This is a genomic window from Pseudorhodoferax soli (assembly GCF_003337555.1).
GTDB lineage: Bacteria > Pseudomonadota > Gammaproteobacteria > Burkholderiales > Burkholderiaceae_C > Pseudorhodoferax > Pseudorhodoferax soli.
The window spans coordinates 108,796-161,220 of sequence record NZ_QPJK01000004.1 but is presented as its reverse complement, the minus strand read 5'-3'; the positions used below and the strand labels follow the sequence as shown (position 1 = coordinate 161,220).

Genomic DNA, 52,425 nt, shown 5'->3' with positions numbered 1-52,425 from the left:
GGCGGCTTCGTGGGCATCCACAACGCGTTCGGCACCGAATACAACTGGCCCTACTACGAAGGCCTGCTGGGCAATGCCAACTTCTACGACCACGGTGCCAACCAGGACGGAACGGTGCAGGTGGTCAACAAGAACGACGCCTCCACCGAGATGCTGCCCGACAACTTCGGCTTCAAGGACGAGTGGTACACGCTGATGCCGTTCCCGACCAACGTGAAGTTCCTGCTGACCGTGGACACCAACTCGCTGGCCACCAAGCGCGGAACGCACCCGGGCCACGGCAACTTCCATCCCGTGTCCTGGTGCCAGTACTACGACGGCGGCCGCTCCTGGGTGACCACGCTGGGCCACGACGCCGGTGCCTTCGCCGAGGACCCCTCGACCTTCCGCGGCGCGGCCGAGTTCCAGAAGCACGTCGTGGCCGGCATCAAGTCGGCCATGGGCCTGGTGCCGTTCTGCCGCTGAGCATGGCGCGGCAGGCCCACACCTGGCGCCGCCGGCTGGCGCTGCTGGCGGCCGGCATCGCCGTGCTGCACGGCGCGGCGCAGGCCGATCCGGCCCCGCTGCGCCATCCGGGCGGCATGGTCACGCTGCCCGGCGGCACGCTGCTGCTGGCCGCCGATGCGGGCGGCGGTGGCCATGGCACGGAGCTGTGGGCCGTCGACGCGCAGGACGGCAGCCGCCGCCTGGTGCGCGACATCCGGCCAGGCCCGCTCGGCTCATACCCGAGCGGGCTCACGCTGTGGCGCGGCCAGGCCTACTTCGCGGCCGACGACGGCACGCATGGCCTGGAGCTGTGGCGCAGCGACGGCAGCGAGGCGGGCACCGTGCGCGTGGCCGACCTGCGCCCGGGGCCGGAGGGCGCGCTGCCCAACGGCTTCGTGGCTTTCGGCGATGCGCTGTACTTCTCGGCCGACGACGGCCGCCACGGTTTCGAGCTCTGGCGCACCCAGGGCACGGCCGAGACCACGGCCCTGGTGGCCGACATCCATCCCGGCGCGCCGGGCGGTCTGCCGCGCCAGCTCACCGTGCTCGGCGGCGCCTTGCTGTTCAGCGCCAACGACGCCGAAGGCGGCACCGAGCTGTGGCGCAGCGACGGCACGGCCGCCGGCACCCGGCGCGTGCGCGACATCCGCGCCGACGGCGATGCCAACCCGGAGCAGTTCACGCGGGTGGGCGAGACGCTGTTCTTCACGGCCGACGACGGCCGCCACGGCCGCGAGCTGTGGCGCAGCGACGGCACGGCCGCGGGCACGCAGCTGGTGCGCGACATCCGGCCCGGCCGCGACAGCGCGCAGCCGCGCCACCTGGTGCAGGCCGGCCGCTGGCTCTGGTTCGCCGCCGACGACGGCCGCCACGGCATCGAGCTGTGGCGCAGCGATGGCAGCGCCGAGGGCACGGCCCTGGTGGCCGATATCCGGCCTGGCCTGGCCAATGCGCTGCCCAGCCATCTCACCGCGCTGGGCGAGCAGGTGGTGTTCGCCGCCTACGACGGCGTGCACGGCGTGGAGCCCTGGATCAGCGACGGCACGGCCGCAGGCACGCGCTTGCTGGCGGACATCCACCCCGGCCCCGGCCATTCCAACGCCTGGGCCTTCACGCGGCTGGGCGAACGCATCGTCTTCGCCGCCGACGATGGCCGCCTGGGCATGGAGGTGTGGCAGACCCGCGGCCAGCCGCAGGACGTGCAGTTGCTGCGCGACGAGCGCGCCGGCGCGGCCGGCGCCTTCCCGCGCGGCTTCGTCGCGGTGGACGGGCGCATCGCTTTCGTGGCAGAGGCGGCCGACGGCGCGACCTACCTCGCGTTCGACGGCGCGCCGGTGCGGAACTGCGGCAGCGCCGACAGCGGCACCGTGGGCAAGGCGCCGGGCGCGACCGGCTGCGTGGCCTCGGCGCCCTCTTCCTCGGCCACGCGGTAGACGAAGCGCCAGTCGGCCAGGGTGGTGGCGTCCTCGAACGCGGTGTCGAGGCGGCCGAAGCCCTGGCGCTTGAGCGGCGCGGCGGTCGAGCGGCTGTGCACGCCGAGGATGCCGCCGCCCGGCGCCGGCACCAGCGCCCAGTCGGCGCTGCCGGTCATCGGGTCCAGGTACAGGCGGCGCAGATGGCGCTGCACGGTCGGCCAACGCCTGTCCAGCAGCAGGTCTTCCAGGCGCTGCGGGAAGCGGTGCTGCTGGCCCTGCGGCACCTCCTCGTAATAGCGCTTGATCGCGGCACGGATCTGGTCGCCGGCGTACAGCAGATCGGCCTCGCGCTCGCGCTGCGCGTGCACGCTCCAGACGCTGCCGGTGACCGCCAGAGCCGCGCCCATCAGCGCCACGGCAAGCAGCAGGCCGATGTAGGTGAAGCCGCGCTGTGCACTGCGCCTGCGCCTGCGCACGCTCACAGCTCCGAGAGATCGACGCCGCCGCGGGTCTTGCCCTGGGCGCCGCTGCGCACGTCGTACACGCGGCCCGGTGCAGCGCGGCCGTCGGCGGCGGCCGGCGGCGGCACGAAGATCCAGCTCTCGCCGCTGTCGGTGTACGGGTCCACCGGCAGCGCGCGCAGGTAGCGCCTGCGCACCAGTTCGGCCAGGTCTTCGGGGTAGCGCCCGCTGTCGGCGTAGAACTTGTCGATGCTGTCGCGCATGACCGCGAGCGACTGGCGCAGCGCGTTCTCGCGCGCGTGCTCCACCGCGCCGAAGTAGCGCGGCGCCGCGATCGACAGCAGCGTGGCCAGGATCGCCATCACCACCAGCAGCTCGACCAGCGTGAAGCCGCGGATAGAGCGCTTCACCATTCGCGGTACGGCCGGCCGTTCAGGCCGGTGCGCTCCGACAGCGAATGCACGTCGTACACGTCCTTGCCCGGCTGCGGCTGGTCGGCCGGCGAGGCATAGCTGCGCAGGCCCCAGGTCTGCGCGGCGGGCAGGCCGGCATCGCCCGTGAACAGCGGGTCGCGCGGCACCCGGCGCAGGAAGCGCACTGGCCGGCCCTGCGGGTCGCGCGCATCGGTGGCGCCTGCCACCAGGGCCTCCAGCGTGGGCGGGTAGCCCGTGGCGTCGGCGGCGCGCGGCACGGTGCCGGCCTCGGTCGCGCGCTTGTACGCGTCGATGGCCTGGCGGATCTCGCGCAGCGCGCTGCGCAGCTCCTGCTCCTTGCTGCGCTGCACCGTCAGCTCGGCCAGCGGCATCGCCATGGCGCCCAGCACGCCGACGATGGCCACCGTGACCATGAGTTCGACCAGGGTGAAGCCGCGCTGCCTTGCCGCACCGCGTGTGGCCTCCACGCTTCTCGCGCTCATCGCGCCACGATGCCGATGGACACCGGCGGCGGCGCCTGCACGGGCAGGTTGCTGGAGGTCACGTCGAAGCCGATCTCGGCCGTGCCCGGCGCCTTGGCCAGCACGCGCATGCGCAGCGTCGCTGGCGGCGTGGCCACGCCGGCCACGCCGGAGGTGGACAGCTCGACCTCGGCCTGGCCGCTGGCGCCTGCCGCGCCCACCGGCGCCAGCAGCGCCGGGTCGTAGCGCAGCTGCACGCGCGTGCCGATGGCCTGGTTGCCGCCCGGCAGCGACAGCTGCACGCTGAACTCTTCGCCGATGCCGACCTGCGACGGCGCCTGTGCGCTGAGTGCCGCGGGCGGCTCGGCCACCGGCGCTGCGCCAGCCGCCGCTCCGGCCGGTGTGGCGCTCGCCGTGGCAGCCGCGCCCGGCGGCGTCAGTGCCATCGCCGTGCCGTCGCGAAAGCGCAGCGGCACGCGCCCCGGCACGGATTCGGTGCCGGATGCGAACTGGCTTTCCACCGTGTCGGGCCGGCGCACGTTGCGCAGCACGCGCGGCGTGACCAGCAGCACGATCTCGGTCTTGGCCACGGTCTGGTCGTTGTTGCGGAACAGCCGGCCCAGCAGCGGCAGCTCGGCCATGCCGGGCAGCTTGGCCATGGTCTGGCGGTCCTCGTTGTTGATCAGGCCGGCCAGCACCTGGGTCTCGCCGTCGCGCAGGCGCAGCGTGGTGCTGGCGTTGCGCGTGCCCAGGCGGTAGGCCACGGTGCCGGAGATGTTGAGCTGCGACAGGATGTTGGACACCTCCAGCTGCACCTTGATGGCGACCTCGTCCTCCAGGTAGACGTTGGGCTCCACGTCCAGCTTCAGGCCGGTCTCCAGGTAGCTCACGGCCGAGGACACGCCCACGTTGGCGGTCGAGGTGGTGGTGATCACGGGCACCTTCTCGCCGATGTGCACCTTGGCCTTCTCGCGGTTGCGCACGCGGATGCGCGGATTCGCCAGCAGGTTGGCGCCGCCATCGCTCTGGCGCAGGTTCAGGATCAGCAGCGGGTTGGCCGTGAAGGCGCGCAGCCCGCCGCCGCCGCCGATCTGCACCAGGCCGTCCGACGTGGTGCCGTTGGTGCCCGGGATGCGGCCGACGATCTGCTCCGGGTAGCGCAAGCCGATCTCCTGCGCCACGCTGGAGGCGATCTCCAGCACCTCCAGCTCCAGCATCACCTCGGGCTCGCCCAGGTCCTGCGTGGCCACCAGCTGCTCGGCCAGGCGGATGGCCTCGGGCGTGTCGCGCATGATCACCAGGTTCAGCCGCTCGTCGACGAACAAATCGCGCGTCTTCACCAGCGCGCGGATCATCGCGGCGGTCTGCTTGGCGTCGGCGTTGGCCAGGTAGAAGCTGCGCATCACCAGCTCCTGGTACTCGCGCTGCTTGGCCTGGGTGTTGGGGTACAGGATCAGCGTGTTGTCGTTGAGCACCTTGCGTTCGAGCTGGTTGGTCTGCAGCAGCACGCCGAGGATGTCGTACAGGCTGGTGTCGCGCACGAAGATGGTGGTGCGCTGGTCGCCCTTGACGTCCTTGTCGAGCACGAAGTTCAGCCCACCGTGGTTCGACAGGATTTCGAAGATGGTGGCCAGTGGCACGTCGCGCAGCTCCAGCGTCACACGCCGCGCCATGGCTTGGCGCAGCTGCGGTTCCTTCTGCTCCAGCAGGCGGCGCCGCTCGGTCACGCCGCGCACCACGGCCTCGGCGCCGCGCTGGCGCGAATCGCGCGCCAGCACGCCGCGCGCGATGCGGTCGGCACCCGCCAGGTCGCCGGCCGCCAGCAGGCGCTCGGCCTCGGCCACCGACACGCGGTGCGTGCGGTCGGCCTGCACCGCCTGGATGCCGCCCTGCGCCACCACCGAGGCCGGGTCGATGCGCAGCGCCGTGCGGTAGCGCTCCTCGGCGATGTCCAGCGCGCCGGCCGCGCGCGCGGCGTCGCCATCGCGCACGTAGACACCGACGACGGAGTCGCGCTGCAGGATGAACGCGTTGTAGGCGCCCGGGTCCAGTGGCGGCGTGCGCGCGGCGCGCTCCAGCCGCGCCAGCCCTTCCTCCACCTGGCCTGCGGCGATCAGCTGCTGGGCCGATTGCACGGTGGCCTCGCGCGGCGTGGCGCACGCCGCCAGCAGTGGCAACAGCAGCAGTGCCGGCCAGTGCCAGCGCGCCGCCAGGGGAAGGCGCGGGCGGGCCGCGCGGTCGGGGGATGTCACTAGTTCTGCTCCTCGGATTCGGCCGCCGCGGGCAGGGCGCCGGGCGCTGCCGCGGCGGCGCTCCGGCCGGCCACCAGGGCCAGCGCATGGCGGGTGCCGGTGGGCACATGCAGCAGCCGCAGTTCGCGCTCGCCGATGTGCTCGACCATGTAGTCGGGTGTGAGGGGCCGGCCGGCCACGGCGGACAGCTGGCGGGCGCCGTGTGCGAGCAGCACGGTGGTCAGGCCGTTCTCGGTCCAGCGGCCCAGGAAGGTGAATGGCAGCGCCGGCGCGGCGGGCCGTGCGGGCGCGCTGGCCATGGCCGGCACCGCGGGCGCTGCAGCGGCTGCGGCCTGCGCGGCTGCTGCGGTGGCGGCCGCAGCAGCCGGGTCGCCGAACGGGCTGCGGCCGGCTTCGGTGTAGGGGCGCTGCGGCAGCGCCAGCGCGGCCGTGGGCAGCGCGGGCGCAGTCGCCGCTGCGCTGCGGGCAGGCCGGGACGCAGGCGCGCTCAGCGCGGGCGCGGCCGCGTCGTCCGGCGGCTGCACGGCCAGCATGGCCGCGCCGGTGCCCAGGGCGGCCAAGCCGTAGAGCATCCAGCGCTGGCGGGTGGACAAGGCCATGGCGGTCAGCGCCTGCGCAGGTAGACGGAGAGCCGCACGTCGGCCTCCAGCGTGGCGTCCGCCGCGCGGCGGAACTGCACATCGTCCAGCGCGACGAAGGGCTGCTGGTCGAGCAGCCGGCCCAGGAAGGCGCGCACCTGCGTGTAGCTGCCCGCGGTGCGCAGCGCGATGCGGTAGCGCGCCAGCCCCTCGGCATCGGCACCGGCGCGCTGTTCCAGCCGGTACTCGGCCGAGCGCAGCGGCACGCCAGCCTCGTGCGCGGCGGTGTCCAGGCCGGCCAGCGCCTCGGCCAGCGCGTCCAGCGGCGGGAAGGCCGCGTGGAACTGCGCCAGCTGCACGTCCGGCTGCCGCGGCCCGCTGCTGCCCGGGCGCGGCACGGGCGGCACCACGGCCAGCAGCGCTGCCTGCTCGGCGCGCAGCGGCGCCACCAGTGCCAGCTCGGCCGCGACCGCCAGCACCAGCAGCAGCACGCCGGCGATGGCCAGCCAGGGCCGCCTGCGCAGGGTCTTCATGGCGCCTCCCATTCGGCGGTCAGCGTGAAGCGCAGTTGCCGCGGCACCGCGTCTTCCTGCACCGCATGGTCGACCAGCAGCACCTGGCGGAAGCCGGGCGTGCGTTCGAGCTTCGCCATGTAGTCGAGCACCTGGGCCAGCTCGGCGGCCTGGCCGCTCACGCGCGCGCGGCGGCTGTTGCCTTCGGGCTGCAGCGCGGTCAGGAACACGCCGGGCACGCTGACCGATTCCAGCGCGCGAAACCAGGCGTCCCAGGGCACGGCCAGCGTGGCCGCCACGGCCTGCGCCGCGGCGATCTCCGCGGCCAGGGCGCGCGGCAGCTCGCTGCGTTCGGCCACGGGCTGCGGCTGCAGCCGTGCGTGCGCCTTGGCCTGTGCATCGGCGGCCTGGCCGTAGCGCAGGCCCACCAGCGCGCAGGCCGCCAGCCCGAGCGCCAGCACGCCGTGCCCCCACCAGCGGGCCCACGGCGATGGCGGCAGGAAGTCGAGTCGGGGCGCTTGCATGGCCATCAGAAGAAGTGGGCGGCGGCCAGCGCCAGCGGTTGCAGCTGCCAGCCGGCCTGTGCCAGCGACGCGTCGGGCGCCGGCATGGCCGCGCCCATGCCGCTCCAGGCCACGTGCACCAGCGGCAGGTCGGCGGGCTCCAGCCCGTCCAGCAAGGCACAACGGGCCAGCCAGGGCACCAGCGCCGCGCGGCCGTGCGCGGCATCGAAGGGCAGGCTGCGCAGGCTCTGCCAGCCGTGCGGTGTGCCGATGCGGGCGAGCATGGCGCCGTCCGGCTCGGTCACCAACAGCCAGGCATGGCGGCCGGCGATGTGGGGCCAGGCGTGCGCGGCGGCCAGCGCCAGCAGCGGGCGCACGGACACGGCCTGCAGGCCGGCCTGTTGTCGCAGCCGCTGCAGCCAGGCGGCGTCCACTGCGGCGGCCGGCATGCCGGGGGCGGCCGCGTCGTCCACCGCCACGTCCCAGCCGTCGACGGCGTCGCCGTGGATGCCGCGCAGCACTTCGCGCGCGGCCACCTGGCGTTCGGTCGCGCCGCGCAGTGCGCGGCCGTCGGGCAGCAGGGCGGTGCGCACGAAGCGGTTGGACACCACGATGCGCGTGCGTGCGCGGTGCGGCCGGGCGGCCACTGCCAGCTTTTCCAGCTCTGCCAGCGCCTGCAGCGCGGCACCGGCATCGCCGGCACCGTCGGGCGCGGCCACGGCCTGGTGGTGCCCCTCCACCGGCGTGCCCCAGCCGCGCCGGCGCAGGGCCAGGCCCGCCTGCGACGGCGCCAGCCACACGGCGGCCTGGTCACGCCACGGCAGTCGTGACACGGTCCACCTCCTCCAGGCTGGTCGCGCCTTCGCGCAACAGGTCGAGCGCCACGTCGCGCAGCAGCCGCGTGCCGCCCCGGCGCGCGGCGTCCTTGAGCACGCGCACGGGCTGGCGCGTGATGATCAATTCGGCCAGCTCGTCGGTCATCACGAGGATCTCGGCGATGGCCACGCGGCCCAGGTAGCCAGTGGCGCGGCACTGGCCGCAGCCGCGCCCGGCCATGAAGCGCCAGCCCGACAGGTCCGCGCCCGCGAGCCCGGCATCGGCCAGGCGCTCGGCTTCGGGCGTGGCCTGCACGCTGCAATGCGGGCAGTTGCGCCGCACCAGGCGCTGCGCCACGATGCCGTTCAGCGCGGCCGTGAAGCTGTAGCCGTCGATGCCCATGTGGGCGAAGCGGCCCAGCACGTCGAACACGTTGTTGGCGTGCACGGTGGTGAACACCAGGTGCCCCGTCAGCGAGGCCTGGATGGCGATCTGCGCAGTCTCGGCGTCGCGGATCTCGCCCACCATCACGCGGTCGGGGTCGTGCCGCAGGATGGAGCGCAGGCCGCGCGCGAAGGTCAGGCCCTTCTTCTCGTTCACGGGGATCTGCAGCACGCCCGGCAGCTGGTACTCCACCGGGTCCTCGATGGTCACGATCTTCTCGTGGCCGTGGTTGATCTCCGAGATGGCGGCGTACAGCGTGGTGGTCTTGCCGCTGCCGGTGGGGCCGGTCACGAGCAGCATGCCGTGCGGCTCGCCGGCCAGCCGGCGGATGGTGCGGCGGTCGGGCGCGGTGAAGCCCAGGCTGTCCAGCGTGAGGCCGCGCGCGGCGTCGGCCAGCTGCTTCTTGTCGAGGATGCGCAGCACCGCGTCCTCGCCGAAGATGGACGGCATGATGGACACGCGGAAGTCGATCTCGCGCCCGCGCACCGCCACCGTGAAGCGCCCGTCCTGCGGAATGCGGCGCTCGGCGATGTCCAGCTGCGCCATCACCTTGATGCGCGAGATCACCTGTTCGGCCAGCTCCATGCCGTCGCCGTGGCGCACAGCCACCAGCACGCCGTCGATGCGGTACTTGATGCCCAGGCCGCCCGCGCCCGTCTCCAGGTGGATGTCCGAGGCGTTGGCCTTGAGCGCGTCGTACAGCGTGGAGCGCACCAGGCGCACGACCTCGCTGCTGCCCTCGGCGATGCTCTGGAACGACAGGTCTTCGGCATCGCTGCCGGTGGCCGCGCCGCTGCCGCCGGCGATCTGCAACTGCTCCAGCGCCGACAGGCCTTCCTCATGTCGGGCCAGGTACGCGGCGATGTCGCCGGGGTGGGCCAGCGCCTCGCGCGCGGCAGGGCCGAGGGTGTGCTGCGCGCGGGCCAGGCGTGCATCGTCGAACGGGTCGCCCAGCACCAGCGTCAGGGCGCCGGCGGCGTCGCGCATGGCCAGCACCTGCAGCGCATGGCACTGCGCGAAGGGCAGGGCGTCGAAGGCCGGCTGCCAGCCGTGCAGGTCGCCGATGCGCGCCAGCGGGTAGTGCAGGCTCAGCGCCAGCCGCGCGGCGAAGCGTTCGGGCGCGTCGCCCGACAGCTCTTCGAGCATGCGCACCACGCTGGCACCGCGCTCGGCGGCCAGGCGGCGCGCCTCGGCGATTTCACGCGCGGCGAACGGCGGCAGGGGCACGGCAGCGTTCATTGCAGGCTGCCCGCCAGCTCGAAGATGGGCAAATACATCAGGATCACGATGGCGCCGATGACCACGCCGATCACGGCCATCAGCACCGGCTCGAACAGCTTGGTGAACCACTCGATCCAGCGCGCGAGTTCCTCGTCGTGGAAGCCGGCGATGCGCTCCATCATCGTGGCCATGGCGCCGCTGTTCTCGCCCACGCGCAGCATGCGCGCGGCCACGGGCGTGGTCAGTCCGGCGGCGGCCATCGCGTCCGACAGGCCGATGCCATCGCGGATCTGCTGCGTCGCGCGCGCCAGGCGCTGCTGCATGTCGTGCGGCAGCAGGCCCTTGACCATGTCGAGCGCCGGCACCAGCGGCGTGCCGCCGCGCAGCAGCATGCCGAGCGAGCGGTAGAAGCGCGCGAGATGGTAGGTGGCCAGCCGCGTGCCGACGGTCGGGATGCGCGTGAACAGGGCCACCAGGCGCGGCAGCAGCCGGCGCGCCAGCAGCGCGCCCAGCACCAGCGTTGCCAGCAGCGTGGCGCCGATGGCCGCGCCGTGGGCCTGCATGCCCTGGCCCCAGCGCAGCAGCAGCATCGACATCCACGGCAGGTCGCGGCCCGACTCGGCATAGATGCTGGAAAAGCGCGGCACCACGTAGCCCAGCAGGAACAGGATCACCAGGCCGCCCAGGCCCAGCAGCGCCACCGGGTAGATGGAGGCCGACACCACCTTCTTGCGCACCAGGTCCAGGCGCTCGTGGTAATCCACGTAGCGTGCCAGGGACTCGACCAGGTCGCCGCTGCGTTCGGAGGCGCGCACCGTGGTCACGTACAGCACCGGGAAGGCCTGCGGCAGCGAGGCCAGCACGCGCGAGAACGACTGGCCTTCGAACATGTGGGTGCGCATGGCGGCCAGCACCGGGCGCACGTCGGCGCGGGTCTCTTTCTCCAGCAGCGCGTCCAGGGTCTCGGGCAACGAGAGGCCGGCCTGCAGCAGCGCCATGAGCTCGTGCGTGAACTGCAACAGCGGAAAGCGCGGCACGCGGCGCAGGCCGGCGCCGAGGTGGATGCGCGGCAGGCCCGCCATGGCCCGCTGGGGCGCGGCCGACAGCACGGCCACGCCCTGCGCGCGGGCATGCTGGGTGGCCGTGGCCAGGTCGTCGGCCTCGACCACCAGCTGCACCAGGCCTTCGCCCGAGCGGAAGCCGCGCACATCGAACTGCATCGCGACCGGCCTGCCTACCAGCTGGTGACGTCGGCAGCGTCGCCGCTGCCACCGGCCTGGCCGTCCTTGCCCAGCGAGTACAGGTCGAATTCGCCGTGCTGGCCGGGCGACTTGTACAGGTAGGGCCGGCCCCAGGGGTCGGGCGGCACGCCCTTCTGCAGGTAGGGGCCGTCCCACCTGGGGACGCCGTTGGGCCGCGCCGTGAGCGCGGCCAGGCCCTGCTCGTCGCTGGGGAACTGGCCCACGTCGAGCCGGTAGGTGTTCAGCGCACTCGTGAGCGCGGAGATCTGCGCCTGCGCGGCGCGCACCTCGGACTTGCCGACCTGCGAGAAGTAGCGCGGCGCCACGTAGGCGGCCAAGAGGCCGATGATGACCATGACCACCAGCAGTTCGAGCAGGGTGAAGCCGCGCGCGCGGTGGCGGCGGTGCAGGGCGGGGCGCATCGCGGATGTCTCCTGGGGCTCTGGAAATTCGCGCATCGGGCGTGGCCGGCCTCAGCGCGCGGGCGCGCACGGGCGGCGCGCGAAGATGGGCGATGCCTCGGTCGCCAGGCCAAGTTCCTCCGCGGCGGCCAGCAGCGGCGCCGCCAGCGCGCCCATGCGTGGCGCGGTCAGCCGGATCGCGGGGCCGGCGATGGTGATCACGCCGGTGGCAACCTCGCCGGGCCGGCGCACCGGCGCCGCCATGGCGCTCATGCCGGGCGCATACATCTCGTGCATCTGCGAATAGCCGCGTGCGCGGTCGTCCGCCAGGATGTCGACCACCGCCTTCCAGCCGGTGGGCGCACGCGGCCCGTAGTCGCGCGGCTCGCCGAAACCCTGGCGGACGATGAGTTCGAGCGCGCGCTCTTCGGTCAGCGTCATGAGCCAGGCGTGGCCGGCGGCGCTGCACGACAGCCGCACGTCGACGCCCATGTCGGGGTCGTAGCGCAGGCCGAAGCGCGCGCCCTGGGCCTTGGCCACGAAGGTCAGCCGGTCGCCGTCGACGATGGCCAGGCGCACCAGTTCGCCGCTGGCCTCGGCCAGCCGGTCGATGATGGGCTGGGCCGCCTCGACAATGCCCGAGCCGCCCAGGTAGGACAGGCCCAGCGCGGCCAGCTTGGTGGTGAGTGCGTAGTCGCCGTGCTCGCGCGTCTGGCGCACGTAACCGCAGCGCACCAGGTCGCTCAGCAGCCGGTGGCAGGCGGAGAGCGGCAGCGCCAGTTCCTCGGCCATGGTCGACAGGGTCTTGCCCGTCGGCCGCATGGCGAGGTATTCCAGGATGGTCAGGGAGCGTTCCAGCGTGCTTGCCATGCGCCGGATTGTTGTGCGGAAGCTCCTTCCTTTGTGGAAGGGTTTTCCTTAATGGAAAAGATTTCCCAAAACTTTAGCATTCGCAGCCACCACCCACCCATCCCGAAGGACTACACCGTGAAACCCTTGTTCCGCTGCGCCCTGGCCACCGCCGTGACGGCCGTCCTGGCCCTGTCTGCCACCGCCACGCTGGCCCAGGACATCCAGGAACGCACCATCAAGTTCGGCCACCTGAACAACGCCGACCATGCGGTGAGCTTCGGCGTGAAGCGCTTTGCCGAACTGCTGGCCGCCAAGAGCGGCGGCAAGCTCAAGGTGCAGGAATTCCCGGCCAACCAGCTCGGCAACGAGATGCAGCAGCAGTCCGCGCTGCAGGGTGGCGTGCAGGAGATGTCGGCCCCGGCCACGACCTCGCTGGCCGGCATCGTCAAGGAATTCGGCCTGGTGGACTTTCCGTTCGCCGTGTCGACCTTCGAGCAGGCCGATGCGCTGCTGGACGGCCCGCTCGGCCAGACGCTGATCTCCAAGCTGCCGGAGAAGGGCCTGGTGGCGCTGGGCTACTGGGACCTGGGATTCCGCAACGTGACCAACAGCAAGCGCGCCATCACCAAGGCCGAAGACCTGGAAGGCCTCAAGCTGCGCGTGATCCCGAACCCGGTGTTCCTGGAATCGTTCAAGGCGTTCAAGGCCAACCCGGTGCCGATGCCCTTCGCCGAGCTGTACGGCGCACTGGAAGCCAAGGCCGTGGACGGCCAGGAGAACCCGTTCGCCGTGATCCTGTCGAACAAGTTCTTCGAGGTGAACAAGTTCGTCAGCGCCACCAACCACGTGTACGCGGCCAACATCGTGCTGGTCAGCAAGCGCTTCTGGGACAAGCTCTCGCCGGTCGAGCAGAAGATGATGAACGAGGCCGCCAACGAGGCACGCGGCTACCAGCGCCAGGTCAGCCGCGCCGCCGCGCAGAAGGCCGTGGGCGAACTGCAGGCCAAGGGCATGCAGTACAACGAAATCGCGCCAGCCGAGCAGGCCCGCATGCGCAGCATCGTCAAGCCGGTGACCGACAAGTTCGCCGCCAGCTACGACCCGGCCATCGTCAAGCTGTACAACGAAGAACTGGCGAAGGTCCGCAAGTAAGCGTCCATTGCGATCCGGAAGAAGAGCACACATGAAGATCCTCGTCCTGCACGGCCCCAACCTGAACCTGTTCGGCCGGCGCGAACCCCACATCTACGGCACCACCACGCTGGCGCAGATCAACGAGCAGCTTGCCGCGCTGGCCGGCGAGCTCGGCGTCGAGCTGGCCACGCTGCAGTCCAACCACGAGGGCGCGCTGGTCGACTTCCTCCACGAGCACATCGACACGGCCGCGGGCGCGCTGGTGAACCCGGCCGGCCTCACGCAGCACGGCGTGCCGCTGCACGACGCGATCAAGGCCATGCCGTTCCCGGTGCTGGAGATCCACATGTCCAACATCGCCGCGCGCGAGACCTGGCGCGCGCACTCCATCATCTCGCCGGCCGTGAAGGGAACGATCCAGGGCCTGGGCCCGCAGTCGTACCTGCTGGGCCTGCGCGGAGTCGTTTCGCTGGCGTCGGCAGCCAAGGGCTGAGCCCCATGAACCGCATGATCGACGGGCTCTGCAAAGGGCTCGAGGGGCTGATCGCGCTCGCGCTGGCCACCATGGTGGTGCTGGTGTTCGGCAACGTGGTGCTGCGCTACGGCTTCAACAGCGGCATCACGGTGTCCGAGGAACTGTCGCGCTGGCTGTTCATCTGGGGCACCTTCCTGGGTGCCGTGGTGGCCCTGCGCCAGCACGCGCACATGGGCGTCGACATGCTGGTGCGCCGGCTGCCGCCGCTGGCACAGCGCGCCTGCCTGGTATTGGGCCATGCGCTGATGCTGGGCATCGTGGCCATGCTGTTCAAGGGCAGCCTGGAGCAGACCCGCATCAACTGGGATGTGACCGCGCCGACCACGGGCTGGTCCATGGCCTGGGTGGCTTCGGCCGGCCTGGTGTTCTCGGTGCTGGCGGGCCTGGTGCTGCTGCTCGACCTGGTCCGCATCGTCAGCGGCCGCGTCGGCGACGACGAACTGGTCATGGTGCAGGACTCCGAAGAAGCCGCGCAGCTGCGCCATGTGCTCGAGCAAGCCGGCGCCAAACGCGGAGGAGCCCGCACATGACCCTCGTGATCTTTCTCGGTGCGCTGCTGGGCGGCATGGCGCTGGGCATTCCCATCGCGTTCGCGCTGCTCGGTTCGGGCCTGGCGCTGATGGCGCACCTGGACCTGCTGGACCCGCAGATCCTGGCGCAGAACCTGGTCGGCGGCGCCGACAGTTTCCCGCTGCTGGCCGTGCCGTTCTTCATGCTGGCCGGCGAGGTCATGAACGTGGGCGGCCTGTCGCGCCGCATCGTGAATCTCGCGCTGGCGGTGGTGGGCCACGTGAAGGGCGGCCTGGGCTACGTGGCCATCATGGCCGGCTGCCTGCTGTCGGCGCTGTCGGGTTCGGCGGTGGCGGACGCGGCCGCGCTGTCGGCGCTGCTGTTGCCGATGATGGTGCAGGCCGGGCACAGCAAGCTGCGCTCTGGCGGGCTGATCGCCTCCATCGGCGTGATCGGCCCGGTGATTCCGCCCAGCATCGGGCTGGTGATCTTCGGCGTGGCCGGCAACGTGTCGATTTCCAAGCTGTTCCTGGCGGCCATCGTGCCGGGCCTCCTGATCGGCGGCGCGCTGTGGATCACCTGGGCCTGGCTGGTGCGGCGCGAGGACATCGTGCCGCCGCCGCGCAAGTCGCGTGCAGAGATCCTGCGCGCCGCGCGCGAGGCGACCTGGGCGCTGCTGCTGCCGGTGATCATCCTGGTGGGCCTGCGCATGGGCGTGTTCACGCCGACCGAGGCCGCAGTGGTGGCGGCGGTCTACGCGCTGTTCGTCTCCACGGTGATCTACCGCGAGCTGAAGGTCTCGCAGTTCTACGGCGTGTTCGTCGGCGCGGCCAAGACCAGCGCGGTGGTGATGTTCCTGATCGCCGCGGCGATGGTCAGCGCCTGGCTGATCACGGTGGCCAACCTGCCGGCGATGGTGGTGGGCATGCTGGAGCCGTTCCTGGGCAGCCCGATCCTCCTGATGGCCGCCATCATGGTGCTGGTGATGCTGGTCGGCACGGCGATGGACATGACGCCCACCATCCTGATCCTCACGCCGGTGCTGATGCCGGTGGTGCAGGCCGCGGGCATCGACCCGGTGTATTTCGGCGTGATGTTCATCATCAACACCTCCATCGGCCTGGTCACGCCGCCGGTGGGTGCGGTGCTGAACGTGGTGGCCGGGGTCGGCAAGATGCGGCTGGACGAGGTGGCCCGCGGCGTCATGCCGTTCATGGTGGCCGAGTTCTCCATCATGTTCGTGATGGTCGTGTTCCCGGCGCTGGTCACGGTGCCGGCGCGTTGGCTGGCGGGGTGACCATGGTCATGCCGGCGCTGAAAACACATAACTTCCACCATCTTGCAGATGCCGGAACGGGTGCAAAAGTGGTTTCATCGCGGCATGTCCATCACCCGTCTTGTTTCCGTCTGCTGCCTGATGCTGTTCGCCAGCGCCACGGCAGCGGTCGTGTTGCTGCCCGAGGTGCCGGCCGTGGCGTTCGGCTGGCGCATGCCCGAGCCACCGTTCGGCGCACTGCTCTTTGCACTCGGCTGTGCACTGGTGCTGGCGCTGGGCCGTTCGCCGGCCCCGCCGGCGCAGCCAGACACGTTCCGCGACTGACGCCCTCGGCCTGAAGCTGCCTCGTCAGTCCTGACGATGCACCGGGCCCGCCAGGCTGGTGTGATCGGGGCCCCCATCTCAGGAGCAGCCCATGTCGCAATCCATCCGTTCGGCCCTCGCGGGCCTGTGTCTTGCGGCTGCCGTGCCGGCGCAGGCCGGCATCGTCATCACCACGCCGTTCATCAACTTCGAGACGCGCGCACAGAACACGCTGGGCTTCCTCGAAGGCGCCTATGTGCGCCTGGGCGCCAACTCCGTCGTCGACAGCAGCACCGGCAGCCCGGCCGGCATCACGGGCCTGGCCAGCACCGTCGATGTGTTCGGTGGCGGCCTGGTGCAACGCACGCTCAACCCGAATCCCGGGCCCAGCATCCCCAACTTCTTCTCGCGCTACCTGGCGCTGCCGACCAGCGGCGCCCTGCATCCCAATCTGTTCGAGCCCTGGACGCTGCGCTTCAGCAAGGGCAACGAAAGCGCGAGCGCGCAGGTGCAGATGCCGTCCGGTGCGCGGCCGATCGGTTTCGTCAAGAGCATCGCGTTGGCCGGCACGGCCGCAGCGCCGACCTTCAGCTGGACGCCACCGGCGCAAGACCCGGTGCAGGGTTACCGCGTGAACATCTTCGACCGCGCGCTGGTCAACAACGACCCGGGCAGGGGCCCGATCAGCAACGGCCAGGTCATGAGCCGCGACTTGCAGGGCACCAGCTACACGGTGAATCCCGCGGACTTCTCCGTGCCCGGGTACGCGTTCGCGCTCGGCAAGCAATACACCATCGAGATCTCCGCACTGCAGACGCGCGACGGCAGCACGCGCACCAACAACAGCAACCTGCAATCCGTGGCCCGGGTGTACGCGGAGTTCACGCCGACCGAGACCGGTGGCCAGCAGGTGCAGCTGCCGGCCGTGCGGGCGGACGGCGCCTTCGAGTTCAACTTCGCCGTCGCGGTGAACACCACCTACTACATCGACCCCTTCGTCGCAGTGGGCTACGACTACCAGATCGGGGCCGGCGACCCGAACTTTCGCAGCGTGATCCTGCCCAGCGAGATCGGCGACGGCCTGTACGACCTGTGGCTGTGGACCGGCAGCGACTGGCTGCTGGTGGTGGCGGACTGGCTCGGCGGCACGGCCTACGACTTCGACCTGCTGGGGGTGGACCGCTTCCGCGTCACCGGCATCGAGGTGGGCGCCGGCCTGGACCCCGGCGACACGACGGCCTTCGTGACCGGCGTCAGCTTCACCGGCGACGGCCGCTTCACCGGCACGCAGACGCCCATCACGCAGGAGGTGCCGGAACCGCCCATGGCGGCGCTGCTGCTCGCCGGGCTGGCGGGGCTGGCGCTGCGCCAGCGCAGGCTCAACGGTTGACGTCCACCACCAGCCGGCCGCGCACCCGGCCGGCCAGGATGTCGGTGCCGGCCTGCACGGCATCGCCCAGCCCGATCTCGGTCGTGATCGCGTCCAGCCTGGCCAGGTCCAGGTCGCGCGCCAGCCGCTCCCAGGCCGGCATGCGCACCGAGGGCTTGGCCATCACGCTGTCGATGCCGTACAGCGTGATGCCGCGCAGGATGAACGGCGCCACCGAGGCGGGGAAGTCCAGGCCCTGGGCCAGGCCGCAGGCGGCCACGGCGCCGCCATAGCGCGTCTGCGCGCAGGCGTTGGCCAGCGTGTGGCTGCCGACCGAATCGACCACGGCGGCCCAGCGCTCCTTGCCGAGCGGTTTGCCGGGCGCAGAGAGCTCGGCCCGGTCGATGACCTCGGCAGCGCCCAGGCCCTGCAGGTAGGCGGCCTCGCCGGTGCGGCCGGTCGAGGCCACGACACGGTGGCCCAGCCCGGCCAGCAGCGTGATGGCCACGCTGCCCACGCCACCGTTGGCGCCAGTGACCAGCACATCGCCCATGCCCGGCAGAAGGCCGTGGCGCTCCAGCGCCAGCACGCACAGCATGGCGGTGTAGCCGGCCGTGCCGATGGCCATGGCCTGGCGCGTGGTCAGGCCCTCGGGCAGCGGCACCAGCCAATCGGCCTTCACGCGGGCCTTTTGCGCCAGGCCGCCCGAATGCGACTCCCCCACGCCCCAGCCGTTCAGCACCACGCGGTCGCCCACCTTGAAGCGCGCGTCCTCGCTGGCCTCGACCACGCCCGCGAAGTCGATGCCCGCATGCAGGGGAAAGCTGCGCACCACGGGCGACTTGCCCGTGATGGCCAGCCCGTCCTTGTAGTTGATGGTGGAGTACTCCACCCGCACCAGCACCTCGCCCGCGGGCAGTGCGGCGTCGTCGACCGCCCGCACGCCAGCGCGGTAACCGGCCTCGTCCTTCTCGATCACCAGAGCCTTGAACATGGCATGACCTCCTGCGCACCATTCTGACCGCGGTGCGAAAGCCGTCCGGTGGCGCGGGGATCAGCAGCCCGCGGCGCAGAGCCCGGCGGTGTCGAACTCCAGCGTCCTGCCCGACAGCGGGACGTGCACCGGCACCTTCACTGCCTGGATGAAGGCCTCGGTCTTGCTGCCAGGGCGGACCTTGCCGCCGACCGTGCCCACCTCGTTGGCATGCGAGGCGATCACGGCTGCCGGCTTGACCAGGTCGTTGATGACGAACGCCGCCTCCCGCGGCCCGGTGCTGAAGCCGTCGCCCATGTTCATCACGGCGAGCTTGGCCTGGTAGTAGTCGCGCACCACGTGCTCCTGGTCGGCCGTGATGCCCGTGTCGCCGGACAGGTAGACCGACAGGCCGGTGCTGAAGCGCAGCACGTAGCCCGTGGCCGGGCCGACGCTGCCTGCGAGGCCGGCCTCCTTCATGGCCCTGCCGAGTTCGCCGCCGAAGTATTCCGGGTCCACGCCGTTGCTGTGCAGCGCCGTGACGGTGGCAATGCGCACGCCGCCCACCGTGACGCTGCCGCCGAAGCGCGCCAGCATGGCGTCGGCCGGGTTGCCACCGTTGGCCTTGAGCTTGGCCGCGAAGAAGGGCGGCATCTCGCTACCGGTGACGATCTTGGCCTTCTTGGCCAGCGCGATGTTGACCGCCGACGAATTGGGCATGGCCGAGACCGACATGTCGGGCTTGTCGCAACTGCCGGCGTTCGGCGCCGCGTTGTGGGCGTTGCCGATGTGGTCGCCGTGCATGTGGCTCACGAGGACGATGTCGATCCGGCCCAGCCGCGGATCGGTGGCGCCGGCCACCGTGCGGCCCGGGTCGTACAGGATGCGTGTGCCGTTCGGGTCCTCGAACACCAACGCGCGGTCCTGCGGGCAGAACTCGCCGTCGATGCCGCCCAGCGGCGTGACCTTGACGTTCTGGGCCAGGGCTGCCGTGCCCAGCGCCGCGGCCAGGGTGGCAGCCGCCACGGTTCGGTAGTGCATCGCCATGGGCGTCTCCGTTGTGGTGTGGATCTTCAGCTTGCGCGGCGCGGCGCGACCACCGCGCCCTCGATCGCGTGCCGGCGCAGGGCGTCCGCCACGAAACCCGTGGCCTTCATCTCCTCGATGAAGCGGCTGAGCCAGGCCTGCGCCGTGGTGCGCCCCTTGGGCACGCCCATGGCCTGCTCGATCACCATGAAGCGGCCCGGCAGCAGCCGCACGCCGCCCACCCGGCGGGCATCGGCTTCGAGCTGCTGCTTCACACCGGCGGCCACGTCCAGGCCCTGCGCCAGCAACATGTCGGTCACGGCGGGCGAGGTCGGTGCGCGCACCAGCGTGGCGGCCTTGATCTCGCGGGTGAGGTACAGGTCGTAGGCACTGCCGCGGCCCACCACCACGCGCGTGCCGGGCCGGTCGACCTCCTCGTTGCGCTGCAGCGCCGAACCGTTGCGCACCAGGTAGGCGCCTTCGATGACGACATAGGGCGCGGTGTACTCGGTGTCGGCACCGCGCACCGGGTCGATGGCCACGAAGGCCAGGTCGACCTGGCGCGCCTTGACCGCCTCGACGACGTTGCCGGCCGAGTTGAACAGCACCAGTTCGACCGGCAGGCCCAGGCGCCGTGCTGCCTCGCGTGCCAGGTCGACCGAGACGCCCCGCGGTTCGCCGCCGCTGCCGCGCGCGGCGAGGATGGGGTTGCCGAAGTTGATCGCCGCGCGCAGCGTGCCCGAGGGCGCCAGGTCGGCGCGCACGGCGCCCACGTCCGGCGGCGCCACCGCGGCGCAACCGCCGAGCAGCAGGCCGGCGGCAGCGCACAGGCGCCGGCGCAGCGGGTCGCTTGGATGGTTCTGCGTGGTCATGGGTGTTGTCGCCTCAGCGGCCGTACAAGGTCTGGGGCAACCACAGGCCGATGCCGGGCCACTGGTACAGCAGGAAGATCGCCAGGATCTGGATGCCCATGAACGGGATCATGCCGGCGAAGATCTGGTTCAGCGTGACATGCGGCGGCGCCACGCCCTTCAGATAGAAGGCCGACATCGCCACCGGCGGCGACAGGAAGGCGGTCTGCAGGTTCAGTGCCACGAGCAGGCCGAAGAACAGCGGGTCCACGCCGAAGTGGTCCAGCAGTGGGATGAAGATGGGCATGAAGATCACGATGATCTCGGTCCACTCCAGCGGCCAGCCCAGCAGGAAGATCACGATCTGCGAGAGCACCAGGAACTCCACCTTGGAGAGGTTCATGGAGAGCACCCATTTCTCGATCAGCTCCTGCCCGCCCAGCAGGGCGAACGCGGCGGAGAAGATGGCCGAGCCCACGAACAGCCAGCAGACCATGGCCGAGGTCTTGGCGGTGAGGTAGACGGACTCCTTCACCACGTCCATGCTGAGCCGCCGGTAGGCGGCCGCCAGCAGGAAGCCGCCCAGCGAGCCCATGGCGGCCGCCTCCGTCGGGGTGGTCAGGCCGAACACGATGGAGCCCAGCACGGAGAGGATCAGCACCACCAGGGGGAAGAACGAGGCCAGCAGCATCTTGAAGATTTCCAGCCGCGCGAAGCTGAGGAACAGGTAGAAGACCGCCACCAGCGCCCCCAGCACCGCGAAGCCGACCCACCACCAGGTCGGTGCCGGCTTGCGTTCGGCCGCCGCCGCCTCCGCGGTTGCGGCAGGCGCACTGGCCGGCTCGGCCGCTGCGGCGGCGGCGGGGGGCGGCTCGGCGCCCGGCGGCTCCTGCACCGCCCCTTCCACGGGAGGTTCTTGCAGCGCGCCCTCGGCGGGCGGCTCCTGCAGGGCGCCGTCGGTCGGTGGTTCCTGCAGGCCGCCTTCGGCGGGCGCGCTGCTGGAACTTTCCGCACCGATGGGCTGGATGTCGTACTGCGCCTCGGCCTGCACCGTGGTCACGGAACGCCAGGTGCCCGCCGCCAGCAGCACGAAGAGCAGGCCGGGCAGCAACACCAACGCGAGCTGGCGCAGCACGTAGCCCGTCGGCACCTCGGCGTTGCGCTTGCCTTTGAGCGCCTGCAGCAGGCGCCGGGGCGCATGGTTCCCCGCATCGGCCGGCAAAGCGCGGATGGGCGCCGGCAGGTCCACGCGGCGCTCTTCGGCCGACAGCGGCGGCGCCCACTGCGGCTTGATCTTGGCCATGATGATGACGTAGACCACGTACAGCCCGGCCAGCATCAGGCCCGGGAAGAAGGCGCCCGCATACAGCTGCACCACCGACACGCCGGCCGTGGCGCCGTACAGGATCAGCAGCACCGAGGGCGGAATCAGGATGCCCAGGCAACCACCTGCCGTGATGGCGCCGGCCGCCATCGAGGTGCTGTAGCCGGCACGCAGCATGGCCGGCAGCGCCAGCAGGCCCATCAGCGTGACCACGGCACCGACGATGCCGGTGGCCGTGGCGAAGATGGCGCAGGTGACGAGCGTGGCGACGGCCAGCGAACCGGGCACGCGCGCCATGGCCAGGTGCATGCTCTTGAAGAGCTTCTCGATCAGGTTGGCGCGCTCGACCAGATAGCCCATGAACACGAAGAGCGGGATCGCGATCAGCACGTCGTTGGCCATGCTCTTGTAGGCTGCCTGCACCATCAGGTCGAGCGTGCGCCGGATGTCGCCGTCGTAGGCCAGCCAGGTGAAGATCATGCCCATGCCCATCAGCGTGAAGGCCGTCGGGAAGCCCAGCATGATGGCGATGACCACCAGCGACAGCATCAACAGGCCCTGGTGGCCATGCGTGATCTTGTCCACGCCCAGCAGCATCCAGACGATGGACAGCAGCACCAGGCCCATGATGGAGAAGCCGAACCACAGTTCCTTGCGCATGCTCAGGCCCTCCCTTGCTTGGCGGCAAGCTGGCGGTCCAGCGCGGCGATGTCGGCATCCTTCACGTGCACCATCTCCTTGAGCTTGTCGACGTCGACCTCCTGCACGTCCTCTTCGCGGCTCGGCCAGGCGCCGGTCTTCAGGCAGATCACGCAGCGCGCGATCTCCGCCAGGCCCTGCAGCAACAACGCGGCCGCAGCCACGGGGATCACGAACTTGAACGGGTACAGCGGCAGCGGCGTGGCCGAGAAGGTCTGCTCGCGGATGGCGAGCGACTCCTGCGCGTAGGTCCAGCCGGCCCAGGTCATGGCCAGCACGCCGGGCAGGAAGAAGACGATGTAGAGCACGAGGTCCACGCCGGCCTGCGCGCGCGGGCTGAAGAAGCCGTAGAGCACGTCGCCACGCACGTGGCCGCCTTTGGCCAGCGTGTAGGCGCCGGCCAGCATGAACAGCGTGCCGTACAGCATGATCTGCGCGTCCAGCACCCAGGCGTGCGGGTTGTTCAGCGCGTAGCGGGAGAACACCTCCCAGCTGATCAGGACCGTGAGGGCGACCACGGCCCAGGCCGCGGTCTTGCCGATGAAGGTGGAGATCGTGTCGATCGCAAGCAGGAGCTTTTGCATGACTCGCTTTTCACAGGGGCAGACAACGACAAGGGCGCCGCTCAGGGCGCCCTTGTCACGGCACAAGCGTGCGAGGCATCAACTCTTCTTCTGCGCGAAGTAGTGGTTGTAGGCCATCTTGAAGTCGACGGTGTAGTCGTTGTGCCACTGGCCGGCGCGCTGTGCGAACGCGCGCTGCGAGTCCAGCACCTTCTTGAACATCGGGTTGTCCTTGGCCTTGGCCGCGACCGCCTTGTCCCAGGACGCCAGCTGCGCGCGCAGGATCGCGTCGGGCGTCTTGTAGAACTTGATGCCCTGCTTCTTGAGCTCCTCGTAGTCCTTGGAATTGCGCTCGATGGCCTTCCAGCTCATGTCGGCGCTGGCGGCCTGCACACCGTAGTCGACGATGGACTTGAGCTCGGCCGGCAGCGCATTGAGCTTGGTCTTGTTGAACAGCACCTCGAACTGCTCGCCGCTCTGGTGGAAGCTCTGCAGCATGCAGTTCTTGGCCACATCGGGAAAGCCCAGCACGCGGTCGCTGGAGGCATTGTTGAATTCGGCCGCGTCGATCAGGCCGCGGTCCAGCGCGGGCACGATCTCGCCGCCGGGCAGCGGGTTGACGGCCGCGCCCATGTCAGTGAACACGTCCACCGCCAGGCCCACGGTGCGGAACTTCAGGCCCTTCATGTCGTCGGCCTTGGCCACCGGCTTCTTGAACCAGCCCAGCGGCTGGACCGGCATGGGGCCGTACATGTAGGAGACCACGTCCAGGTTCAGGCTCTTGTAGATCTCCTCGACAAGGGCCTTGCCGCCGCCGTAGTAGTGCCAGGCCAGCACCATGTTGGCGTCCATGCCGAAGCCCGGGCCCGAGCCCCACAGCGCCAGCGCCGAGTTCTTGCCATACCAGTAGGCGATCACGCCATGGCCGCCGTCCAGCGTGCCCTTGCCGACCGCGTCGAGCAGCTGGAACGCGGGCACCACCGAGCCGGCCGGCAGCACGTCGATCTTCAGGCGGTTGCCCGCCATGTCGTTGATCTTCTTGGCCAGGTCCTGCGCGTACTCGTGGAAGATGTCCTTGGCCGGCCACGTGCTCTGGAAGCGCAGCGTGGTGGTCTGGGCCTGGCTGACCATGGGGGCCGACATGGCACCGGCGGCCACGGCGGCTCCTTTGAGCAGGTTGCGACGGCGCGGCGCGGCAGAGGTCTTGGCTTGGGTCATCGATGTGTCTCCAGTGGTTGTGAACAGAAGGCGCATACATGTTGGGTGATATGACAACCTCGGCCAACCGGAATGTCCCCGACAGGGAATACCACTACGCACCTACACTGAGGAAATCCGCCCTTTTCGCAGGCATGCCATGGACCCCATCCAGCTCTTCGATCCCGCCTCCAGCACCTACACCTATGTGCTGGCCGACCCCGCCACGCGCGCGGCCGTGATCATCGATCCCGTGGACACGCAGGTCGAGCGCGACCTGGCGCTGCTGCGCGAGCACGGCCTGCAGCTGGCCTGGACGCTGGAGACCCATGCCCATGCCGACCACGTGACCAGCGCCGGGCTGCTGGCCGAGCATGCCGGCGCGCGCACGGCGGCCCCCGCGGGCTGCGGCATCACCACCGCATCGGTGCAGCTGCACGACGGCGAGGAGATCGCCTTCGGCGAGCAGCGCCTGCGCGTGCTGCACACGCCCGGCCACACGGCCGGCAGCATGTGCTACCTGTGGCAGGGCCATGTGTTCACGGGCGACACCTTGCTGATCGGCGGCTGCGGCCGCACCGACTTCCAGTCGGGCAGCGCCGAGGCGCTGTACCGCAGCATCACGGGCGTGCTGTTCCAGCTGCCCGATGCCACCGTGGTCTGGCCCGGCCATGACTACCAGGGCCGCACCAGCTCGACCATCGGTGCGGAGAAGCAGTCGAACCCGCGCGTGGCCGGCAAGAGCGAGGCCGAGTTCGTGGCCATCATGGAAGGCTTGAACCTGCCGCGCCCCAAGCGCATGGACGAGGCCGTGCCGGCCAACCTGCAGTCCGGGCTGGGCCGCGCCGCGGCGTTGCCCGACGAGGCGCCGCGGCCGGCCAGCGGCTACGCCGGGGACGTGACGCCCACGCTGGCCGCGCAGTGGTTCGCGCAGGGCCAGGCGGTGCTGGTGGATGTGCGGACCGACGCCGAGCGCGAGTGGGTGGGCTTCGTGCCCGGCGCCGTGCCCGTGGCCTGGAAGCAATGGCCCGGCATGGCGCTGAACCCGGACTTCGACAGCGCGCTGCGCGCCGCCGTGCCCGCGGGCGGCAAGGTGCTGCTGCTGTGCCGCAGCGGCGTGCGCTCGGTGGCAGCGGCCAAGCGTGCGGCCGAGCTCGGCATCGAGGCCTACAACATCCTCGAAGGCTTCGAGGGCGACCCCGATGCCGATGCGCACCGCAACCGCAAGGGCGGCTGGCGCTTGCGCGGCCTGCCCTGGCGGCAGAACTGAAGCGCGGAGGCCGCCATGTGCCGCAGCATCAAGACCTTGTTCAACTTCGAACCGCCCGCGACCGAGCTGGAGATCCGCGCGGCATCGCTGCAGTTCGTGCGCAAGCTCTCGGGCTTCTCGGTGCCGTCCAAGGCCAATGAGGCGGCCTTCGCGCAGGCGGTCGAGGCCGTCACGGCCACGGCCACCGCATTGCTGGCCGAACTCGTGACGACGGCCGGGCCGAGGAACCGGGAAGAAGAAGCCGACAAGGCCCGCGCGCGCAGCGCGGCCCGCTTCAGCGCCTGACCTGCCGCTCGGGCTGGCACGCGAGCCAGGCCGCGTAGCTGCTGTCCGCCGGCAGCTGGTGCGCCGCGTCCAGCATGAACAGTGCGCCGATCAGGGAGTCGTCCAGCCCGATCGGGAATGCCGGCTGCAGCCGGGGCACCGCGCCACGCCCCAGGGCCTGGCCCAGTTCCAGGTCGACGAGCCGGCGGCCGTGCCGGATGTCGGCCAGCGCATCGGCGTCCAGGCCCGCGGCCTCGGCCAGCTGCTCCAGCTCCTCGAGCCCGGACACGGGTTCGAGCTGCAGCCAGCCGACCGCGCCGGCCGCCGTGCGCCCGAGGATGCCGAACGGGTCGCCCAGCACCACATGCTCGACGAAGCCGTGCTGGTCCAGCAACTGCTGCAGCGCACGCGCGGTGGAAGGCACGCGCAGCTGTGCGTTCTGTACCGGCGTCAGCGTGCTGCGCCAGATTTGCGAGGCCCGCGTGTTGGCGTTCGAGGGCATGTGGCGCAGCACCGTCAGCAGGCGCGCGGCCACGTCGGGGTCCTGCTTGGGCAGGAACTGGTCGATCAGCGCGCGGTTGAAGGCATCGACCGCGATCTGCTCGTCCGCCTGGCCGGTGAGCAGCACGCGCAGGCCGGGCCAGTCGCTGAGCGCTGCCAGCGCATCCAGGCCGTTCATCTGCGGCATCGAGTAGTCGACGATGCAGGCGTGCGTCAGCGCGTAGCGCGCACGCGCCGGCCCGGCCCAGTAGGCCAGCACCTGGGGCAGCAGCGGCGTGGCGCCCTGGCGCCAGCGGTCGATGATCTGCTGCTGCGCCCAGGCATCGTCTTCCCAGACGGCCGACTCCTGCTGCAGCAGGCCCAGGCATTCGTCGACGCTGGTGTGCAGGCGCACGTTCCAGTGGCCGGGCAGCATCAGTGCCAGCATCTGCAGGTAGTCCGGATCGTCGTCCAGGAACGAAAAACTGCCGGGGCAATGGAACAGCGGAAGGCTCATGGAGGGGGCAGGTGGGTCCTGGAAAGTGCCGGTGGTATTGTCACGGCAAGGTTTTCCCATGTCGCCACGCTCACCTGTCAGAACTGCCAGTCGCACCTTGATCGAACTCCTGCGGGAGTGGTTGCACGCGCTTGCCGCGCAGGATGTGGGGGCCATCGTGGTGCTGGGGCCGGAGCTGCAGGGCGACCCGTCCGAGCGCCGCGTGCTGGCCGTCTACCCGCTCAGCGCGCAGCAGGCGGCCTATGCGCTGGCGCGCAGCCCCGATTTCGGCGAAGGTCCGCAGCGCCTTGGCATGCCGGCCGTGGCCTGGCAGGCGCTGGCGCGGCCGTTGCACCAGCCCGAGGCCGAGGTCGATGCGCACTGGCGCAGCACCTGGATGGCGCTGGGCCTGCAGGCGGTGGTGCGCGTGAGCTTCGGCTTGCCGGCCGGGCGCAGCTTCGATTGCTTTCTGTTCGTCTCCGGCGAACAGCAGCAGCGCAGCCATGCGGCCATGCTGGGCTGGCTCGCCCAGGGGTTCTGGCCCACCCTGCGCAGCGCGCTGGTGGCGGCCTGGAGCCCGCTGACGCGGCGCGAGGAAGAGTGCCTGCGCCTGGCCTTCGACGGCTTGACCGCGCGCGCCAGTGCCGAGCGCATGGCGTGCTCCGAGCGCACGGTGAACTTCCACATGGCCAACGCCATGGCCAAGCTCGGCGCAGACAACAAGATGGCGGCGATCCAGCGCGCCTGCTGGCTCGGCGCGATCTAGGGGCGGCGCATCAACCGCTTGCCGGCGGCGCGGCGCGCAGCAGTGCCTGCTCGGCCGCCTCGTAGGCGGCAGCCAGGCGCAGCACACCGGCGTCGTCGCGCGGCCGGCCGATCAGCTGCAGGCCCATCGGCAGGCCTTTGTGCAAGCCCTGCCCGAAGCCCGCCGGGATGCTGATGGCCGGCAGGCCCGCGAAGGTGGCGTAGATCACCACCTCCATCCAGCGGTGGTAGGTGTCCATCGTGCGGCCGGCGATCTGCGCGGGCCAGCGCTCCGTGGCCGCAAAGGGCCAGACCTGCGCGCTGGGCAGGGCCAGCACATCGTGGTGCTCGAACAGGCCGAGCAGGTGCTGGTAGAAGGCGGTGCGCCGGCTGCTGGCGGCCATGAACTGCGCGGCACTGGTGCCCTGGCCCTGCTCGTATTCCCACAGCGCCTCGGGCTTGATGCGTTCGCGTGCCTGCGGCAGCGCCAGCAGCGGCGCGATGCGCGCGCCCACGAGCACGCGGCGCCAGACCAGCCAGGCCTCCCAGACCGGCTCGGGCGCGGTGCCGAGCGCCGTGGGCTCGACCACGCAGCCCAGGGCGGCCAGGCGGTGCAGCGCCTGCTCGCAGCAGTCCAGCACGCCGGCTTCCATGGGCAGGTAGCCATCCAGGTCGCCGAGCCAGGCGATGCGCACCGGCCGCGATGCACGATGGGCCTGGCCCAGCGCCTCGGCGAAGCGCGCGCCATCGTCCAGCGACAGCGGGGCCCGCGGATCGTGCCCGGCCTGGGTGTCGAGCATGCGCGCCAGGTCGCGCACCGTGCGTGCCATCGGGCCGGCCGTGCCCAGTTGCGCCAGCCAGGCATCGGCGGCCGGCACCTGGGGCACGCGGCCCTGGCTGGGCCGCATGCCGAAGATGTGGTTCCAGCCCGCCGGGTTGCGCAGGCTGCCCATGAAGTCCGAGCCATCGGCCACGGCCAGCATGCGCTGGGCCAGCGCCACGGCCGCGCCGCCGCTGCTGCCGCCGGCCGAGCGCGCCGGGTCCCAGGCGTTGCCCGTGGTGCCGAAGACCGTGTTGAACGTGTGCGAGCCCAGGCCGAATTCGGGCGTGTTGGTCTTGCCGATCACGATGCCGCCGGCCGCCTTGATGCGCGCGACCATCAGCTCGTCCTCGCGCGGCACCTGCTGCGCCAGCAGCGGCGAGCCGTGCGTCGTGGCGATGCCGGCCGTGGCCGAGAGGTCCTTGATGGCCTGCGGAATGCCGTGCAGCCAGCCCTTGGGTTGGCCGCGCGCGAGCAGCGCATCGTGCGCGTCGGCCTCGGCCACCAGGGCTTCGGGCTCGCGCAGGCTCACGATGGCGTTGAAGCGCGGGTTGCGCTCATGGATGCGGGCCAGTGTGGCCTGCATCAGTTCGCGGCAGGACAGCTGGCCGGCGTGCAGGGCCTGCGAGAGGCCGGTGGCGTCGAATGCATCGAGGATGTTCTGGGGCATGCCCGGTTTATAGGGCAACTGCGACCTTGGCATCCGCAGTGCCGAGCAGCATCGATGTCGATGAAGCGCTGGCTTGCGCGTAGAGGTGCCGAAGGCCGCGGAGCAGGCCATGCCAGCAGACGCTTTGGTCCGGGCTCTGCCCGGCCGCTCGCGGCGCCCCCCGGGGGGGTATCGGATGGCGTAGCCATCCAAACGGGGGAGATCAGTTGACCGTGATGCGGTCGACCTCGAACTCGCGTTTGCGCAGGCCCTTGTCGAACTCGCCGAACAGCTCCACGCGCTGCTCGGCGCCGATGCTCTGGCCGGCCGGAAAGCGGTCGTCGTCGATCTCCACCGTGATGCGGCCGCTGTCGTCGGCGAAGGTGTACTTGTCGCCGCCGTCGTGCGAGACGATGCGGCCCTGCAGGCGCGCATGCTGGTCGTCCTGGCCGGTCTCCAGCAGCTGCTTGACGGTCATCAGCGGGACCGAGCTCGGGCCGCTGTAGCTGCCGTGCTGCGCGGTGGCCGCCGGCCGCGCGCCCACGCTGGGGCCGGTGTAGCCGGCGGCCGGCTGGGCGTGTGCGGCGGCGCCCGCGAACAGGGCGGCGGCGATGGTGGCGGTGGCGATGTGGTGGCGCATGGTGGTCAACTCCTTCGGTGCGTTTGCCGCGGACCCGTTCCGCGGCGTGGCTGCATTGGACGCGCCGCAGATGAAGGCAATCTGATGTGCCGCGCTACCAGCTGGCCGGCCCGCCATCGAGCATGCGCTGCGCGAGCAGGAAGCCGGCCGCGTTCCAGCTCTGGCCCGGCATGCCGCGCGGCTCCAACGTCCTGCCGTGGAACCACTCGGTGAAGCGCCAGCCATGCGCGGCATTGGCCTGCGCCAGCCCGAGCAGCACGCTCTGCGCCTGGTCCCTGCGCCCGAGCCGCGCCAAGGCCATCGCCCAGAAGCCGCCCACGAAGGGCCAGATGCCGCCGTTGTGGTACTGGTGCACGAGGTTCTGCTGGTGCCGCTCCATGTAGCGGCGCCACAGCTCGTGTTGGCGCGTCAGGGGGTGCAGCACCACGCGCACGGGGTAGGGCACGTCTGCATGCGCGGCCGTGATGGTGTCGGCGATGCGGGCGGCCATGGCCTCGTCGGCCAGGCCGCAGAGCATGGCCAGCACATTGCCGAAGACGTCGCCCTCGTCGCCGACCACGGCCAGGTTCACGAAGGAGAGGTACAGCCCCGGATCGCGCCGGCCGCGCCGCGCATAGTGGCGCAGCAGGCGAGCCCGGTGGTACTCCGGCAGGTCGCGCTGGAACGGGTTGAACAGGTGGTTGAAGTGGTGCGACGTGGCCTCGGCCTCGTCGAGCGCGAAGCGGCGCTTGACCTCGAACCACAGCGCATTCGTGTAGAGCACGTAGCCCGAGCGCGGCATGATGTCGGCCCAGTCGCTGGCCTCGTTCTGCTGCAGCAGCCGGAAGGTCTGGTGCTCCTGCGCCAGCAGCCAGCCGATGGCGCGCTGCACACCGTCCTGCCAACGCGTGGCCCCCACGCTGCCGTGCCGGCGCACATGGTCCACCGCGATCAGCCACCACAGCGTGGCGTCGATGCAGCCCAGGTACCAGAAGTCCGCATCCAGGCCATCGGGGTCCACGTACTTGGGGACCTGGCCGTTCGGCGCCTGCTGCGCGGCCAGTGCTTCGAGGCTGGCCACGGCACCACGCTCCAGTGCCGGCACGCCGCTGCCGCACATGGCCATCACGCAGATGGCGGCATCGCGGCCGAAGATGCGCGTGTAGCGCCGTGCCTCGGCCGCCTGCGTGCGGCTGGCGGCCAGGATGCCGTGCGGCGTGCAGTTGGCCTCCAGCAGGGCCAGCGCGGCCCGGGTGCAGTCGGCCAGCAGCGTGGCGGGGTCGTGGTGCGGGTCGGTCATGGCCGGGCATTCTGAAGCAGGGCGCAAAGTCCCGCGGCATGATGCCGGCATGCCGACCGCACCCACCCTGGAGCAGCTGCGCCGCCACGCGATCGCGCGCACGCTGTTCACGCCCACCACGCTGCCGCGCGCCATCGCCCGCCTGGGCTTCGTGCAGGCCGACCCGATCCGCGCGCCGGCGCGCGCGCAAGACCTCACGCTGCGCCACCGGGTGCGCGACTACCGCGCCGGCGACCTGGAGCGGCGCTACGCCAGGCTTGGGATCGAGGAGGATTTCTTCGTCAACTACGGCTTCCTGCCGCGCGCGCATGCCGACCTGATGCACCCGCGCCAGGCGCGCGAGGTCTGGACGCCCGAGCGCGCGCGCCAGGCTGCCGCGGTGCTGGAGTTCGTGCGCGCGCGGGGTGCCGTGCATCCGCGCGAGGTCGAGGCCGAGTTCGCGCACGGCAAGACGCGCAACTGGTTCGGCGGTTCATCCAACGCCAGCACGCAGCTGCTGGACGCCATGCACTACCGCGGCCAGCTGCGCGTGCTGCGGCGCGACGGCGGCACCCGCGTGTATGCCGTGCGCAGCGCTGGCCTGGCCGCCGCCGATGCGCAGGCCGTCGCCGCGCGCATGGACGCGTTGATCGACCTCACGGTGGCCAAGTACGCGCCACTGCCCGCGGCCAGCCTGGGCCAGTTGCTGAGCCATCTGCTGCGTGGCGGCGCGCCGCAGTGGGCGGCCGAGCGCGCCGCGGCACTGGCCCGCGCGCGGCTGCGGCTGGCCTGTGCGCGCATCGACGGCGTGGACTGGTACTGGCCGGCCGCCGAGAACCCGGCGGCCGCGCGCTGGCGGCCCGACGAAGGCGTGCGCCTGCTCACGCCCTTCGACCCCGTGGTCTGGGACCGGCGCCGCTTCGAACTGTTCTGGGGCTGGGCCTACCGCTTCGAGGCCTACACGCCCGCGCCGCGCCGTCAGCTCGGCTACTACGCGCTGCCGCTGCTGTGGCACGAGCAGGTGGTCGGTTGGGGCAACCTCTCGGTGGTCGACGGTGCGCTGCTGGCGCAGTTCGGCTACGTTGCAGGCAAGGCGCCACGCGCAGCGGCGTTCCGCACCGGCCTGGACGAGGAGCTCGACCGCATGCGCGCCTTCCTCGGCCGGACCTGAGGGGGCGGCCTACAGCAGCAGCAGCGCCGCGGCGGCCACGGCCGTCGGCCCCAGCGCGCCGAGCAGCAGCCCGCCGGCGCTGATGGTCTCGTCGGAGAAACCGCGCTTGAGCAGCGCCACGCCGGCCGGGTTGGGCGCGTTGGCGATCACCGTGAGGCCGCCGCCGGCCACGGCACCCGCCATCAGCATGTACTTGGCCTGGTCGGACATGCCTTCGATCAGCGAGCCCAGGTAGGTGAGTGCCGCGTTGTCGGTGACGGCCGTCAGGCCCAGCGCGCCGAAGAACAGCGCCAGGGGCTCCAGTCCCGAGACGATGGGCTGCAGCCACCACTGCTGCATGCCGCCCAACACCACCAGCCCGGCCAGGAAGAAGCCGACCAGCAGCGCCTCCTTGAGGATCAGCGGGCTCTGGTGCGTGGCGTAGGCCTGGGTATAGCCCATGAACATCAGGAACAGGCCCAGGAAGATGACGGGGTGGTGTGCGAACAGCACCACCCCGGCCAACAGGAGCAGGTGCACGGCCACGACCGTGAATGGCACGCGGGCTTCGACCGGGTCGTCCTCGTGCGCGGGCGGCGCAGGCTTCAGGTGCCGGCGCAGCATGAAGGTGGCCAGGCTGGCATTCACGAGCACGGCCAGCGCCGATTTCCAGCCGAAGTTCATCAGCATGAAATGGCTGTCCCATTGCCAGGTGGCGGCCACCATCAGCACCGGCGGCGCGGCGTACGAGGTCAGCGTGCCGCCGATGGACACGTTGACGAACAGCACGCCGAGCGCCAGGTACTTGACGCCCTCGGGCACGTCGCGGCGGAAGATCTGCGGCGCCAGCATGAGGGCGGCGATCGTCATGGCGGCCGGCTCGGTGATGAGCGAGCCGAACAGCGGCACGGCCGCCAGGCCCAGCCAGGCCGTGGCCAGGGGGGTGGGGACGGGGACGACGCGCGCCGTCACATTGACCAGCGACATGACCGTGCGCAGCACCGGCCGCGAGGCGGCCATCACCATCACGACGAAGACGAACAGCGGCTCGGTGTAGTTGCGCGACTCAGCGTATTCCAGCGCCTGCGGGCCGCTCGCGAACAAGGCCAGCGCCACGATGAGCACGATGGCCCAGAAGCCGAACACGACTTCGATCTCGCCCAACAGATGGAACAGACCGGCGTGGCGCGGATAGCGGTGCGACAGGCGTTCGAACTGCTTGGCGGCGAACGTGTGCACCAGCGCGATGCCGAAGAGCGTGGCGGCGATCCACTGGATCGTGGGGTCGGACATGGGTTTCCCGGACGTAGGCAGGCCGCGCGGCGGCCCGACCTGCGCGAAGACCTGGCATGCCCGATGCGGCGTGCCACCCAGGCGCGCATTGTAGGAATGCGTGCCAAGCCCCTGCCATGGGTCAGGGCACGGCGCGGTGCAAGACGGTCCGCGGGGGGGGCGTTATTGCAGGGGTTCAGTCCCCGTCTTCGTTGCTGGACAGCGACGGCACCGGCAGGGCGTGCAGGGCCTCGGCCAGCGCCTGGCGGCAGCGCGCCTCGTCGCCGACCTGCTCCATCAGCAGCAGCGCCAGCCGCGCCAGGAACAAGGCCTCGCGCGCCGGGCCGGCCTCGGTGATGGCGTGGGCGCATGCGGCGTAGAGGCGGTCGCGCGCGTCCGCGGGCAGGGCGTGGTTCATTGCTTCCATGTCGGATCCAGCCGGTCGATGCGCCGCAGCATCGCGGCGAAGAGGTCCTGGCCCATGGCGGCGCCGCCGAGGAAGCGGCGGGCGTCCTCCACGCAGCCCTGGCGCACGGTCTCGCCGATGGGCTGGCACGGCCCCAGTGCCGCGCCGGCCACCTGGACCTCGCAGGCGCGCTGCAGCGCCCACAGCGTGTACAGCGCCTTGGGCAGGGTCTCGCTCCAGACCAGGAGGCCGTGGTTGCGCAGGATGACGGCCTGGCGCTCGCCCACGCTGGCCAGCAGGCGCGGGCCTTCGTCGGCGTGCAGCGTGATGCCCTCGAAGTCGTGGTAGGCCACGCGGTCGCTGAGCTGGGCCGCGTAGAAGTTGGTCGTCTCCAGGCCGCGGGCGCTGCAGGCCACGGCCATGCCGGCCGTGGTGTGGGTGTGCATCACGCACTGCGCGCCCGCCAGGTGGCGGTGCAGCGTGGCGTGTGGCGTGAAGCCGGCCGGGTTGATCGGCCAGGGGCTGTCGGACAGCAGGCGGCCGTCCAGGTCGACCTTCACGAGGTTGGAGGCCGTGACCTCGCTGTAGTGCAGGCCGAAGGGGTTGAGCAGGAAGTGGTGCTCGGGCCCCGGCACGCGCAGCGAGATGTGGTTGTAGATGCCTTCGCTCCAGCCCCAGAAGTCGAAGATGCGGTAGCAGGCGGCCAGCTGCAGCCGGGCCTGCCATTCGGTGGGCGCGATGCCGCTGGGGCAGGCCGCCAGCGCGGCCGGCAGCGGGTCGTGGACAGTGTTCATGCGGTGGTCTCCTCGTGGTGGATGCAGGTGGCGCGCGCGAGCGCGCTGGCCAGCACGCCGGCCGGCGGCAGGCCAGGCCAGCGTGCGGCCACATGGCCGTCGGGGCGCAGCAGCAGCGTGGCACCGTCGTCGGGCTGCAGCGGCAGCAGCGTGAGCGACAGCGGGCCGGCGTCGTCGGCGAGCGCCGCGGCGTGCGCGGGCCGGCACAGCAGCGCGAAGCCCGGGCCCATGTGGTCGAGCAGATGGCCGCCACCGGGCAGCTGCCGGTCGGCCAACACTTCGCCGGGCAGCGGGCCGACGATGGCGTGGGCGTCGGGGGTGGACAGCGGCGAATCTTCGTAGCGCACGGCCTCGGTCTGGCGCGGGTTGATCAGCTGCGCGATGCCGCGGTGCCGCTCTGCCAGCGACAGCGCCGCTTCGCGCAGCAGGTCGAAGCCGCGCGAGGGCGGCGACATGAACTCGGTGCTGCGCATGGCGTTCTCCGCGTTGGTGTGGAAGGCGGCGATGCGTTCCTGCGAATAGCTGTCCAGCAGTGCGCTGCCCGCCCGGCCCTGCGCCACCAGCGCCAGCTTCCAGGCAAGGTTGTCTGCGTCGTCGAAGCCCGAGTTCAGGCCGCGCACGCCGAAGATCGGCATGGCATGCGCGGCGTTGCCGGCGAACAGCACGCGGCCGTGGCGGTAGCTGTCCAGCGTCATCGCACCGGCGCGGTAGACCGAGGTCCAGACCGGCTTCCAGGGCAGGTGGCCTTCGCCGATGGCGTCCAGGTGGCGCTGCACGAAGGCCTGCACGGCCGCGGGCGACAAGGCCTCCTCCGAGCTCTGGCCCGGGCGCAGCTGGTAGTCGATCCGCCAGATGTTGTCGGGCTGCGGGTGCATGAGCACGGTGCCGCCGCGGTGCCAGGGCGGGTCGAACCAGGCACGGCGCTCCACCGGGTGCCGGCTCGGCAGTGCGATGTCGATGATCACGTAGCGGCCCTCGTAGGCCGCGCCGTGCAGCTCCAGGCCCAGCGCCTTGCGCACGAAGCTCTGGCCGCCGTCGCAGGCCACCAGCCAGCCGGCGTCGACCGTGTAGTCGCCCAGCGCATTGCGGGCCTGCAGTTGCACGCCGTCGGCCTGCTGCGCGAAGCCGCTCAAAGCCGTGCTCCAGCGCAGATCGATCAGGCCCGGCGTGGCGGCGTTGCAGCGGCCGATCGCGTCGAGCAGGAACTGCTCGATGTAGTACTGTGACAGGTTCAGCATGGGCGGCAGCTTCTGGCTGGCGTCGTGCGGCATGGCGAAGCGCAGCACCTCGGTGGTCTGGTAGAAGCTGCGCCCGGCGGTCCACGGCAGGCCCTTGGCCAGGAAGGGCTCGAGCGCGCCCAGGCGCTGCAGGATCTGCAGGCTGCGGCGCGAGACGCAGATCGCGCGGCTGCCGGTGCAGACCGTGTCGTCGGCCTCCAGCAGCACGCTGGGCACGCCCTGCACGGCCAGGCCCAGCGCCAGCGCCATGCCGACCGGGCCGCCACCGGCGATGGCCACGGCATGGCGGCGGGTGTCCCGGCCGTCCTGCAGCGGCGGCAGTTGCGGCGCGTGGCGGGTGTAGTGGAAGGCGCCGACGGACGGCGGCGGGGGCTCGGGTGCGGGCATTTTCTGTCTCCTCGGTTTCTGCGCGATGGCGGGATTGTGCGGAGCCGATACGCCGGCGTGTGTAGTAAGTTCTGATGACAAGGACAAACCCCATGCAACGCTGGCGCATCACCCCCTCCGACCAGGCGCTGGCCGCCCGCGTGGTCGGCGGTGTGCTGGCCGGCGTGGGCACGGCGCGGCTGGCGGCGCACTACCTGGCGGCCCTGCAGGAGCTGCTGCCCGTGACCTTCTGCACCGTGTTCGCGGTGGGCGCCAGCGGCCGCATCGAGACCGTGTCGGCCGCCAGCAGCTATGGCGACACGGCCGAGCGCACGGCCGGCCGCTACGTGGCCGAGCGCTTCGACCGTGTCGATCCCATGCTGGTCTGGCTGGCCGCGCGCAAGCGGCCGGCACGTGCCCAGCTGTGGCTGGGCCACCACCGCGGCGACGAGCTGGCCGACGCGGCCTACCGCGCCGCCTGCTACACCGAGGTCGGCATCCGCGAGCGCGCCTCGGTGCTGGTGCTCTCGCCGAGCGGGCAGCGTGCGGCCATCAGCTGCTACCGCAGCCTGGCGCAGCCGGCGTTCGCTGCGGCGGACTTCGCCTTGCTGGAGGCGCATGCGGCGCTGCTGGCCGAGGCCACGGCCGCGCATGGCCGCGTGGTGGCGGCCGGCGCCCCCGTGGCGGCCGGGCTGGCGGGCGAGCTGCTGCGCCTGAGCCCGCGCGAACGCGAGGTGCTGGACCGTCTCGCGGCCGGCCGCACGGCCAGGGAGGCGGCGCTGGACCTGGGCGTGGCGCTGAGCACCGTGCGCACGCTGCAGTACCGCGCGTTCCGGCGGCTCGGCCTGCGCTCGGTCAAGGACCTGCTGCGCAGCCGGGCCTGATCAGGTGCGTGGCGCGTCTGTGGTGTAGGCCGCCGTGGCGGCCAGTGCATCGGCGGTGTCGATGTCGGCCTCGGTCAGTCCGGGCGGCAGCACGATCACGCCGTCCGCGTCCGCCACCAGGCGCAGGCCCGGCGTGAAGGTCACGCCGCCGAAGCTGACCGGCACATCGACCTCGCCGCCGTTGCCGCGCCCGCCGCGCCGCGGCACCGTGCCCAGGGCCTTCACGCCGATGTCGATCGTGTCGATCTCCACGCAGTCGCGGATAGCGCCATGGATCACCAGGCCGGCCCAGCCGTTGCGGCTGGCCTTCTCGGCCATGATGTCGCCGAACAGCGCATGCGCGAGCGAGCCGCCGCCGTCGATGACCAGCACCTGGCCATGGCCGGGCTGGCCGAGCAGATCGCGCATCAGCGCGATGTCCTCGAAGCAGCGGATCGTGCGGATGCTGCCGGCGAAGGCGCGGCGCAGGCCGTAGCCGCGCAGCGCCAGCGTGCAGACCTGCGCGGTGTCGCAGGCGTCGCAGAGGTCGGATGTCTTGGGTGGCGCCATGGGTCAGTCGAACACGGCGTGCCACAGCGCCAGCACGGCCTCGCGTTCGCTGGCCACTTCTGCAGCCTCAACCTGCGTGGGCGCTTCGTCCAGCCGCGCGCGGTGCTGCAGGTGGCGCAGCTCGCGGTAAGCATCGGCCGCGGCGTGGCCCACGCCCGTGGGCAGCAGGCCGCAGGCCTCGGCGCGGTGCAGCAGCGCGATGTTGCCCACGTTGGCGATGAGTTCGGCATGCCGGGCGGAGTGCGCCAGCACCAGGTACTGCACGGCGAACTCGGCATCGACCATGCCACCGGGGCTGTGCTTGAGGTCGAACTTCTGGCCGCGGACCGGGTGGGCGGCGCGGACCTTCTCGCGCATGGCGACGATCTCGCTGCGCAGCGCCTGCGCGTCGCGTTCGGAGGTCACCACGGCGCTGCGCACGGCGTCGAAGCGCGGCTGCAGCGCATCCATGCCGACGACGAAGCGCGCGCGCGTCATGGCCTGGTGTTCCCAGGTCCATGCGGTGTTGCTGCCGCGGCCCTTCTGGTAGTTGGCGTAGGCCTCGAAGCTGGTGATGAGCAGGCCGGAGTTGCCGTTCGGCCGCAGCGCGGTGTCGATCTCGAACAGGTCGCCCTCGCGCGTCTTGACGGTCAGCCAGTTGATCATCTTGCGCACGAAGGCCGCATAGGCCTCGGGTGCGCGCTCGTCTTCGTCCTCGTAGACGAAGACGATGTCCAGGTCGCTGCCGTAGCCCAGCTCTTTGCCGCCCAGCTTGCCGTAGCCGATGATGGCGTACTGCGGCTCGTCGCGGTGGGCGTTCTTCAGGCGCTGCCAGCACCAGCGGGCCGTCACGCGCAGCATGGTGTCGGCCAGTGCGGAGAGGTCGTCGGCCACCTGCTCCACGGTCAGCCGGCCCTCCACGTCGCGCGCCAGCGTGCGGAAGGCTTCGGCATGGTGGGCGCGGCGCAGCAGGTTGAGCAGCTCCTCTTCGTCGTCCTCGCCGGTGCGCGCCAGCGAGGCGCGGCGCTCTTCCAGTTCGCTCTCGAAGGCCTCGGGCACGAAGCGTTCGGCCAGCATCGAGGCCGAGGCCAGCTCGTCGATCACGCCGGGGTGGCGCAGCAGGTAGCGCGCCGGCCAGCGCGCCGCGCCCAGCAGGCGCAGCAGGCGTTCGTGGGTGGCCGGGCGCTCCAGCAGCAGCGCGAGGTAGCTCTCGCGGCGCAGCAGCGGCTCGACCCAGTCGGTCCAGCGCAGTGCGCCCTGCAACCGGTGCGTCGCGTCGATGCCTTCGCCCGGATGCTCGTCGCGCAGCCAGTCGGCCGTGCGCTGCACCAGGCGCAGCAGGCGGCCGCGGCTCTCGTCGCGCAGCGCCGCCACGCGCGGATGGTTGCGCCAGGCCTCGATGCGCTGGCGGAAGTCGGCCGGCAGGCGTTCGAGCACGGCGTCGAAGTCCGGCACCGCCGCGGCGCCCTGGGCCTTGGGGCCGCCCTTGCAATTGCCCTTGCAGGGCTTGGCGTCGCCGCCGAGCAGGATGTCGAACTCCTGCGCGACGAACTCGCGGTGCTGGTCCAGCTCGGACAGGAAGGGGCAGCACGAGGCATAGCCCATGGTCTCGGCGATCCAGGCCAGGTCCTCGTCGCCCGAGGGCAGCACATGGGTCTGCTGGTCGTCCAGGTATTGGATGCGGTGTTCCACGCGGCGCAGGAACACGTAGGCCTGGGCCAGCGACTCGGCCGTGGCCTGGGGCATGAGCCCGGCGCGGGTCAGGCGCGGCAGCGCGTCCAGCGTGGAGCGCGTGCGCAGTTCGGGGAACTGGCCGCCGCGCACCACCTGCAGCAACTGCACGATGAACTCGATCTCGCGGATGCCGCCGCGCGAGAGCTTGACGTCGTTGGCGCGCTCGGGATGGCCGGCGGCGCGGCGTGCGGCGTGTTCGCGGATCTGCCGGTGCAGCGTGCGCAGCGCCTCGAACACGTTGTAGTCCAGGTAGCGGCGGAACACGAAGGGCAGCACGACGCTGCGCAGCTCGCTGGCCGAGCTGTCCTCCACGCAGCGGCGCGGTGCCACCACGCGGCTCTTGAGCCAGGCGAAGCGCTCCCACTCGCGGCCCTGCACCTGCAGGTAGTCCTCCAGCGCGCCGAGCGAGATGGCCGGCGGGCCCGAGTTGCCGTGCGGGCGCAGCGCCAGGTCGACGCGGAACACGAAACCGTGCTCGGTGGTTTCGCCGACCAGCGCGTAGACGGTCTTGATGGCGCGCGAGAAGTACTCGTGGTTGCTGATGCGCCCACGTCCCGCGGCCGTGCCGGCGGTCTCGCCGTCCTGGTCGTAGATGTAGATCAGGTCGATGTCGCTGGAGACATTGAGCTCGCGCGCGCCCAGCTTGCCCATGCCGATGACCCACAGCTGGGCGCGCCGGCCGTCGGCCGTGCAGGGCATGCCGTGGCCTTCGTCGAGTTCGCGCTCGGCCTGCAGCAGGGCATGGTCGAGTGCCAGCTCGGCCAGCTCGGTGACGGCCGTGGTCACCACCGCGAGGTCGGACTGCTGCTCGCAATCGAGCACCACCAGGCGCTCCATGACCAGCTGGCGCAGCATGCGCAGCGCTGCGCTGAGGCCGTGGCCCTGGGCCAGCAGCTGCGCCAGCGTGGCCTGCATGGCGGCCTTGCGCGGCGGCCCCGGCGGCAGCATCGGCAGTTCGGCCGCGTAGCGGCGGCGCAGGCGCTGCACGAAGCGCGAATGCGTGGCCATGGCCGGGCGGTCGGCAGGGGAATCGGAGAGGGGCTGCGTTAACAAAGGGTCACGGGGGATGACGGAACCGGTGCCGGGGTCGCGGGTCATAATTCCTGGCCGATCTAGCTACTCAAAGTGACAGTTCCGACGCCACGTCCTTCTCGCCTGCTCAAGCTGGCGGCCGTCCTGGCGCCCTGGGTGCTGGGGCTCGTGCTCGGGGTCTGGTTGGTCGTTGGCATTGCCTGGGGGGCGTTGCACGGCTGGATTGTGCCGCGTATCGGCGATTTCCGTCCGCAGCTGGAAGCCGCCGCCAGCCGGGCTCTCGGCGCCGAGGTGCGCATCGGCGCGATCAGCGCCAGTTCCGCCCGCATCCTGCCCAGTTTCGAGCTGACCGACGTGGTGCTGCGCGATGCCCAGGGCCGCGAAGGCCTGCGCCTGGCAAGGGTTTCCGCGCTGTTATCGCCACGTTCGCTGGTGCGGCTGGGCTTCGAGCAGATCGTCGTCGACGGGCCGGTGCTGGACCTGCGCCGCAACGCCGACGGACACCTGCTGGTGGCCGGCATCGCCATGTCCGAAGGCGCGGGCGACAGCAGCCCTGCGGCCGACTGGGTCTTCTCGCAGCGTGAACTTGCGGTGCGCCAGGCCACCGTGCGCTGGACCGACGAGCGCAGCGGCCAGCCGACGGCCGAGCTGACCGACGCCGACCTCGTCATCCGCAACGGCACGCGGCGCCACCAGATCCGCTTCGACGCCACGCCGCCGCCCGCGTGGGGCCAGCGCTTCAGCCTGCGCGCGGCCATGCGCCAGTCGCTGTTGAATCCGCGCCGCGGCAATTGGCGCGAATGGGACGGTCCCGTCTACGCCGAATTTCCGCAGCTCGATCTCGCGCAACTGCGGGCCCATCTGCCGTCCGGCGTGGCGCGCGACGTGGAGCTGCTGGCCGGGCGCGGCGGCCTCACGGCCTGGTTCGATGTGGTGCACGGCGCGGTGATGGGCGGGCAGATGGACCTGGCCCTGGCCGACGCCAGCGCGCGCCTGGGGCCGGGGCTGGAGCCGCTCGCGCTGGCGCAGCTGCAGGGGCGCATCCGCGGCCGGCTGCTGGCCAGCGGCATGGAACTGCAGACCCGGCAGCTGCGCTTTGCCACGGCCGAGGGCGCGCAATGGCCGCAGGGCGACGTGTTCCTGAGCTACATGCGCGGCGAGAGCCGCGTGCCCGGCCAGGGCGAACTGCGCGTGGACCACATCGACCTGGCGGCGCTGGCCGAGATCGCCGGGCGCCTGCCGCTGACGTCCCACATGAACGGCGATTGGCAGGCCAAACTGCAGGCGCTGGCTCCGCGCGGCCGTGTCGAGCAGCTGCAGGCCCAGTGGACCGGCCGCATCGAGGCGCCGGCCAGCTACCGCGCGCAGGGCAAGGTGCAAGACCTCGCCCTGGCCGCCGGCCCGATGGCGCCCCGGGGGCCCGACCTGCACTACCCCATGGGCCGCCCCGGCGTCGAGGGGCTGTCGGCCGACTTCACGCTGACCGAGGGCGGCGGCGAGGCGCGCCTGGCGCTCACCGACGGCGCGCTGGAGTTTCCCGGCGTGTTCCAGGAGGCGCGCGTGCCCATGTCGGAGCTCGATGGCCTGGTGCGCTGGCAGCATGCGGGGGCGCGGCTGGCGGTGCAGGTGCCCGAACTGCGCTTTGCCAATGCCGACGCCACGGGCCAGCTGCAGGCGCGCTGGGACAGTCGGGCCGATGCGCCGGCGGATGGCGCGCCGCGGGGCCCCGGCACGCTCGCGCTGGAGGGCAAGCTCACGCGCGCCGACGGCACGCGCGTGCACCGCTACCTGCCGCTGGCCGTCGGCGACGATGCCCGCCATTACGTGCGCGACGCGGTGCAGCGTGGCCGCGCCAGCAGCGTGCAGTTCAAGGTGCATGGCGACCTCGACCACTTCCCCTACAAGGACCCCAAGCTCGGCGAGTTCCACATCGCTGCCGAGGTCGAGGACGTGCAGTACGCCTACGTGCCGCCGCGCCTGCAGGATGCGGGCGAACTGCCCTGGCCGATCCTGACCGGCCTGGCGGGCCGGCTGGTGTTCGACCGCAACGGCATGCAGGTGCGCAACGCGCGCGGCCAGCTCGCGGACGCCGGCGGCTTCGCGGTGGCCAAGGCCGAGGCCGACATCGCCGACTTCGCGCACCCCGAGGTGGCCGTGCGCGCCGAGGGGCGCGGCCCGCTGGCGGGCATGCTGGCCGCCGTGGCCGGCTCGCCGCTGGCGCAGATGACCGAGGGCGCGTTGGCACAGGCCCAGGGCAGCGGCGCTGCCGATCTCAAACTGCAGCTGGCCCTGCCGCTGGAGCGCCTGCAGACCAGCCGCGTGCAGGGCAGCGTGGTGCTGGCGGGCAACGACATCCAGCTGCGGCCCGGCACGCCACAGCTGGCGCGCACGCGCGGCACCGTGGCCTTCAGCGACACCGGTTTCAGCCTGGCCGGTGTGCAGACCGCGGTGCTGGGCGGCGAGACCCGCGTGGACGGTGGCCTGCAGAACGGCGCGCTGTCCGTGCGCGCCCAGGGCACGGCCACGGCCGAGGGGCTGCGCCAGGCCAGCGAACTCGGCGCGCTCACGCGGCTGGCGCAGCGGGCCAGCGGCAGCGCGGCCTACACCGCCGCCCTCACGCGCGATGCCGCCGGTGCGCTGGCCTTCACGCTCGACAGCCCGCTGCAAGGACTGGCGCTGGACCTGCCGGCACCGCTGGCCAAGCCGGCCGAGGCCAGCCTGCCGCTGCGCGTGGCGCTGGCACCGCAGCAGGCGAACCGGCAGGACCTGCTCACGCTGGGCCTGGGCTCCGTGCTGCAGGCGCGCTTCGAACGCGACACCACGGGCGCCAGCCCGCGCGTGCTGCGCGGCAGCATCGGCCTGGGCCTGCCGGACGGCGAAGCCGCCACGCTGCCGACGCAGGGCGTGGCCATGGACCTGCGGCTCGATGCCGTGGCGCTCGACGCCTGGCAGGCGCTGTCCGGCGGGCTCGGCGACGAGCGGGCCGCCGTGGGCGTGGACGCCGGCTACCTGCCCGACCGCTTCGCGCTGCGGGCCAACGAGCTGCGCTGGGGCAGCCGCCGCCTGCACCACCTGGTGCTCGATGGCGCGCGCGAAGGCAGCACCTGGCGCGCCCACATCGATGCGCGCGAACTCGCCGGCCAGATCGAATACCGCCAGGGCACCGGCAGCCAGCCCGGCAACGTGCACGCGCGGCTGCAGCGGCTCGTGATCGCGGCGGGCGAGGAAGAGGAAGTCACCACGCTGCTGGACGAGCAGCCCTCCAGCGTGCCGGCGCTGGACGTCGTGGTGGAGGACTTCGACCTGCGTGGCAAGAAGCTCGGCCGGCTCGAAGTCAACGCCGTGAACCAGGGTGCAGAGTGGCAACTGCACAAGCTGGCGCTGCGCATGCCCGAGGCGCGCTTCGAGGCCTCTGGCCAATGGGGCGCACGCGGCGCGGGCGCCGGGCGCCGCACGGCGATGGACTTCAAGCTCGCCATCGACGATGCCGGTGCGCTGCTGGCGCGCCTGGGCATGGCCGGCGTGTTCCGCCGCGGCAATGGCCAGCTCGAGGGCACGGTGGCCTGGGACGGCTCGCCGCTGGCGCTGGACTACCCCAGCATGGCGGGCAAGCTGCACCTGGACGTGCGCGATGGCCAGTTCCTCAAGGCCGATGCCGGCGTGGCGCGGCTGCTCGGCGTGCTGAGCCTGCAGGCGCTCCCGCGCCGGCTCACGCTGGATTTCCGCGACCTGTTCAGCGAGGGCTTCGCGTTCGACTTCGTGCGGGGCGACGCGCAGATCGCGCGCGGCGTGGTCAGCTCCAACAACCTGCAGATGAAGGGCATCAACGCCGCCGTGCTCATGGATGGCCGTGCCGACATCGCCCGGGAAACGCAGGACCTGCGCGTGGTGGTGGTGCCCGAGATCAACGCCGGCACGGCCTCGCTCGTCGCCTCGGTCATCAACCCGGCCATTGGCCTGGGGACCTTCCTCGCACAATGGGTGCTGCGCCGTCCGCTCATGGAGGCGGCCACGCAGCAGTTCCACATCGATGGCACCTGGAGCGAGCCGCGCATCGAGCGCGTCGCGCGCAGCGCGGCGAGCGCCCAGGCCGAGGACAACGAGAACAAAGGAGCCGTGCGATGAAGCTGGCAGCGCTGCAGATGGTCTCGGGCATGGACCTGGGCGACAACCTGGCCGCCGCGCGCCGCCTGCTGGAAGAAGCCGCCGCCGCGGGCGCCGAACTGGCCGTGCTGCCCGAGTACTTCTGCCTGCTCGGCGCGCGCGACACCGACAAGCTGGCGATCCAGGAGCCGTTCGGCGCCGGCCCCATCCAGGACTTCCTCGCGCGCGCGGCACGTGAACTCGGCCTGTGGATCGTCGGCGGCACGCTGCCCATCACCGTTGGCGATGGCGCGCGCGTGCGCAACACCTGCCTGGTGTTCGACCCGCAGGGCGACTGCGTGGCGCGCTACGACAAGATCCATCTGTTCCGCTTCGACAACGGCAGCGAGCGCTTCGACGAGGCGCGCGTGCTCGAACGCGGCAGCGAACCTGCGCTGTTCACGCTGGCCGCGCGCGGTGGCCGCAGCTGGCGCGTGGGCCTGTCGGTCTGCTATGACCTGCGCTTTCCCGAGCTGTACCGCGCCTATGCCGCGCAGGGCGCCGACCTCTTGCTGGTGCCCAGCGCCTTCACGCACACCACGGGCCAGGCGCACTGGGCCACGCTGCTGCGCGCGCGCGCCATCGAGAACCTGGCCTACGTGCTGGCGCCGGCGCAGGGCGGCCTGCATGCCAACGGCCGGCGCACCTGGGGCCACAGCATGCTGGTCGATCCGTGGGGCCAGGTGCTGGCCGAGCAGGCCGAAGGCCCGGCCTGCGTGGTGGGCAGCCTGGACGCCGGGCGGCTGGACGAGGCGCGCCGCCAATTGCCCGCGCTGGAGCACCGGCTGCTGTGAAGATCCAGGCGGTGCCCGAACTGCTGCGCCAGTGGGCGCAGTTCATCCAGCGGCGCTGGTCGCTGTGGTCGCTGCTGATCCTGCTGGTGGTGGGGCTGCTGGGCACGCTGGTCTGGCTGGCCGGGCGCTACGAGGCCACCCAGGTGCAGGGCAAGGTCGAACGCGACACCGCCGATGCGGTGGCGGACGTCCGCGCCGCGCTGATCCGCAACGTGCAGAGCCTGCAGGCGCTGCACGCGTCCGATCCCTTGCACGAGGACTGGGGCCGGCGCGCGGCCGAACTGCTGCGCGAACGGCGCGAGATCATGCGGCTGGAGTGGCGCGGCAGCAGCCAGCGGCTGCTGGGCGAGGCCGACACGCCTTACCGCGCGCCCGTGTTCGGCCTGCTGCCGCGCCAGGACACGCTGAGCGACGTGACGCTGAACTGCGCCACGGCGCGGCGCCTGAACGGGCCGGCCTATTCGGCCAGCTACTACCTGCCGCAGCCCGACGGCCGCGGCATGGAGGTCATGGACCTGTGCCTGCCGCTGCAGGCCGATGGCCGCGTCACCGGCTACGTGCTGGCCACCTACGCGCTGCAGGACATCCTGGCCGAGTTCCTGGGCCGCCAGCTGCCGCACTACCAGGAGGCCTCCTTCATCGAGGCCGACGGCACGCGGCTGGCGCTGCACGGTGCCACGCGCCGCGGCGCACGCGTGTTCACGGCCCAGCAGCTGCTGGACCTGCCTGGCAACCCCATGCTGCTGCGCCTGGCCAGCTGGCGCGCCGCGCCCGACCTGCTGCCCAACGTGATGACCGCGCTGGTGACCGGCATGTCGATCGCGCTGGTCTCTGTGCTGATGCTGCTGGCCAAGGACATGCGCCGGCGCCAGCGCGCCGAACGCGACCTCGCCGATGCGCTGGCCTTCCGCAAGGCCATGGAGGATTCGCTGCTCACCGGCCTGCGCGCGCGCGACCTGGACGGCCGCATCACCTACGTCAACCCGGCCTTCTGCAGCATGGTCGGCTATGCGCCCGAGGAACTCTGGGGCAAGGCCGCGCCCGCGCCCTACTGGCCGCCCGAGCTGATCGGCGAGTACGAGCAGCGCCAGGCGATCCGGCTGGCCGGCAAGCTGCCACCGCGCGAGGGCTATGAATCGGTGTTCCAGCACAAGGACGGCACGCGCTTTCCGGTGCTCATCATCGAAGCGCCGCTGATCAATGCGCAGGGCGTGCAGACCGGCTGGATGAGCGCCTTCCTGGACATCAGCGAGCAACGCCGCGTGGAAGAACTCTCGCGCGCCAGCCAGGAGCGGCTGCAGGCCACGGCGCGCCTGGCCACGGTGGGCGAGATGGCCTCGCTGCTGAGCCACGAACTCAACCAGCCCCTGGCCGCGATCTCCAGCTACGCCACGGGTGCGCTGAACATGCTGGCGCACGGGCCGGCCGCGGCGGCCGACATGGCCATGGCCATGCGCCGCATTGCCGAGCAGGCCGAGCGCGCCGGCCGCGTGATCAAGAGCGTGCACGACTTCGTGCGCCGGCGCGACGAAGCCCACGAGGCGGTGGCGCCGCACGCCTTGCTGGGCGCGATCTGGCCGCTCGTGAGCCTGCAGGCGCGCAAGCTCGCGGTGCGCGTGCGCACCGAGGTCGCGCCGGGGCTGCCGCGCGTGCAGTGCGACCGCACCATGGTCGAGCAGGTGCTGCTGAACCTGGCCCGCAACGGCATGCAGGCCATGGACGGCACGCCGGTGGCCCAGCGCGAGCTGCTGCTGCGCGTGGCGCCGGCCGGCACGCGCGCGGGCGCCACGCGGCCCCGGGGCTGGCTCGAGTTCAGCGTGGCCGATTGCGGCGGTGGCATCGCGCCCGAGGTGGCCGAGCGCCTGTTCACCCCCTTCTTCACGACCAAGGCCGAAGGCATGGGCCTGGGCCTGTCGCTGTGCCGCACCGTGGTGGAGCAGCACGGCGGCTCCATGGTGTATGAGGCACGCCAGCCGCGCGGCACCGTGTTCCGCTTCACACTGCCGGCCGAAGCCGGCGATGCCGAACCCACCACCGACCCCATGCCACTGAACACCACCGACATCCTGGTGGAGACCTCCCATGCAAGTTCCTAAGGACGCCCTGGTCCACATCGTCGACGACGACGCCGGCGTGCGCGACGCGCTGTCGTGGCTGCTGCGATCGCGCCGGCTGCTCAGCGAAGGATTCGACAGCGCAGAAGCCTTCGAAGCCCGGCTGCAGGCCGGCTTCCTGCCGACGCAGGCCAGCTGCCTGCTGCTGGACGTGCGGATGCCCGGCATGAGCGGGCTGGAGCTCTTCGACCAGCTCGTCGCGCGGGGCCTGCACCAGGCGCTGCCGGTGATCTTCCTGACCGGGCATGCCGACGTGCCGACCGCGGTGGACGCCGTCAAGCGCGGCGCCTTCGACTTCTGCGAGAAGCCGTTCTCCGACAACGCGCTGGTAGACCGCATCGAGCAGGCCCTTGTGCAATCGGGCCGCACCCTGGCCGCGCAGCACAACGATGCGCTGCTGCGCACGCGCCTGACCGAGCTGACCGAGCGCGAGCGCGACGTGATGCGCCTGGTGGTCGAAGGCATGCCCAACAAGCTCATCGCAGACCAGCTGGAGATCAGCGTGCGCACGGTGGAGGTGCACCGCGCCCGCGTGTTCGACAAGATGGAAGTCAAGTCGGCCGTGGAACTGGCCAACCTGCTGCGCGGCCTCTGAAACATCTTCAGGCGTCCTACAGCGGGCGCCGACCGGCGCCGACAGCGGCCGGGCGGCCTTGGGCGCATGCTCAGGCTGTCTTCAACACAACCGTTCTCACACCATGAACTCCGTCATCTACATCGTTGGTCTGGTCGTCGTCGTCATCGCCGTTCTGTCGTTCTTCGGCCTGCGCTGATCCTGGGAGACGCGTCAAGGCGTCTTCCAGGTTCCGATCATTCCTCGCCGAGGAAGCCGCCGCTCTGGTGCGCCCACAGGCGCGCATACAGGCCGTCGCGGGCGAGCAGCTCGCGGTGCGTACCTTCCTCGGCGACCTGCCTCCCGTCCAGCACGATCAACCGGTCCATGGCCGCGATCGTGGACAGGCGGTGCGCGATGGCGATCACGGTCTTGCCTTGCATCAACCGGTTCAGGCTTTCCTGGATCGCCGCCTCCACCTCCGAATCGAGGGCGCTGGTGGCTTCGTCCAGCAGCAGGATGGGCGCGTTCTTCAGCATCACGCGCGCGATCGCCACGCGCTGGCGCTGGCCGCCCGACAACTTCACACCGCGTTCGCCCACGTGCGCCGCCAGGCCCTTGCGGCCCTGCAGGTCGGTCAGCTGGTCGATGAAGCCCGAGGCCTCCGCACGTTCGGCGGCGGCGCGGATCTCGGCCTCGGTCGCGTCCGGCAGGCCATAGGCGATGTTGTCGGCCAGCGAGCGGTGCAGCAGGCTGGTGTCCTGCGTGACCATGCCGATCTGCGCGCGCAGCGAATCCTGCGTCACCTGGGCGATGTCCTGCCCGTCCACCAGCACGCGGCCACCGGCCACGTCGTGGAAGCGCAGCAGCAGGTTCACCAGCGTGCTCTTGCCCGCGCCCGAGCGGCCGACCAGGCCGATGCGCTCGCCCGGCCGCACCGTCAGGTTCAGGTGGTCGATGACGGGCGGCTTGTCGGGGCCGTAGCGAAAGCTCACGTCCTCGAAGCGCACTTCGCCCTGCGGGACCTGCAAGGCCTTCGCGCCCGGCGCATCGACCACGGTGCGCGGCCGGCTCAGCGTGTTGATGCCGTCCTGCACCGTGCCCACGGCTTCGAACAGGCTGGTCATCTCCCACATGATCCATTGCGACATGCTCTGCAGCCGCAGCGCCATCGCGATCGACGCCGCCACCGCGCCCACTCCCACTTCGCCGCGCGACCACAGCCACAGCGACATGCCGGCCATGCCCGCCACCAGCACCATGGACAGCGTGTGGTTGACGATCTCGAAGGCGCTGACCAGCCGCATCTGCCGGTAGCCCGTGACGATGAAGTCCTGCATCGCGCTGCGCGCCACCTGGGCCTCGCGCTGGGTGTGCGAGAACAGCTTGACCGTCATGATGTTGGTGTAGGCGTCGGTCACGCGGCCGACCATCGCCGAGCGCGCATCGGCCTGGGCCTTGCCCACGCTGCCCAGGCGTGGCACGAAGTACGCGGCGGCCGCCACGTACAGCACCAGCCAGGCCACGAACGGCCAGACCAGGCCGCCCGCGAACACGCCGGCCAGCACGGCGATGGTCACCGCGTAGATGGTCATGGTGACCAGCACGTCGGCCAGCACGAACAGCGTGTCGCGCACCGCCAGCGCGGTCTGCATCACCTTGGTGGTGATGCGGCCGGCGAACTCGTCCTGGTAGAAGGCCATGCTCTGGCCCAGCATCAGGCGGTGGAAGTTCCAGCGCAGCCGCATGGGCAGGTTGATGGCCAGCACCTGGTGCTTGACGATGGTCTGCAGCGCCACCACCAGCACGCTGGCCGCCAGCGCCGCGGCCAGCCAGAGCAGCGCGCCGCCGCGTTCGGTCCACAGCTGCGCGGGCTGCACGCCGCCCAGCCAGTCGATCAGGCGGCCGAGAAAGGCGAACATCAGCGCGTCGAAGGCGGCCATCGCGGCCGTCAGCAGGGCCAGCCAGCCCACCTTGCCGCGCAGGCCTTCCGTGCAGGCCCACAGGAAGGCGAAGAAGCCCTTGGGCGGCAGGGCCGGCTCGGCGGCGGGATAGGGGGGAAGCAGTCGTTCGAAGTAGCGGAACAGCAAGGCAGGGTCTCCGGGGGGCGCCGGGCACTGTAGCCGCCCGCGTGTGACGCAGGGCGCGTAGGGGCTTCAGTCGCGCGGGTCGTCCGGCTTGCGGTCCTGCGGCAGCTCGCCCTTGTCGCGGCCCGAGAACATGGTCCACCAGACGATGCCCACCAGCAGCAAAAGGGCTGCCAGGGCTTCGAGCAAAATCAGGACCATGAAGCGACTCTCCTGGTGGGTGGTGGGCGCGGCGATTGTAGGAATGCTCGCCGCCTGCTCCAGCAAACCCCCACGGCCCGAAACCCCAAGCCTGCCCAGCCCGCCACCGGCCACCACGGCGCCGACCTGGCCGCCCCTGCCGCCAGTGGCCGACTGGCCCGGCGACACCGCGCCGCTGCCGGCGCCGATCCTGCGCGGGCGCAGCCAATGGATTCCCGTGCGCTGGAACGAACTGCCCGGCGTGGGCCAGGACGCATTGCACGAAGCCTGGAACGCCTGGATGCGCAGCTGCGAGCGCCCCGGCCAGACCTGGGGCCAGCTTTGCGCCGAGGTGCGGCGCCTGTCCATCGCCAGCCTGGAGGAGCAGCGGGCCTGGATGATCGCGCGGCTGCAGCCCTACCGCATCCAGCCGCTGCCCGGCCAGAGCGCGAGCGAAGGCCTGTTGACCAGCTACTACGAGCCGATGTTCGAGGCCCAGCGCCAACCCAGTGCGGCCTTCCCCATACCGCTTTACCAGCCGCCCGCCACGCTGGGGCAGCGCAAGCCCTGGTTCACGCGCCAGGAGATGGAAACGCTGCCGCAGGCCCAGGCCGAGCTTGCCGGCCGCGAGATCGCCTGGCTGGCCGACCCGGTCGACGCGCTGGTGCTGCAGATCCAGGGCTCGGGCCGCTTGCGCCTGACCGAGGCGGACGGCAGCCAGAAGCTGGTGCGCCTGGCCTATGCCGGCACCAACGACCAGCCCTACAAGAGCGTCGGCCGCTGGCTGCTCGACCAGGGCGCCATCCGCGATGCCACCTGGCCCGGCATCAAGGCCTGGACGGTGCAGAACCCCGGCCGCGTGCGCGACATGCTGTGGGCCAACCCGCGCATGGTGTTCTTCCGCGAGGAGCCGCTGCCGCCGTTCGACGCCGGCTTCGGGCCGCGCGGCGCACAGGGCGTGGCGCTCACGCCGGGCCGCTCGATCGCGGTGGACCCGCAGAGCATCCCTTACGGCACGCCGGTCTGGCTGGCCTCGCAGGGGCCGGTCACCACGCTGGCGCGGCTGGTGCTCGCGCAGGACACGGGCAGCGCCATCGTCGGTGCCGTGCGGGCGGACTACTTCGCGGGCTGGGGGCCGGAGGCGGGGGATTTCGCCGGGCGGCTCAAACAGCCGCTCAAGATGTGGGCGTTGTGGCCGCGTTGAACGCCTGGCCTGGTGGAGGCGACAGAGGCGACATGCGCCGGTAACCGTCCCAATGGATCATAATGGCCGCCATGCAAACCGTGGCCGAGCTGCCGGAGTTCATCCGCGAGGCAGACAAGCTGCTCAGCGTGGCGGAGCGGCAGGAGCTGATCCGTTATCTGGCCTTGCACCCCAAGGCCGGCGATCTGATGGAGGGCACGGGCGGCGTGCGCAAGCTGCGGTGGGGTCGTGGCGACCATGGCAAGAGCGGCGGCGTCCGCGCCATCTACTACTTCCATGACGAGCAGATGCCGTTGTATCTGCTGACCCTGTTTGCCAAGGGCGACCGCGCGAACCTGAGCAAGGCGGAACGCAATGAGCTGGCCGGCCTGACCGTGGTGCTGGTCAGTCTGTGGAAAGCGAAAGGACGAAAGACATGAGCAAGGCATTCGACAGCATCCGGCAGGGTTTGAAGGAAGCCATCTCGCATGCGGAGCACGGCGGCCAGGGCGTGCGCGTGCACCGCCCGCGGCCTGTGGATGTGCGGGCCTTGCGCGCCAAGGTGGAGATGACTCAGGAAGAATTCGCCGCCAGGTTTGGCTTCTCCACCGCCACCCTGCGCCATTGGGAGCGCGGCGACCGCACGCCGCACGGCGCCTCGCTCGTCTTGCTCAACGTGATCGAACGCAACCCACGTGCCGTGATCGAGGCCTTGCGGGATTGAATCACTCCACCGTGATCCCCTGCGTCTTGATCAGCGTCTCCAGCTGCTTGCCCTCGCGCTGCAGCAGCGCGCGGAAGTCCGCCGTCTCCATCGACACCGGTTCGGCGCCCAGGTCGCCGTAGCGCTTGGCCAGCGCGGGCTGGGCCAGCGCGCGGGCCAGCTCCTTGTTCATGCGCGCCAGCACCTCGGGCGGCGTGCCGTTGGGCGCCCACAGGCCGAACCAGATGTCCAGGTCGGCACCGGCCACGCCTTGCTCGCCCACGGTGGGCACGTCCGGGAAGAAGGGCGAGCGTTTGGCGCTGACGATGCCCAGCAGCTTGACCTTGCCGGTGCGGATGTGCGGGAACGCGATGCCCGGGTCGCAGACGAAATCGGCCTGGCCCGAGAGCACGTCCTGCAGCGCCGGCGCCGCGCCGCGGTAGGGGATGTGCGTGACGAAGGTCTGGCTCGCGGCCTTGAACATCTCGCAGGCCAGGTGCGGCGGCGTGCCCGTGCCGGCCGAGGCGTACGACAGCTTGCCCGGCTGCGCCTTGGCCAGTGCCACGAGTTCGCGCACGTCCTTGGCCGGCATCTGCGGCTTGGCCACCAGGTACATCTGCGTCTTGCCGATGGTGCCCACGGGCGTGAGGTCGCGGGACGGCAGCAGCGTGGACTTGAACAGCCAGGGGTTGGCCGTCTCGACCGAGGTCGGCGCGATCAGGAAGGTGTGGCCGTCGGGCGCGGCGCGCACGACTTCCGATGCCGCGATGTTGCCGCTGGCGCCGGGCTTGTTGTCGATCAGCACG

The 52,425-nt window shown here is 71.4% G+C and carries 50 protein-coding genes and 1 pseudogene (1 of these 51 only partly in view); 21 read left to right on the top strand and 30 right to left on the bottom strand.

The window, feature by feature from the left end; translation table 11 throughout:
* A partial coding sequence (locus tag DES41_RS15570; protein WP_147282878.1) for a ThuA domain-containing protein occupies window positions 1–465 on the top strand: 465 nt, incomplete at its 5' end.
* A gap of 2 nt (window positions 466–467) precedes the next feature.
* A complete protein-coding gene (locus DES41_RS15565) occupies window positions 468–1,919 on the top strand; it encodes an ELWxxDGT repeat protein (RefSeq protein ID WP_114468587.1) in 1,452 nt (483 codons plus the stop codon).
* 460 nt (window positions 1,920–2,379) lie between these two features.
* Here the strand turns inward: DES41_RS15565 and DES41_RS15560 are convergent, their stop codons facing one another.
* The 11 genes from DES41_RS15560 to DES41_RS15510 are packed head-to-tail and all read right to left on the bottom strand — an operon-like array spanning window position 2,380 to window position 12,095.
* Window positions 2,380–2,775 (bottom strand): type II secretion system protein, encoded by a 396-nt coding sequence (locus tag DES41_RS15560; protein ID WP_114468586.1) that lies wholly within the window; start codon window positions 2,773–2,775, stop codon window positions 2,380–2,382.
* The gene (locus DES41_RS15555) at window positions 2,769–3,278 is read right to left on the bottom strand and encodes a type II secretion system protein (protein ID WP_114468585.1); all 510 of its coding nucleotides are present in this window, start codon (window positions 3,276–3,278) and stop codon (window positions 2,769–2,771) included. Before DES41_RS15555 ends, DES41_RS15560 begins: the two co-directional genes overlap by 7 nt.
* Window positions 3,275–5,509, bottom strand: a complete 2,235-nt coding sequence (locus DES41_RS15550; RefSeq protein ID WP_114468584.1) for a secretin N-terminal domain-containing protein — start codon at window positions 5,507–5,509, stop codon at window positions 3,275–3,277. The genes DES41_RS15555 and DES41_RS15550 overlap by 4 nt, the downstream gene beginning before the upstream one ends.
* Window positions 5,509–6,108 (bottom strand): hypothetical protein, encoded by a 600-nt coding sequence (locus tag DES41_RS15545; RefSeq protein WP_114468583.1) that lies wholly within the window; start codon window positions 6,106–6,108, stop codon window positions 5,509–5,511. Before DES41_RS15545 ends, DES41_RS15550 begins: the two co-directional genes overlap by 1 nt.
* A gap of 5 nt (window positions 6,109–6,113) precedes the next feature.
* Entirely contained in the window at window positions 6,114–6,620 is a 507-nt protein-coding gene (locus tag DES41_RS15540) for a GspMb/PilO family protein (RefSeq protein WP_170168190.1), read from the bottom strand.
* The gene (locus tag DES41_RS15535) at window positions 6,617–7,123 is read right to left on the bottom strand and encodes a PilN domain-containing protein (protein WP_147282862.1); all 507 of its coding nucleotides are present in this window, start codon (window positions 7,121–7,123) and stop codon (window positions 6,617–6,619) included. Before DES41_RS15535 ends, DES41_RS15540 begins: the two co-directional genes overlap by 4 nt.
* A gap of 5 nt (window positions 7,124–7,128) precedes the next feature.
* Window positions 7,129–7,935, bottom strand: coding sequence for a hypothetical protein (locus DES41_RS15530; RefSeq protein ID WP_114468580.1), 807 nt, complete (start codon window positions 7,933–7,935; stop codon window positions 7,129–7,131).
* Window positions 7,913–9,601, bottom strand: coding sequence for a GspE/PulE family protein (locus tag DES41_RS15525; protein WP_211332989.1), 1,689 nt, complete (start codon window positions 9,599–9,601; stop codon window positions 7,913–7,915). Before DES41_RS15525 ends, DES41_RS15530 begins: the two co-directional genes overlap by 23 nt.
* Window positions 9,598–10,803 carry a type II secretion system F family protein gene (locus DES41_RS15520; RefSeq protein ID WP_114468579.1) on the bottom strand — a complete coding sequence of 402 codons (1,206 nt, stop codon included), beginning with the start codon at window positions 10,801–10,803 and terminating at the stop codon, window positions 9,598–9,600. Before DES41_RS15520 ends, DES41_RS15525 begins: the two co-directional genes overlap by 4 nt.
* Window positions 10,804–10,817: 14 nt before the next feature.
* Window positions 10,818–11,246, bottom strand: a complete 429-nt coding sequence (gene gspG, locus DES41_RS15515; protein ID WP_114468578.1) for a type II secretion system major pseudopilin GspG — start codon at window positions 11,244–11,246, stop codon at window positions 10,818–10,820.
* A gap of 51 nt (window positions 11,247–11,297) precedes the next feature.
* Window positions 11,298–12,095 (bottom strand): IclR family transcriptional regulator, encoded by a 798-nt coding sequence (locus tag DES41_RS15510; protein WP_114468577.1) that lies wholly within the window; start codon window positions 12,093–12,095, stop codon window positions 11,298–11,300.
* Window positions 12,096–12,248: 153 nt separating this feature from the next.
* On the opposite strand from DES41_RS15510, the gene DES41_RS15505 reads away from it, so the two are divergent.
* From DES41_RS15505 to DES41_RS15480, 6 genes are all read left to right on the top strand, one after another.
* Window positions 12,249–13,229, top strand: coding sequence for a TRAP transporter substrate-binding protein (locus DES41_RS15505; RefSeq protein WP_425466371.1), 981 nt, complete (start codon window positions 12,249–12,251; stop codon window positions 13,227–13,229).
* A gap of 31 nt (window positions 13,230–13,260) precedes the next feature.
* Window positions 13,261–13,704 (top strand): type II 3-dehydroquinate dehydratase, encoded by a 444-nt coding sequence (locus DES41_RS15500; RefSeq protein ID WP_114468575.1) that lies wholly within the window; start codon window positions 13,261–13,263, stop codon window positions 13,702–13,704.
* Window positions 13,705–13,709: 5 nt separating this feature from the next.
* On the top strand, window positions 13,710–14,276 hold the full coding sequence (locus DES41_RS15495) for a TRAP transporter small permease (RefSeq protein ID WP_114468574.1): 567 nt from the start codon (window positions 13,710–13,712) through the stop codon (window positions 14,274–14,276).
* A complete protein-coding gene (locus DES41_RS15490) occupies window positions 14,273–15,553 on the top strand; it encodes a TRAP transporter large permease subunit (RefSeq protein ID WP_114468573.1) in 1,281 nt (426 codons plus the stop codon). Before DES41_RS15495 ends, DES41_RS15490 begins: the two co-directional genes overlap by 4 nt.
* Window positions 15,554–15,637: 84 nt before the next feature.
* Window positions 15,638–15,856, top strand: coding sequence for a hypothetical protein (locus DES41_RS15485; protein ID WP_147282861.1), 219 nt, complete (start codon window positions 15,638–15,640; stop codon window positions 15,854–15,856).
* A gap of 91 nt (window positions 15,857–15,947) precedes the next feature.
* The gene (locus DES41_RS15480; RefSeq protein WP_114468571.1) at window positions 15,948–17,225 is read left to right on the top strand and encodes a PEP-CTERM sorting domain-containing protein; all 1,278 of its coding nucleotides are present in this window, start codon (window positions 15,948–15,950) and stop codon (window positions 17,223–17,225) included.
* Here DES41_RS15480 and acuI read toward each other — a convergent pair.
* The 6 genes from acuI to DES41_RS15450 form a co-directional block, all read right to left on the bottom strand.
* Entirely contained in the window at window positions 17,215–18,198 is a 984-nt protein-coding gene (acuI, locus tag DES41_RS15475; protein WP_114468570.1) for an acrylyl-CoA reductase (NADPH), read from the bottom strand. The two genes, DES41_RS15480 and acuI, sit on opposite strands and share 11 nt — an antisense overlap.
* Before the next feature lie 60 nt (window positions 18,199–18,258).
* Window positions 18,259–19,224: an MBL fold metallo-hydrolase gene (locus DES41_RS15470; protein WP_245965726.1), complete on the bottom strand. Its 966-nt coding sequence runs from the start codon at window positions 19,222–19,224 to the stop codon at window positions 18,259–18,261.
* A gap of 26 nt (window positions 19,225–19,250) precedes the next feature.
* The gene (locus DES41_RS15465) at window positions 19,251–20,075 is read right to left on the bottom strand and encodes an ABC transporter substrate-binding protein (protein WP_114468569.1); all 825 of its coding nucleotides are present in this window, start codon (window positions 20,073–20,075) and stop codon (window positions 19,251–19,253) included.
* A 13-nt stretch (window positions 20,076–20,088) separates the two neighbouring features.
* The gene (locus DES41_RS15460; protein WP_114468568.1) at window positions 20,089–22,044 is read right to left on the bottom strand and encodes a TRAP transporter large permease; all 1,956 of its coding nucleotides are present in this window, start codon (window positions 22,042–22,044) and stop codon (window positions 20,089–20,091) included.
* Window positions 22,041–22,661: a TRAP transporter small permease subunit gene (locus DES41_RS15455; RefSeq protein ID WP_114468567.1), complete on the bottom strand. Its 621-nt coding sequence runs from the start codon at window positions 22,659–22,661 to the stop codon at window positions 22,041–22,043. The genes DES41_RS15460 and DES41_RS15455 overlap by 4 nt, the downstream gene beginning before the upstream one ends.
* 78 nt (window positions 22,662–22,739) lie before the next feature.
* Entirely contained in the window at window positions 22,740–23,858 is a 1,119-nt protein-coding gene (locus tag DES41_RS15450) for a TRAP transporter substrate-binding protein (protein WP_114468566.1), read from the bottom strand.
* A 139-nt stretch (window positions 23,859–23,997) separates the two neighbouring features.
* On the opposite strand from DES41_RS15450, the pseudogene DES41_RS39075 reads away from it, so the two are divergent.
* From DES41_RS39075 to DES41_RS15440, 3 genes and pseudogenes are all read left to right on the top strand, one after another.
* Window positions 23,998–24,498: pseudogene (locus tag DES41_RS39075) on the top strand (MBL fold metallo-hydrolase); the annotation flags it as partial.
* Window positions 24,499–24,636: 138 nt separating this feature from the next.
* Entirely contained in the window at window positions 24,637–25,107 is a 471-nt protein-coding gene (locus DES41_RS39070; protein WP_245965754.1) for a rhodanese-like domain-containing protein, read from the top strand.
* A gap of 15 nt (window positions 25,108–25,122) precedes the next feature.
* Window positions 25,123–25,392: a DUF2277 domain-containing protein gene (locus DES41_RS15440; protein WP_114468564.1), complete on the top strand. Its 270-nt coding sequence runs from the start codon at window positions 25,123–25,125 to the stop codon at window positions 25,390–25,392.
* Here DES41_RS15440 and DES41_RS15435 read toward each other — a convergent pair.
* Complete coding sequence (locus DES41_RS15435) at window positions 25,382–26,368, bottom strand: response regulator (protein WP_170168189.1); 987 nt, start codon at window positions 26,366–26,368, stop codon at window positions 25,382–25,384. The genes DES41_RS15440 and DES41_RS15435 overlap by 11 nt on opposite strands.
* Window positions 26,369–26,465: 97 nt before the next feature.
* Between DES41_RS15435 and DES41_RS15430 the strand changes: the two genes are divergently transcribed.
* Window positions 26,466–27,113: a helix-turn-helix transcriptional regulator gene (locus tag DES41_RS15430; RefSeq protein WP_245965725.1), complete on the top strand. Its 648-nt coding sequence runs from the start codon at window positions 26,466–26,468 to the stop codon at window positions 27,111–27,113.
* 10 nt (window positions 27,114–27,123) lie between these two features.
* Here DES41_RS15430 and DES41_RS15425 read toward each other — a convergent pair whose 3' ends face one another.
* From DES41_RS15425 to DES41_RS15415, 3 genes are all read right to left on the bottom strand, one after another.
* Entirely contained in the window at window positions 27,124–28,581 is a 1,458-nt protein-coding gene (locus tag DES41_RS15425; RefSeq protein ID WP_114468562.1) for an amidase, read from the bottom strand.
* Window positions 28,582–28,783: 202 nt separating this feature from the next.
* Window positions 28,784–29,200 (bottom strand): YgiW/YdeI family stress tolerance OB fold protein, encoded by a 417-nt coding sequence (locus DES41_RS15420; RefSeq protein ID WP_114468561.1) that lies wholly within the window; start codon window positions 29,198–29,200, stop codon window positions 28,784–28,786.
* 94 nt (window positions 29,201–29,294) lie between these two features.
* Window positions 29,295–30,479, bottom strand: coding sequence for an amylo-alpha-1,6-glucosidase (locus DES41_RS15415; protein WP_114468560.1), 1,185 nt, complete (start codon window positions 30,477–30,479; stop codon window positions 29,295–29,297).
* 49 nt (window positions 30,480–30,528) lie between these two features.
* Here DES41_RS15415 and DES41_RS15410 point away from each other — a divergent pair, with 49 nt between their 5' ends.
* Complete coding sequence (locus tag DES41_RS15410) at window positions 30,529–31,629, top strand: DNA glycosylase AlkZ-like family protein (RefSeq protein WP_114468559.1); 1,101 nt, start codon at window positions 30,529–30,531, stop codon at window positions 31,627–31,629.
* A 9-nt stretch (window positions 31,630–31,638) separates the two neighbouring features.
* On the opposite strand, the gene DES41_RS15405 is transcribed toward DES41_RS15410, so the two are convergent.
* The 4 genes from DES41_RS15405 to DES41_RS15390 form a co-directional block, all read right to left on the bottom strand.
* The gene (locus DES41_RS15405) at window positions 31,639–32,901 is read right to left on the bottom strand and encodes a putative Na+/H+ antiporter (protein ID WP_114468558.1); all 1,263 of its coding nucleotides are present in this window, start codon (window positions 32,899–32,901) and stop codon (window positions 31,639–31,641) included.
* 175 nt (window positions 32,902–33,076) lie between these two features.
* Window positions 33,077–33,298, bottom strand: a complete 222-nt coding sequence (locus DES41_RS15400) for a DUF2783 domain-containing protein (protein WP_114468557.1) — start codon at window positions 33,296–33,298, stop codon at window positions 33,077–33,079.
* The gene (locus DES41_RS15395) at window positions 33,295–34,080 is read right to left on the bottom strand and encodes a class II aldolase/adducin family protein (protein WP_114468556.1); all 786 of its coding nucleotides are present in this window, start codon (window positions 34,078–34,080) and stop codon (window positions 33,295–33,297) included. Before DES41_RS15395 ends, DES41_RS15400 begins: the two co-directional genes overlap by 4 nt.
* Window positions 34,077–35,705: an FAD-dependent monooxygenase gene (locus DES41_RS15390; protein WP_114468555.1), complete on the bottom strand. Its 1,629-nt coding sequence runs from the start codon at window positions 35,703–35,705 to the stop codon at window positions 34,077–34,079. The genes DES41_RS15395 and DES41_RS15390 overlap by 4 nt, the downstream gene beginning before the upstream one ends.
* 92 nt (window positions 35,706–35,797) lie before the next feature.
* Here DES41_RS15390 and DES41_RS15385 point away from each other — a divergent pair, with 92 nt between their 5' ends.
* Window positions 35,798–36,568, top strand: a complete 771-nt coding sequence (locus DES41_RS15385; protein ID WP_114468554.1) for a helix-turn-helix transcriptional regulator — start codon at window positions 35,798–35,800, stop codon at window positions 36,566–36,568.
* Here DES41_RS15385 and rraA read toward each other — a convergent pair whose 3' ends face one another.
* Entirely contained in the window at window positions 36,569–37,117 is a 549-nt protein-coding gene (rraA, locus tag DES41_RS15380) for a ribonuclease E activity regulator RraA (protein WP_114468553.1), read from the bottom strand.
* 3 nt (window positions 37,118–37,120) lie between these two features.
* Window positions 37,121–39,838 (bottom strand): bifunctional [glutamate--ammonia ligase]-adenylyl-L-tyrosine phosphorylase/[glutamate--ammonia-ligase] adenylyltransferase, encoded by a 2,718-nt coding sequence (gene glnE / locus DES41_RS15375; protein ID WP_245965724.1) that lies wholly within the window; start codon window positions 39,836–39,838, stop codon window positions 37,121–37,123.
* 117 nt (window positions 39,839–39,955) lie between these two features.
* On the opposite strand from glnE, the gene DES41_RS15370 reads away from it, so the two are divergent.
* From DES41_RS15370 to DES41_RS15355, 4 genes are read left to right on the top strand one after another with little or no spacing between them, the layout of a single operon-like run.
* The gene (locus tag DES41_RS15370) at window positions 39,956–43,987 is read left to right on the top strand and encodes a YhdP family protein (protein WP_114468551.1); all 4,032 of its coding nucleotides are present in this window, start codon (window positions 39,956–39,958) and stop codon (window positions 43,985–43,987) included.
* A complete protein-coding gene (locus tag DES41_RS15365; protein ID WP_114468550.1) occupies window positions 43,984–44,799 on the top strand; it encodes a carbon-nitrogen hydrolase family protein in 816 nt (271 codons plus the stop codon). Before DES41_RS15370 ends, DES41_RS15365 begins: the two co-directional genes overlap by 4 nt.
* Window positions 44,796–46,895, top strand: a complete 2,100-nt coding sequence (locus tag DES41_RS15360; RefSeq protein ID WP_170168188.1) for a two-component system sensor histidine kinase NtrB — start codon at window positions 44,796–44,798, stop codon at window positions 46,893–46,895. The genes DES41_RS15365 and DES41_RS15360 overlap by 4 nt, the downstream gene beginning before the upstream one ends.
* Window positions 46,882–47,508 carry a response regulator transcription factor gene (locus tag DES41_RS15355; protein WP_114468549.1) on the top strand — a complete coding sequence of 209 codons (627 nt, stop codon included), beginning with the start codon at window positions 46,882–46,884 and terminating at the stop codon, window positions 47,506–47,508. The genes DES41_RS15360 and DES41_RS15355 overlap by 14 nt, the downstream gene beginning before the upstream one ends.
* 215 nt (window positions 47,509–47,723) lie before the next feature.
* Here DES41_RS15355 and DES41_RS15350 read toward each other — a convergent pair whose 3' ends face one another.
* Window positions 47,724–49,553 carry an ABC transporter ATP-binding protein gene (locus DES41_RS15350; protein ID WP_170168206.1) on the bottom strand — a complete coding sequence of 610 codons (1,830 nt, stop codon included), beginning with the start codon at window positions 49,551–49,553 and terminating at the stop codon, window positions 47,724–47,726.
* A 69-nt stretch (window positions 49,554–49,622) separates the two neighbouring features.
* Window positions 49,623–49,754 carry a hypothetical protein gene (locus DES41_RS39555; RefSeq protein WP_281277204.1) on the bottom strand — a complete coding sequence of 44 codons (132 nt, stop codon included), beginning with the start codon at window positions 49,752–49,754 and terminating at the stop codon, window positions 49,623–49,625.
* On the opposite strand from DES41_RS39555, the gene mltA reads away from it, so the two are divergent.
* The 3 genes from mltA to DES41_RS15335 all read left to right on the top strand — a co-directional run bounded on the left by mltA (window position 49,702) and on the right by DES41_RS15335 (window position 51,640).
* Window positions 49,702–50,937 carry a murein transglycosylase A gene (gene mltA / locus DES41_RS15345; RefSeq protein ID WP_245965723.1) on the top strand — a complete coding sequence of 412 codons (1,236 nt, stop codon included), beginning with the start codon at window positions 49,702–49,704 and terminating at the stop codon, window positions 50,935–50,937. The genes DES41_RS39555 and mltA overlap by 53 nt on opposite strands.
* A 71-nt stretch (window positions 50,938–51,008) precedes the next feature.
* Entirely contained in the window at window positions 51,009–51,356 is a 348-nt protein-coding gene (locus DES41_RS15340) for a type II toxin-antitoxin system RelE/ParE family toxin (RefSeq protein ID WP_114468991.1), read from the top strand.
* Window positions 51,353–51,640, top strand: a complete 288-nt coding sequence (locus DES41_RS15335) for a helix-turn-helix domain-containing protein (protein WP_114468546.1) — start codon at window positions 51,353–51,355, stop codon at window positions 51,638–51,640. The genes DES41_RS15340 and DES41_RS15335 overlap by 4 nt, the downstream gene beginning before the upstream one ends.
* A gap of 1 nt (window position 51,641) precedes the next feature.
* On the opposite strand, the gene DES41_RS15330 is transcribed toward DES41_RS15335, so the two are convergent.
* Window positions 51,642–52,425 carry the 3' portion of a Bug family tripartite tricarboxylate transporter substrate binding protein gene (locus DES41_RS15330; protein WP_114468545.1) on the bottom strand. It continues 197 nt past the right edge of the window, so 784 of the gene's 981 nt are visible here — the last part of the coding sequence; its start codon lies off the right edge, out of view; the stop codon is at window positions 51,642–51,644.

Excerpts from the sequence above, each read along its gene's own strand:
- DES41_RS15565 (WP_114468587.1), top strand. The coding sequence starts at position 468 with ATGGCGCGGCAGGCCCACACCTGGCGCCGCCGGCTGGCGCTGCTGGCG.
- DES41_RS15560 (WP_114468586.1), bottom strand. The coding sequence starts at position 2,775 with ATGGTGAAGCGCTCTATCCGCGGCTTCACGCTGGTCGAGCTGCTGGTG.
- DES41_RS15555 (WP_114468585.1), bottom strand. The coding sequence starts at position 3,278 with ATGAGCGCGAGAAGCGTGGAGGCCACACGCGGTGCGGCAAGGCAGCGC.
- DES41_RS15545 (WP_114468583.1), bottom strand. The coding sequence starts at position 6,108 with ATGGCCTTGTCCACCCGCCAGCGCTGGATGCTCTACGGCTTGGCCGCC.
- DES41_RS15540 (WP_170168190.1), bottom strand. The coding sequence starts at position 6,620 with ATGAAGACCCTGCGCAGGCGGCCCTGGCTGGCCATCGCCGGCGTGCTG.
- DES41_RS15535 (WP_147282862.1), bottom strand. The coding sequence starts at position 7,123 with ATGCAAGCGCCCCGACTCGACTTCCTGCCGCCATCGCCGTGGGCCCGC.
- DES41_RS15525 (WP_211332989.1), bottom strand. The coding sequence starts at position 9,601 with ATGAACGCTGCCGTGCCCCTGCCGCCGTTCGCCGCGCGTGAAATCGCC.
- DES41_RS15520 (WP_114468579.1), bottom strand. The coding sequence starts at position 10,803 with ATGCAGTTCGATGTGCGCGGCTTCCGCTCGGGCGAAGGCCTGGTGCAG.
- gspG (WP_114468578.1), bottom strand. The coding sequence starts at position 11,246 with ATGCGCCCCGCCCTGCACCGCCGCCACCGCGCGCGCGGCTTCACCCTG.
- DES41_RS15510 (WP_114468577.1), bottom strand. The coding sequence starts at position 12,095 with ATGGCAAGCACGCTGGAACGCTCCCTGACCATCCTGGAATACCTCGCC.
- DES41_RS15500 (WP_114468575.1), top strand. The coding sequence starts at position 13,261 with ATGAAGATCCTCGTCCTGCACGGCCCCAACCTGAACCTGTTCGGCCGG.
- DES41_RS15495 (WP_114468574.1), top strand. The coding sequence starts at position 13,710 with ATGAACCGCATGATCGACGGGCTCTGCAAAGGGCTCGAGGGGCTGATC.
- DES41_RS15490 (WP_114468573.1), top strand. The coding sequence starts at position 14,273 with ATGACCCTCGTGATCTTTCTCGGTGCGCTGCTGGGCGGCATGGCGCTG.
- DES41_RS15485 (WP_147282861.1), top strand. The coding sequence starts at position 15,638 with ATGTCCATCACCCGTCTTGTTTCCGTCTGCTGCCTGATGCTGTTCGCC.
- DES41_RS15480 (WP_114468571.1), top strand. The coding sequence starts at position 15,948 with ATGTCGCAATCCATCCGTTCGGCCCTCGCGGGCCTGTGTCTTGCGGCT.
- acuI (WP_114468570.1), bottom strand. The coding sequence starts at position 18,198 with ATGTTCAAGGCTCTGGTGATCGAGAAGGACGAGGCCGGTTACCGCGCT.
- DES41_RS15470 (WP_245965726.1), bottom strand. The coding sequence starts at position 19,224 with ATGGCGATGCACTACCGAACCGTGGCGGCTGCCACCCTGGCCGCGGCG.
- DES41_RS15465 (WP_114468569.1), bottom strand. The coding sequence starts at position 20,075 with ATGACCACGCAGAACCATCCAAGCGACCCGCTGCGCCGGCGCCTGTGC.
- DES41_RS15455 (WP_114468567.1), bottom strand. The coding sequence starts at position 22,661 with ATGCAAAAGCTCCTGCTTGCGATCGACACGATCTCCACCTTCATCGGC.
- DES41_RS15450 (WP_114468566.1), bottom strand. The coding sequence starts at position 23,858 with ATGACCCAAGCCAAGACCTCTGCCGCGCCGCGCCGTCGCAACCTGCTC.
- DES41_RS39070 (WP_245965754.1), top strand. The coding sequence starts at position 24,637 with ATGGACGAGGCCGTGCCGGCCAACCTGCAGTCCGGGCTGGGCCGCGCC.
- DES41_RS15440 (WP_114468564.1), top strand. The coding sequence starts at position 25,123 with ATGTGCCGCAGCATCAAGACCTTGTTCAACTTCGAACCGCCCGCGACC.
- DES41_RS15435 (WP_170168189.1), bottom strand. The coding sequence starts at position 26,368 with ATGAGCCTTCCGCTGTTCCATTGCCCCGGCAGTTTTTCGTTCCTGGAC.
- DES41_RS15425 (WP_114468562.1), bottom strand. The coding sequence starts at position 28,581 with ATGCCCCAGAACATCCTCGATGCATTCGACGCCACCGGCCTCTCGCAG.
- DES41_RS15420 (WP_114468561.1), bottom strand. The coding sequence starts at position 29,200 with ATGCGCCACCACATCGCCACCGCCACCATCGCCGCCGCCCTGTTCGCG.
- DES41_RS15415 (WP_114468560.1), bottom strand. The coding sequence starts at position 30,479 with ATGACCGACCCGCACCACGACCCCGCCACGCTGCTGGCCGACTGCACC.
- DES41_RS15410 (WP_114468559.1), top strand. The coding sequence starts at position 30,529 with ATGCCGACCGCACCCACCCTGGAGCAGCTGCGCCGCCACGCGATCGCG.
- DES41_RS15405 (WP_114468558.1), bottom strand. The coding sequence starts at position 32,901 with ATGTCCGACCCCACGATCCAGTGGATCGCCGCCACGCTCTTCGGCATC.
- DES41_RS15400 (WP_114468557.1), bottom strand. The coding sequence starts at position 33,298 with ATGAACCACGCCCTGCCCGCGGACGCGCGCGACCGCCTCTACGCCGCA.
- DES41_RS15395 (WP_114468556.1), bottom strand. The coding sequence starts at position 34,080 with ATGAACACTGTCCACGACCCGCTGCCGGCCGCGCTGGCGGCCTGCCCC.
- DES41_RS15390 (WP_114468555.1), bottom strand. The coding sequence starts at position 35,705 with ATGCCCGCACCCGAGCCCCCGCCGCCGTCCGTCGGCGCCTTCCACTAC.
- DES41_RS15385 (WP_114468554.1), top strand. The coding sequence starts at position 35,798 with ATGCAACGCTGGCGCATCACCCCCTCCGACCAGGCGCTGGCCGCCCGC.
- rraA (WP_114468553.1), bottom strand. The coding sequence starts at position 37,117 with ATGGCGCCACCCAAGACATCCGACCTCTGCGACGCCTGCGACACCGCG.
- glnE (WP_245965724.1), bottom strand. The coding sequence starts at position 39,838 with ATGGCCACGCATTCGCGCTTCGTGCAGCGCCTGCGCCGCCGCTACGCG.
- DES41_RS15365 (WP_114468550.1), top strand. The coding sequence starts at position 43,984 with ATGAAGCTGGCAGCGCTGCAGATGGTCTCGGGCATGGACCTGGGCGAC.
- DES41_RS15355 (WP_114468549.1), top strand. The coding sequence starts at position 46,882 with ATGCAAGTTCCTAAGGACGCCCTGGTCCACATCGTCGACGACGACGCC.
- mltA (WP_245965723.1), top strand. The coding sequence starts at position 49,702 with ATGCCCACCAGCAGCAAAAGGGCTGCCAGGGCTTCGAGCAAAATCAGG.
- DES41_RS39555 (WP_281277204.1), bottom strand. The coding sequence starts at position 49,754 with ATGGTCCTGATTTTGCTCGAAGCCCTGGCAGCCCTTTTGCTGCTGGTG.
- DES41_RS15340 (WP_114468991.1), top strand. The coding sequence starts at position 51,009 with ATGCAAACCGTGGCCGAGCTGCCGGAGTTCATCCGCGAGGCAGACAAG.
- DES41_RS15335 (WP_114468546.1), top strand. The coding sequence starts at position 51,353 with ATGAGCAAGGCATTCGACAGCATCCGGCAGGGTTTGAAGGAAGCCATC.